Below are 55,950 nucleotides of genomic sequence, written 5' to 3'. Positions count from 1 at the left end.
CTCGTACTGCATGAAGACGAGGTTCCAGATCTCCACGTACCGCTCGTCGTTGACGGCGGGGCCGCCCTCGGCGCCGAACTCGGGGCCGCGGTCGTAGTTGATCTCGGAGCAGGGGCCGCAGGGGCCGGGCACGCCCATGGACCAGAAGTTGTCCTTCATGCCCAGGCGCTGGATGCGCTCCTTGGGCACGCCGACGACCTCGTGCCAGATCTGCTCGGCCTCGTCGTCGTCCTGGTAGACGGTGATCCACAGGCGCTCGGGGTCCAGGCCGTAACCGCCCTTGTCCTGGGGCGTGGTGAGCAGCTCCCAGGCGAGCTTGATGGCGCCTTCCTTGAAGTAGTCGCCGAAGGAGAAGTTGCCGCACATCTGGAAGAAGGTGCCGTGCCGCGTGGTCTTGCCGACCTCTTCGATGTCGGGCGTGCGCACGCACTTCTGCACGCTCGTGGCGCGCGGGAACGGCGGCTTGACCTCGCCCAGGAAGTAGGGCTTGAAGGGCACCATGCCGGCCGGGACGAGGAGCAGAGTCGGGTCGTCCGCGATGAGCGACGCCGAAGGGACGACGGTGTGCCCGCGCTCCTCGAAGAAGCTCAGCCAGCGACGGCGGATCTCAGCCGACTCCATCAGTGGTCCTCATTCCGGTTGTACGAGTGCTTCTGGTACGTCGAACCCTCGACGTACTTGGGGTCGTTGCGGTTCTCGATGGCGGCGTGCCGCCGGGGCGCCGGGAGCTCCCGGTCGTCGACCGGGGCGTTGAGCCCGAGCGCCTCTCCCAGTTCGGCCTCCCGCCGGGCCATGTTGTCGCGGACGTCGAGCGCGAAGCCGACCGCGCGGTCCTTCAGCAGGTGGCCGGCCTCGATCGCCTTGTTCGCCGCGGCGTGGGCGAGGCTCTCGGGGGTCAGCTGCTTCAGCTTCCGGTTGACCTTGGTGGTGGCCCACACTCCGGCGGCGACGCCGGTGGTGAACCAGAACGTACGGCGGAACATGTCTGGGTCAGTCCCTCTTTCCGCGGAGGTTGCGCCTCGCCCGCCGCGCGGCGGGGACGGTGCGGCCCACGATGACGGTTCGCCCCGTTTCCCCGGCGGGCACGTCGTCCCTGCGGCCGGCGAGGGCACGGCGCACGCCGTAGCCGAAGGCCGCGACCTTGACCAGGGGACCGCCGAAGGTGGAGGCGACGGTGGTCGACAGCGCGGAGGCGTTCGACGTGACCTCCTGGACGTCGGAGGCGATCGCGTCCACCCGGTCGATCTGGGTCTGCGCGGAGCGCACCGCCGCGGAGGCGTCGGCCAGCAGCGGGACGGCCTGGTCGGTCACGTCCGCCACGAGCTTGGTGGTCGCCCTGAGCGTCTGGGCCAGCCTCGCCAGTGCGACGGCGAGGAAGGAGACCAGGATCGCCCAGAACACGGCCACCAGGATTCCGGCCACCTCTCCACCGGACACTGTGTGCACCCGCTCCCTGAAAACGTGCCTGAACATCGAGAAAGTCGTGCACCGAGCCTATCGCGCCGGGCATGGGGCTCCGTACCGGATTACCGCCCGGGCCAAAGGGAAACCCGCCGCCCCGCCCGCCGGGAAGGGCGGGGGGACGGCGGGCTGGAGTACCGCGTGCCTGCCGGGGTCAGCGGGCGTAGTACTCGACGACGAGCTGCTCGTCGCAGACCACCGGGATCTCCTTGCGGTTCGGCTCGCGGTCCAGGCGGAACGCCAGGGCCTTGAGGTTCACCTGCAGGTAGCGGGGGGTCTCGCCGTCGGGGGCGAAGCCGCCCTCGCGGGCGATCTGGAAGAGCGTCTTGTCCTTGCTGCGGTCGCGGACCTGCACGACGTCGTCCGGGCGGACACGGAAGGAGGGCTTGTCGACCTTCTTGCCGTTGACCTGGATGTGGCCGTGGGTGACCATCTGGCGGGCCTGGTAGATCGTGCGGGCGATGCCCGAGCGCAGGACCAGCGCGTCGAGGCGCTTCTCCAGCTCCACGATCAGGGCCTCACCGGTCTTGCCCTGGACCTTGGCGGCGCGCTCGTAGGCGCGGACCAGCTGGCGCTCGGAGATGTCGTACTGAGCGCGCAGACGCTGCTTCTCGAGCAGACGGACCTTGTAGTCCGAGTTCTGCTTGCGGCCGCGGCCGTGCTCACCCGGCGGGTAGGGGCGGGCCTCGAAGTACTTGACGGCCTTCGGGGTCAGCGCGATGCCGAGGGCACGCGACTTCTTGACCTTGGGGCGGGACTGATTCGCCACTGTCTCTTTCACTTTCCGTGATGGTCGGCTCACCAGGGTTAGGGGAGGTCGCATCCGCAGCCGGGGAAACCCTGCGGGTCCGCGGGGGACCCGATGGGCAGCCGCTCCCCTGGTCTGGGCACATACGTGCAGCACGCGAGTGGCCCACCGACCGCTCCGGGACTCCGGGTGGTGGTGGGCTGCCCGCGACACCGTTCGACGGTGCGCGACGCTCCTGGAGCCCGTGAGGGCTCCGGCTGGATGTCCCGCTCTGGTGGTGCCGACTTCCCTCACGGGGGCCGGACACGGGACGCAGCACTTCGGGCAAGTCTACAGGGGAGTCAGGACCGCTTTCGACCGAGGTGCTTCCTGGTCCACTCGACGGCGTCCGCGTACCGCGCCTCGGCACCGTGCCGGGTGGGCGTGTAGTACTCGCGGTCCTTGAGCGCGTCCGGCGCGTACTGCTGGGCGGCGATGCCCTCGGGCACGTCGTGCGGGTAGACGTAGCCCTGTCCGTGCCCGAGCTTGCCCGCGCCCTTGTAGTGGCTGTCGCGCAGGTGCGGCGGCACGGGACCGGCCAGGCCCTTGCGCACGTCGTCCAGGGCGGCGCCGATCGCGGTGGTCGCGGAGTTGGACTTGGGGGCCAGCGCCAGGGCGATGGTGGCGTGGCTGAGGGTCAGGGCGGCCTCGGGGAAGCCGATCATGGCGACGGCCTGGGCGGCGGCGACCGCGATCGGCAGGGCGCCCGGGTCGGCGAGGCCGATGTCCTCGCTGGCGGAGATCATCAGGCGGCGGGCGATGAAGCGGGGGTCCTCGCCGGCCTCGATCATGCGGGCCAGGTAGTGCAGGGCGGCGTCGACGTCGGAGCCGCGGATGGACTTGATCAGGGCGCTGGCCACGTCGTAGTGCTGGTCGCCGTCCCGGTCGTACTTGACCGCCGCCCGGTCGACGGTCTCCTCCAGGGTGGTCAGGGCGATCCGTGTCTCGCCCTTGTCGAGGGCGGCTCCGGCAGCGGCCTCCAGGGCCGTGAGCGCGCGGCGGGCGTCGCCGCCGGCGATGCGCAGCAGGTGGTCCTCGGTGTCCTCGGGGAGCGTGACGGTGTTGTTCAGCCCGCGCTCGTCGGCCAGGGCCCGCCTGAGCAGGCCCCGGACGTCGTCGTCGGTGAGGGGTTCGAGGGTCAGCAGCAGGGAGCGGGACAGCAGCGGGGAGATGACCGAGAAGTAGGGGTTCTCCGTGGTCGCGGCGATCAGGGTGACCCAGCGGTTCTCGACGGCCGGGAGCAGGGAGTCCTGCTGGGCCTTGCTGAAGCGGTGGATCTCGTCGAGGAAGAGGACGGTCTCCTTGCCGTAGCCGCCGGAGGCGCGGCGGGCTCCGTCGATGACCGCGCGGACCTCCTTGACGCCCGCGGTGATCGCCGACAGTTCGACGAAGCGCTTGTCGGTGGCCCTGGAGACGACGTAGGCCAGGGTCGTCTTGCCGGTGCCGGGCGGGCCCCACAGGATCACCGAGGACGGGCCGGCGGGGCCGGAGGCGCCCTCGCCGACCAGGCGGCGCAGGGGCGATCCCGGCTTCAGCAGGTGCTGCTGGCCCACGACCTCGTCCAGGGTGCGCGGGCGCATCCGTACCGCCAGGGGGCTGCTGGACGGCTCCTTCTCCTGGCGTTCTTCTGCTGCGGCGGTGAACAGGTCGGGCTCCACTCTGAGAACCCTAAATCACCGCGCCGGCGGTCCGGCGGGATGTCAGCCGGTCCAGAAGTCCCACCAGCGGGTCAGGACCAGCATGCCGATGATGCCGATGTGCAGCACGGGCATGACCCAGGTGAACTCGCCGAAGAAGCCCTTGAGCCAGGACGGCGCGGGCAGGAAGCCCTTGCGGACGTTGAACGAGGTCACGTACCAGAACATGACGATCGTGGCGACCCAGGCGAGGCAGCACCACAGGCACAGCGCGTTGATCCGGTACAGGGACTGGAACATCAGCCAGGCGCAGAAGCCGACGCCGAAGAGGGTGCCGGCGTTGAAGGTGAGCCAGTACCAGCGCGGGAACCGGGCGCGGGCCAGCAGGGCGACGCCGACGACGACGACGACGGCGTAGGTCACCAGGCCCAGCATCGGGTTGGGGAAGCCGAAGACGGAGGCCTGGTCGCTCTCCATGACGCTGCCGCAGGAGACCACCGGGTTGAGGCTGCAGCCGGGCGTGAAGGTCTTGCCCTCGACCTTCGCCTCGAGCAGCTTGAACTTGTCGATCGTGATGACCCACGCGGCGAGCAGCCCGGCCGCGCCGGTGATCACCAGCAGCAGGGCGAAGGCGCGACTGCCGCCCTCGGTGCGCGAAGCGGAAGGGCCGCGCTCCGGCGAGGGCTCGGGCTCCGTGGAGACGTCGTTGACTGTCGTCTTGCTCATCACGCCGATTCCGTCACTTGAGACCTGGACCATCTTCGGGCAGGGCCATTGTGCCGCACCCGCGCGTCCGTCCACCGTTCGATGGGCATAAGGATGCCCTCGCCGTCGCCCTTGGGCGTTCGGTTCCGGCCGACGTCCGTGCCATGGCAGCACACGTGAGCGAGCGTGCGGCGGCCGGTGCGCCACGGGCCGCCGGAGGCGCGACGAGGGGGCCGGCGCTCCGTGCAGCGCCGGCCCCCTCCTCGACGTGCCGCCGGCTAGCCGAGCCGGGACTCCAGCTCCGCCACGATCTCGTTGACGCCGATCGCCGTCTGCTCGCCGGACTCCATGTCCTTGAGCTGGACGACGCCCTCGGCGAGGTCGCGCTCGCCGGCGACGACCGCGTAGCGGGCGCCGCTGCGGTGGGCGTTCTTCATCGCGCCCTTGAGTCCCTTGGCGCCGTAGGAGAAGTCGGCCGCGATGCCGTTCTTGCGCAGCTCGGCGACCTTCCCGAACAGGACGCGACGGGCCTCCTCGCCGAGCGGGACGGCGAACACGCTGGTGGTGGCGGGGAGTTCGAGCTCGACGCCCTCCGCCTCCAGCGCCAGGACGGTGCGGTCGACGCCGAGCGCCCAGCCGACCGACGGCAGCGCGGGGCCGCCGATCATCTCGGACAGGCCGTCGTAGCGGCCGCCGCCGCCCACCGCGGACTGCGAGCCGAGGCCGTCGTGGACGAACTCGAAGGTCGTGCGCGTGTAGTAGTCCAGGCCGCGCACCAGCTTGGGGTCGTCCTCGAAGGAGACGCCGGCGGCGGTGATCAGCTCGCGGACCTCCTCGTGGTACGCCTTGCAGGCGTCGCAGAGGTAGTCGCGCAGCAGCGGCGCGTCGGTCAGCTGCTTCTGGACGTCCGCGCGCTTGTCGTCCAGCACGCGCAGGGGGTTGATCTCCGCGCGGCGCAGGGTGTCCTCGTCGAGGTCCAGACCGCGCAGGAAGTCCTGCAGGGCGGTCCGGTAGACCGGGCGGCACTCCTTGTCGCCCAGGCTGTTGAGGAGGATGCGGAAGTTCTGCAGGCCGAGCGAGCGGTACGCCTGGTCGGCCAGGATGATCAGCTCGGCGTCCAGCGCCGGGTCCTCCGCGCCGATCGCCTCGGCGCCGACCTGCGAGAAGTGGCGGTAGCGGCCCTTCTGGGGGCGCTCGTAGCGGTAGTACGAGCCCGAGTACCAGAGCTTGACCGGGAGGTTGCCCGCCTTGTGCAGGTTGGCCTCCAGGGCCGCGCGCAGCACGGAGGCCGTGCCCTCGGGACGCAGGGCCAGCCTGTCGCCGCCCTTGGTCTCGAAGGCGTACATCTCCTTGGTCACGATGTCGGTGGACTCACCGACCCCGCGCGCGAACAGTTCGACGTTCTCGAAGCCGGGCGTCTCGATGTAGCCGTAGCCGGAGGTGCGCAGCGGGGCGGCGATCGCCTCGCGGACGGCGAGGTACCTGGCGCTGTCCGGCGGGATCAGGTCGTACGTGCCCTTGGGGGCCTTGAAGGTGCTCACGGGAGGTCTCGTCACATTCCTCGTCGGGGAGCGTCCACATCCGCTCCCGGGCCGGCGGCCACCTGCCGCAGGTACGGATTGGTGGCGCGCTCCTGGCCGATGGTCGTCTGGGGGCCGTGGCCGGACAGCACCACGGTCGAGTCGTCGAGCGGCAGGCACACGCGGGCCAGCGAGTCGAGCATCTCGGCCATGTCACCGCCGGGCAGGTCGGTGCGTCCGATGGAGCCGGCGAACAGCAGGTCGCCCGAGAAGAGGATGGGCGGGACGTCCGCCGCCTCGGGCATGCCGAAGGTCACCGACCCCTTGGTATGGCCCGGCGCGTGCGAGACGGTGAGCTCCAGGCCCGCCAGCGCGAGCTTCGCGCCGTCGGTGAGCTCCCGGACGTCGTCCGGCTCCCCCACGGTCAGCTCGCCCAGCAGCGGCATCCCGATGGAACGGCCGAGCGCCTTCTCGGGGTCGCTCATCATGTACCGGTCCTCGGGGTGGATCCAGGCCGGCACGTCGTGCGCGCCGCACACCGGGACGACCGAGGCCACGTGGTCGAGGTGGCCGTGGGTGAGGACGACGGCGACGGGCTTGAGCCGATGCTTGCGGAGTGCTTCCTCGACTCCCGGGGCCGCCTCGTGGCCCGGATCGATGATCACGCACTCCTCACCGGCGGCGGGGGCGACGAGGTAGCAGTTCGTCCCCCAGGCCCCGGCGGGGAACCCGGCAATGAGCACGATCGTCCTTCGTTGTGTCGGTACGGGTGGCTTGCGGCGGGGCTGGGCCCGTGGCAGAGCCTACCGGCGCTGCCGATTCCTCAGCGAACCCATATACGGTACGGGGCACACGCAGGCGGTCGCTCACGGGACGCGCGCGTACCGGTTCGGCACACGAGACGCATGAGGAGAGAACCCGGTGGTCAGCCAGGAACAGCGGCGGCGTCAGCTCGCCCGGGAGAAGTTCTTGCGGCAGCAGCAGCGGCGCACCGAGGCGCGGCGCAAGGCGCGGATCCGCAATTCCGTGATCGCGTCGGTCCTCGGTGTGGTCCTGGTGGGCAGCCTCGCGCTGTACACGACCGGGGTGCTCGAGAAGGACGACGACAAGGCCAGCACGAGCGCGCAGGCCAGCCCGAGCGCCTCGGCCAGCAAGGCCCCGGATCCGTGCGAGAAGCCCGCCGGGGGCAAGGTCAAGTCGCAGACCTGGAAGAAGGAGCCTGCGATGACGATCGACAAGTCGGCGAAGTACACGCTGAGGCTCGCGACGACCTGCGGGGAGATAGACGTGGCGTTGAAGGCCTCGGCCGCGCCGCACACCGTCAACTCCTTCGACTTCCTCGCCGGCAAGGGCTACTTCGACCACTCCAAGTGCCACCGGCTCACCACCAACGGCATCTACGTGCTGCAGTGCGGTGACCCGACCGGCACGGGCACGGGCGGCCCGGGCTACACGATCCCGGACGAGAACCTGAAGGACAAAAGCCTGAAGGACAACACCTACCCGGCGGGCACGGTCGCGATGGCGAACACCGGGCAGAAGAACAGTGGCGGCAGCCAGTTCTTCCTGGTGTACCGGGACAGCAAGTTGCCGCCCAGCTACACACCGTTCGGTACCGTCTCCGAGGCGGGCATGAAGGTCCTGAAGAAGATCGCCGGGGCGGGCGAGAGCACCGGAGCCGGTGACGGGGCGCCCAACGCGACGGTCGTGATCAACAAGGCGACCGTCACGGAATCCTGACCGCCAACTGCGAATTTCGGTCGCGCGGGATGCGGACAGGCCGCCCGCCGGTCGCCTATGTTGGCCGTGACGAAACTGTGGACGATGCCCGGGGGAGCTTCAGGCACCCTCGCAGGCATCATGTGGAGGAGGCGCTGTGAGCAGCGACCCGTGGGGCCGCGTCGACGAGACGGGGACCGTGTACGTGCGGACGGCCGACGGCGAGAAGGTCGTCGGTTCCTGGCAGGCCGGCTCCCCTGACGAGGCGCTCGCCTACTTCGAACGCAAGTACGAGGGCCTGGTTGTCGAGATCGGCCTCCTCGAGAAGCGGGTGAAGACCACCGACCTGTCGGCCAAGGACGCGATGGCCGCCATCGGCCATCTGCGGGAGCAGGTCGACGCGCACCACGCGGTGGGCGATCTGGACGCTCTCAGGGCCCGGCTGGACAAGCTCGTCGAGGTGGTGGAGGCGCGCCGCGAGGAGCGCAAGGCGCAGCGGGCGAAGCAGTCCGACGAGGCGCGCAGGGCCAAGGAGGCGCTGGTCGTCGAGGCTGAGGAGCTGGCGCAGTCCGACCAGTGGCGGGCCGCCGGTGAGCGGCTGCGGGCGCTGGTGGACACCTGGAAGGGCCTGCCGCGCCTGGACCGCAAGTCCGACGACGAGCTGTGGCACCGCTTCTCGCACGCGCGCTCGGCGTTCTCCAAGCGCCGCAAGCAGCACTTCGCGCAGCTGGACGCGCAGCGCGAGGAGGCCCGCCGGACCAAGGAACGGCTGGTCGCCGAGGCCGAGGCGCTGTCGGGCTCGACGGACTGGGGTCCGACGGCCGCGCGCTACCGCGAGCTGATGGCCGAGTGGAAGGCCGCCGGCCGCGCCCAGCGCGAGCACGAGGACGACCTGTGGAACCGCTTCCGCGGCGCCCAGGACGTCTTCTTCGCCGCCCGCAGCTCGGTGTTCGCCGAGCGGGACGCGGAGCAGTCGGAGAACCTCAAGCTCAAGGAGGAGCTGGCCGAGGAGGCCGAGAAGCTCCTGCCGATCACGGACCTGAAGGCGGCCCGGGCCGCGTTCCGTTCGATCAACGAGCGCTGGGAGGCCATCGGCCACGTGCCGCGCGACGCGCGTCCGAAGGTCGAGGGGCGGATGCACGCGGTGGAGCGGGCCCTGCAGGAGGCCGAGGAGGCCGAGTGGCGCCGGACCAACCCGGAGGCACGCGCGCGTGCCGAGGGTCTGACCGGTCAGCTCCAGGCCGCCGTGGACAAGCTGAAGGCCCAGATCGAGCAGGCGCGGGCGCAGGGCAACAACGCCAAGGCCGACAAGCTGGAGAAGGAGCTGCAGGGCCGCCAGGCGCTGCTGGACCAGGCGCTGAAGGGGCTTCAGGAGTTCGGCGGCTGACGCTCCGGGAAACGCCGGAGCACCCCGGGAAACCCCCGGGAAACGCGGGAGGGCTCCCGTACCGTCCGGTACGGGAGCCCTCCCGCGTGCGGTGACGGCGCTCTACGACCGGTTGCGCGCCGACGTCACCCGGTACACGTCGTACACGCCCTCCACGCCCCGTACCGCCTTCAGGACGTGCCCGAGGTGCTTGGGGTCGCCCATCTCGAAGGTGAAGCGGGAGGTTGCCACACGGTCGCGGGAGGTCTGGACGGCCGCGGAGAGGATGTTGACGTGCTGGTCGGACAGCACGCGTGTGACGTCCGACAGCAGCCGGGAGCGGTCCAGGGCCTCGACCTGGATGGCGACGAGGAAGACCGAGGACTGGGTGGGCGCCCACTCGACGTCCAGGATGCGCTCGGGCTCGCGGGACAGCGAATCGACGTTCACACAGTCGCTGCGGTGAACCGATACGCCGCTGCCGCGCGTGACGAAGCCGATGATCGGGTCGCCGGGGACGGGCGTGCAGCAGCGGGCCAGTTTGACCCACACGTCCTCGACGCCCTTGACGATCACACCCGGGTCGGCGCTGGCGCGGCGCTTGCGGCCGCGGCCGCGGGCCGGCGGGACCGTCTCGTCGATCTCCTCGCTGGCGGCCTCCTCGCCGCCGAGCGCCTGGACGAGCTTCTGCACGATGTTCTGCGCGGAGACGTGGCCCTCGCCGATGGCCGCGTACAGCGCGGAGATGTCCGCGTAGCGCATCTCGTGCGCGAGGGTGACGAGGGAGTCGCCGGTGAGGATGCGCTGGATCGGCAGGTTCTGCTTGCGCATCGCGCGGACGATGGCGTCCTTGCCCTGCTCGATCGCCTCGTCGCGGCGCTCCTTGGAGAACCAGGCCCGGATCTTGTTGCGGGCGCGCGGCGACTTGACGAAGCCGAGCCAGTCGCGGGAGGGGCCGGCGCCGGGCGCCTTGGAGGTGAAGACCTCCACCAGGTCGCCGTTGTCCAGCGTCGATTCGAGCGGTACGAGACGGCCGTTGACCCGCGCCCCTATGGTGCGGTGGCCGACCTCGGTGTGGACGGCGTACGCGAAGTCCACGGGGGTCGCGCCGGCCGGGAGCGCGATGACGTCGCCCTTGGGGGTGAAGACGAAGACCTCGTTGCGGGACAGGTCGAAGCGCAGGGACTCCAGGAACTCGCTGGGGTCCTCGGTCTCCTTCTGCCAGTCCAGCAGCTGCCGCAGCCACGCCATGTCGTTGATGGCGTCCTTGTCCTTCGCGGACGTCTTCGGCGCGTCGGTGCGGATCTTGGAGGCGCCGGCCACGGCCTCCTGCTTGTACTTCCAGTGCGCGGCGATGCCGTACTCGGCGCGGCGGTGCATGTCGAACGTGCGGATCTGCAGCTCGACCGGCTTGCCGCCGGGGCCGATGACCGTCGTGTGCAGCGACTGGTACATGTTGAACTTGGGCATCGCGATGTAGTCCTTGAACCGGCCGGGGACCGGGTTCCACCGCGCGTGCACCGTGCCGAGGGCCGCGTAGCAGTCGCGGACGGTGTCCACGAGGACGCGGATGCCCACCAGGTCGTAGATCTCCGCGAAGTCACGGCCGCGGACGATCATCTTCTGGTAGACGCTGTAGTAGTGCTTCGGGCGGCCGGTGACGGTCGCCTTGATGCGGGCCGCCCGCAGGTCCTGCTGCACCTCGTCGGTGACGATGGCGAGGTACTCGTCGCGCTTGGGGGCGCGCTCGGCGACCAGGCGGACGATCTCGTCGTACATCTTGGGGTAGAGGATCGCGAAGGCGAGGTCCTCCAGCTCCCACTTGATGGTGTTCATGCCCAGGCGGTGGGCGAGCGGCGCGTAGATCTCCAGGGTCTCGCGCGCCTTCTTCTCCTGCTTCTCGCGCTTGAGGTAGCGCATCGTGCGCATGTTGTGCAGGCGGTCGGCGAGCTTGATGACCAGGACGCGCGGGTCCTTGGCCATGGCGACGACCATCTTGCGCACGGTCTCGGCCTGGGCGGCCTCGCCGAACTTGACCTTGTCCAGCTTGGTGACGCCGTCGACGAGCAGGGCGACCACGTCGCCGAAGTCGCGGCGCAGGTCCTCCAGGCCGTACTCGGTGTCCTCGACCGTGTCGTGCAGCAGGCCCGCCATCAGCGTGGCCGGGTCCATGCCCAGCTCGGCGAGGATGGTGGTGACGGCGAGGGGGTGCGTGATGTACGGGTCGCCGCTCTTGCGTTTCTGGCCGCGGTGCCAGCGCTCGGCGACCTGGTAGGCGCGCTCGATCTGGCGGAGCGTCGAGTTCTCGATCTTCGGGTCGTTGCTGCGCACTATCCGCAGCAGCGGCTCCAGGACCGGGTTGTAGGGGTTCGCGCGCTGGACACCGAGGCGGGCGAGACGGGCACGGACGCGGTTGGAGGAACCGGAGCGGGCGGACTGCCCGGAGGCCTGGCGGACCGCGGGCGGAGCCGGTTTGGGGCGGGCGTGCTCGGCGGGCTTGTCGACGGGCGCGGACTGGGCGTGCTGGACCGGCCCGCGGGAGTCGTTCTTCGCGTGGGGCGCGCTCGGCGCGGGCTTGGCCGCGGCTGCCGAGGCGGACTCGGGCTTGGCGGCGGTCAGGTGCTGGGCCTCGTCTGGCAAGAGGACTCCTCGTGCAGTTCCGGCGCCTCGATCAGGCCCCCGGCTGCCTATGGTATCGAGTCGCGGTGTCCACACGCTCTCCGTCCCGTCGACGCCCCGGCGAGGGCGGCGGCCTGGGACCGCCGGCACCTCCTGAGGAACGTCCGAGCCGTCCATGCCCACCGTGCACGGCACAGGACCGGCCCTGCGGGAGAGGGCCGGTCCTGTCGTGGTTCGGGCACGGGCGGTTCAGATGGTGAGAAGCGCCTCCAGCGGGGCGCCGGCCAGGGCCGCTTCCAGCCGGGCCCGGCCCTTGAGGAAGCCGAGTTCCATGAGGACCGCGAGACCCGCGACCTCGGCACCGGCCCGGCGGACGAGCTGGATCGAGGCTTCGGCGGTGCCGCCGGTCGCCAGGACGTCGTCGACGATCAGGACGCGGTCCTCGGCGGCCAGGTCCTCGGCATGCACCTCGATCTCGGCCGAGCCGTACTCCAGGTCGTACGCCTGGCCGAGGGTGGCTCCGGGGAGCTTGCCCGCCTTGCGCACGGGGATGAAGCCGAGGCCGGCGCGGACGGCGACCGGGGCGCCGAGGATGAAGCCGCGGGCCTCCAGGCCGACCACCTTGGTGGCGCCGGTGCGCCCGGCGATCCCGGCGAGGGCGTCGGTGAGCGCGGTGAACGCCGACGGGTCGGCCAGGAGCGGGGTGATGTCCTTGAACGTCACGCCCGGCTGCGGGTAGTCGGCCACGTCCCGGATGCGGCTGAGCAGCAGTTCCCTGATGTCGGTCATCGGCGCTTCCCGGAGGGCCGGCCGCGGCCGCGGCCGCGGGAGGCGGGCTGGTTGCGCGGGCCGACGACCGCCGCAGCGGCGTCCTCGGGCTCGTCGTCGTACTGCTCCTCGACGACCGGGGCGTCCGGGGACTCCCCCTTCGAGGCGGCCTGCGCCCGCTTGGCCAGGACGCGCTTCCTCAGCGCCTTCATCTGCGGCTCGCGCTCCTTGAGGTCGGCGACCAGCGGCGTGGCGATGAAGATCGAGGAGTACGCACCGGCCGCCAGGCCGACGAACAGCGACAGCGAGATGTCGTTGAGCATGCCGGCGCCGAGGACACCGCCGCCGATGAACAGCAGGCCCGCCACCGGCAGCAGCGCGACGACGGTGGTGTTGACGGAGCGGACCAGGGTGCTGTTGATCGAGCGGTTGGCGACGTCGCTGTAGGTCCAGCGGGTCTGCTTGGTGATGTCCCTCGTCTGCTCCTTGAGGCTGTCGAAGACGACGACCGTGTCGTAGAGCGAGTAACCGAGGATCGTCAGCAGACCGATCACCGTGCCGGGCGTGACCTCGAAGCCGACGAGGGCGTAGATGCCGACCGTGATGGTGATGTCGTGGATCAGCGCGACGAACGCGGCGAGCGCCATGCGCCATTCGAAGGCGATCGCCAGGTAGACCACGACCAGGACGAGGAAGATGCCGAGGCCCTGCCAGGCCTTGTTGGCGATCTGCTCGCCCCAGCTGGGGCCGACCAGTTCGGCGTTGATCTGCTCCGCGTCGACCTTGAAGTCCTCCGCGAGGCTGTCCTTGATCCTGTCCGACGTCTTCGTGTCGATACCGGCCACCTGGATGCGCAGGCTGCCGTCACCGAGCTTTTGGACGATGGCGTCGTGGCCGGACGCCTCCTCCGCGTACTCCTCGGCCGTGGCGACCGAGACGCTCATGTTCTTGGAGGTGGTGAAGACCGCTCCGCCCTGGAACTCGATGCCCATGTGCAGGCCGCGCACGGCGAGGCCGACGATGGCCGTGATCGTGATCAGGATGGAGATGCCGTACCAGATCTTGCGGTTCTTGACGAAGCCATAGCCGACCTCGCCGTGGTGCAGTCGGGCGCCGAGGGTGCCGAGCTTCGACATCTCACGCCTCCTTCGTCTCGACGGGGACGTGCGGACGGCGGGTGCGGCGCAGCGGCGGCTTTGCACCCAGGGCCTTCGGATCGAGGCCGGACCACTTGTGGCCGCTGGCGAAGAACTTCCGACGGGCCATCAGCGTCAGCAGCGGCTTGGTGAAGAAGAACACCACCACGACGTCGAGGACGGTGGTCAGGCCGAGCGTGAAGGCAAAGCCCTGGACCTTGCCGACGGTGACGATGAACAGCACCGCGGCGGCGAGGAACGACACGAAGTCGGAGACCAGGATGGTGCGCCGGGCGCGCGGCCAGGCACGCTCCACGGCGGGGCGCAGGGAGCGGCCCTCGCGGATCTCGTCCCTGACCCGCTCGAAGTACACGATGAACGAGTCGGCCGTGATGCCGATGGCGACGATGGCGCCACAGACAGCCGGCAGGTTGAGCGCGAAGCCGATGGTCGGGCCGAGCAGCGACATGATCACGTAGGTGAGGGCCGCGGAGACCAGCAGCGAGGCGACGGCGATGAAGGACAGACCCCGGTAGTAGACCAGCAGGTAGAGGACGACGAGCGCGAGGCCGATGGCACCGGCGATCAGACCGGCCTGCAGCTGCTCACCGCCGAGGGCGGCGGTGACGGTGGTGACGCTGTCCTCGCGGAAGGTCAGCGGCAGTGAGCCGTACGACAGGACGTTGGCCAGGTTCTTGGCCTCGTCCTGGGTGAAGCTGCCGGAGATCTCGGCCGTGCCGCTCAGCGCCTGGGTGACGTAGGGGTTGGAGACGACGTTGCCGTCCAGGACGATGGCGAACTCGTTCTGCGGGGACTGGTTCTGCGCCAGCTTGCCGGTGATGCTCGCGAACTTCTTGGATCCCTTGGAGGTGAATCCCAGGGTGACCTTCCAGCCCGAGGCGCTCTGGGTGTCGAAGACCGCCTCGGCCTCGTCGATGTCCGTGCCGTCGACCTCGGCCGGACCGAGGAGGTACTTCTGCCACTGCTTCTGCGGGTCCTGGCCGCAGGCCACGGTGGCCTCACCGGGCTTGACGCCCTCGCCGGCCTTGATCCGCTCGGCGGGGTCGGCGCAGTCGAGCGCCGCGTACTCGGCCTGGAGCTTGCCGGTCACGCCGTCGGAGCCGTCTCCGTCCCCGGACGGGGAGGGGCTCGGGGAAGCGGAGCCGCTGGGCGTCGGGCTGGCCTTCAGCGCGTCGGTGACCGCGCGGCCCTGCGAAGTGGCGGTGGCGGACGGCTCGGACGGCGTGGCCTTGTCCCCGCCCGCGCTCTTGCTGGCACTCGGGCTCGGTGAGGCGCTGGGCGTGGGGGTCGCGGCGCTGCCGGACACCTCCCTGCTCAGGACCGGACGGAAGTAGAGCTTGGCGGTGGTGCCGACCTGGTCCCGGGCCTGCTTGGAGTTGGTGCCTTTGGGAATGTTGACGATGATGTTCGACCGGCCCTGGGTCTGGACCTCGGCCTCCGAGACACCAAGACCGTTGACCCGGCGCTCCATGATGGAGACCGCCGTCTCCATGTTGGTCTTGTTGATCGCGGACTCCTGGCCGGCCTCGGGGACCGCTGCCAGCGTGATGCTCGTGCCACCGGCCAGGTCGATGCCGAGCCGCGGGGTGGTGTGCCCGGACGCGAACATGCCACCCGTGAGCGCCACGATGGCGATCGTGATCAGAGCCAGCGAGCGCCACGGCTTGCTCTGGCCGCTCGCATTCCGGCCCTTTTTAGGTGCTGCCACCTTCTCGTACTCCCTCTCGGGCCGCCTCACGCCGGGTCGGCAGGCGGGCGGCCATGACATGGTGTCGGGATCCCGTGCGAGCTGGGCGTGTCCCGGGGCGCGCGGACGGAGCCCGCGCGCCCCGGGAGACGACTACTTCGCGTCGGAGTCGCCATCGGCCTTCTTCGGCTGGTCATCAGGCTTCGCCCGGGCGGCGTCGTCGGCGGGCGCTCCGGCCACGTCCTTCTTGCCGAGGTCGACGGGCTTGTCGTCGGAGGCGGCGGCAGCGTCGACGGCGGGCTCGTCGGTCCCGGTGAGGGAGGAGGCGTCGTCCGGGACGAGGTCGACGTCGGACTTCAGGTCGTGCTCGACGCCGTGGACGATGCGGTTGTACTCGTCGTCGGACAGGACGGCGCCGATGGCGTTCTTGGCGAAGAGGAGCTCGACGCCCGGACCGGCGTCGAGGAGGACCGTGTCCTCGTTGACCTCCTTGACCGTTGCGTACATGCCCCCGATGGTGCGGACGCCGGAACCGGGCTGCATCTGGTTCCGCATCTCGATGGCCTGCTGCTGCTTCTTCTTGGCCGACCGGGTCATCAGGAACATGGCCCCGATGAGCACGATGAACGGGAGGAGGGTCACGAGACTCACGGGTCGGTACTTCCTTCACACGACCGCGATGGTGAGCGGCCTGATGGTTGGGGGTGTGTGCGCCGCCGACAACGGCGGCATCGGCGGAGTCTAAGCGAGTCCGCGCGCAGGGAACAACGCTCAGCATGGCACCGGGGTTCCTCCTCCGGCCACTGAGCTCGCCGTCATGGCACCGGCACGGTGCCGTCACGTCCCGAACAGGTCCTGTTGTCCGTTTCCCGCGGCCTGGGAGCTGGGCGGCGTCAGGCCGAGATGCGCCCACGCGGCGGGGGTCGCGATCCGGCCGCGCGGGGTGCGGGCCAGCAGGCCCTCCCGTACGAGGAACGGTTCGGCGACCTCCTCCACGGTCTCGCGCTCCTCCCCCACCGCGACGGCGAGCGTGGACAGGCCCACGGGGCCGCCGCCGAACAGCTTGAGCAGGGCCTCCAGCACGGCCCGGTCGAGGCGGTCCAGGCCCCGGCCGTCCACCTCGTAGACGGCGAGCGCGGCGGCGGCGATCTCCTTGGTGATCACCCCGTCGGCCTTGACCTGGGCGTAGTCCCGCACGCGGCGCAGCAGGCGGTTGGCGATGCGGGGCGTGCCGCGGGAGCGGCCGGCGATCTCGGCGGCGCCGTCCGGCTCGATCTCGACGTCGAGGAGGCCCGCCGAGCGGTGGATCACCCGTACCAGTTCGGCCGGTTCGTAGAACTCCATGTGCGCGGTGAAGCCGAAGCGGTCGCGCAGCGGGGGCGGCAGCAGGCCCGCGCGGGTGGTGGCGCCGACCAGGGTGAAGGGGGGCAGTTCCAGCGGGATGGCGGTGGCGCCCGGTCCCTTGCCGACGATGACGTCGACGCGGAAGTCCTCCATCGCCATGTAGAGCATCTCCTCGGCGGGCCGGGACATCCGGTGGATCTCGTCGAGGAAGAGGACCTCGCCCTCCTGCAGGGAGGACAGGATGGCCGCGAGGTCGCCGGCGTGCTGGATGGCGGGGCCGGAGGTGATGCGGATGGGGGCGCCCATCTCCGCGGCGATGATCATCGACAAGGTGGTCTTGCCGAGGCCGGGGGCGCCGGAGAGCAGGACGTGGTCGGCGGTGGCGCCCCGCGCGCGTGCGGCGCGCAGGACGAGGTCGAGCTGCTCGCGGACCTTCTCCTGGCCGATGAACTCGTCCAGGTCCTTGGGGCGCAGGGCGGCCTCGACGGCCTGGTCCTCACGGTCGGCGACAGAGTCCACCAGCCGCTCGGCGGCGGAGGTGTCGGTCGTGTCGTCCCAGTTCATGGAGTGTGCCTCGCGGTCTCGTGGTGGCGCGGGTGGTTCGGCGTGCTCGGTCAGCGTGCGCGGTTCAGGGTCTGCAGGGCCGCCTTGAGCAGCTGCCCCACCTGAGGCGTGCCCCCGGCCGCCTCGGCCTGCGGCGTCACGGCGGCCACGGCCTCGTCGGCCTCCCGGGCCGCGTATCCGAGGCCGATCAGCGCGGCGTGCAGCTGGTCGCGCCAGCCGCTGCCGCCCGGCGCGCCGGCCACCGGGGCGCCGACCGGTTCGCCCAGGCGGTCCTTCAGTTCCAGCAGGAGCTTCTGGGCGCCCTTCTTGCCGATGCCCGGTACCGCCGTCAGCGCCCTCTCGTCACCGGCGGCGACGGCCCGCCGCAGGGCGTCCGGCGCGTGCACGGCCAGCATCGCCTGGGCCAGGCGCGGTCCCACGCCGCTGGCGGTCTGCAGCAGTTCGAACACCTGGCGTTCGTCGTCGTCGGCGAAGCCGTACAGGGTCAGCGAGTCCTCGCGCACCACGAGGGAGGTGTGGAGCTTGGCGGACTGGCCGACGCGGAGCGTGGACAGCGTGTTCGGCGTGCACTGGACGGCCATGCCGACGCCGCCGACCTCGATCACCGCGGCGTCGGGTGCGAGTGCGGCGACCGTGCCGCTGACGAAGGCGATCATGCCGTACGGCCTTTCGATGCGTGCAGGGCGACGGCCTGCTGGAGTCGGTTCTGGGCGGGGGCCCGCCAGATGTGGCAGATGGCGAGCGCCAGGGCGTCGGCGGCGTCGGCGGGCCTGGGGGGCGCGCTCAGCCGCAGCAGGCGGGTGACCATGGCACCGACCTGCGCCTTGTCGGCGCGGCCCGAGCCGGTGACGGCGGCCTTGACCTCGCTGGGGGTGTGCAGGGCGACCGGGATGCCGCGGCGGGAGGCGCACAGCAGGGCGACGGCGCTGGCCTGGGCGGTGCCCATCACCGTACGGACGTTGTGCTGGCTGAAGACGCGCTCCACGGCGACGAACTGCGGCCGGTACTCGTCCAGCCACTGCTCGATGCCCTGCTCGATCGCGACGAGGCGGTGCCCGAGGTCGGCGTCGGCGGGCGTGCGCACGACACCGACGCCCAGCATGGTGAGCGGGCGGCCGGCGACGCCCTCGACCACGCCGACACCGCAGCGGGTCAGTCCCGGGTCGACCCCCAGTACGCGCACGCGCTCTTCCCTTTCGCTCTTCCCCGGCTCCGCCGGGCGCTGCCCCCGGTTCGTGCAGGCTATCGGGTGCCACCGACAACGCGACGGGCCGACGGGGTGTGTCCCGTCGGCCCGTTCGATTTCGGAGCGCCGGCTCAGGCGTCGACCTTCTCCATGATCTCGTCGCTGACGTCGAAGTTGGCGAAGACGTTCTGCACGTCGTCGCTGTCCTCCAGCGCGTCGATCAGCTTGAAGATCTTCTTGGCGCCCTCCTCGTCCAGCTCGACCTGCATGGTAGGGACGAAGTTGGCGTCGGCGGACTCGTAGTCGATGCCCGCGTCCTGCAGGGCGGTGCGGACCGCGACCAGGTCGGTCGGCTCGCTGATGACCTCGAAGGTCTCGCCGAGGTCGTTGACCTCCTCGGCGCCCGCGTCCAGCACGGCGGCCAGCACGTCGTCCTCGGTGAGCTCGCCCTTGGGGACGATCACGACGCCCTTGCGGTTGAACAGGTACGACACCGAGCCCGGGTCGGCCATGGAGCCGCCGTTGCGGGTCATCGCGACGCGCACCTCGGAGGCGGCGCGGTTGCGGTTGTCGGTGAGGCACTCGATGAGCACGGCCACGCCGTTCGGGCCGTAGCCCTCGTACATGATCGTCTCGTAGTCGGCGCCGCCGGCCTCCAGGCCCGCGCCGCGCTTGACCGCGGAGTCGATGTTCTTGTTCGGGACCGACGACTTCTTGGCCTTCTGGATGGCGTCGTACAGCGTCGGGTTGCCGTCGGGGTCGGGGCCGCCCATCCGGGCCGCGACCTCGATGTTCTTGATCAGCTTCGCGAAGAGCTTGCCGCGCTTGGCATCGATGACGGCCTTCTTGTGCTTCGTCGTGGCCCATTTAGAGTGGCCGGACATCTGCCTGTCTCCTTCGCGTTACCCATCCCGTACGAACTCCCCCGGACCGTGGGCCGGGGGGACCCCCAGAGATCCTACAAGGACTCGGCCGCCGCCTTGGCGCGCACCATGTCGACGAACAGGGCGTGCACCCGGTGGTCGCCGGTCAGTTCCGGGTGGAACGACGTGGCCAGCGCGTTGCCCTGGCGGACCGCGACGATGTGGCCGTCGTGCTCGGCGAGCACCTCCGCCCCGGCGCCGACGGACTCCACCCAGGGGGCGCGGATGAAGACGCCCTCCACGGGATCGCCCGCGATGCCCTTGACGTCGAGAGCGGCCTCGAAGGACTCGTTCTGCCGCCCGAAGGCGTTGCGGCGCACGATCATGTCGATGCCGCCGACGGTCTCCTGGCCCGAGCGCGGGTCGAGGATCTTGTCGGCGAGCATGATCATGCCGGCGCAGGTGCCGTAGACGGGCATGCCGTCCCGCACGCGTGCCCGCAGGGGCTCCATCAGGTCGAACAGGACGGCCAGCTTGGAGATGGTGGTGGACTCGCCGCCCGGCAGGACCAGGCCGTCGACCTCGGCGAGTTCCCCGGGGCGCCGCACCGGCCTGGCCACGGCGTCGGCCGCGGCCAGGGCGACGAGGTGCTCCCGTACGTCGCCCTGGAGGGCCAGGACGCCTATGACAGGTGCTTCGGTCATGGGTGGACTACCAGCCGCGGTTGGCGTAGCGCTCCGTCTCGGGGAGGGTGTCGCAGTTGATGCCGACCATGGCCTCGCCGAGGTTGCGGGACGCGTCCGCGATGATCTTGGGGTCGTCGTAGAAGGTGGTGGCCTTGACGATGGCGGCGGCACGCTTGGCCGGGTCGCCGGACTTGAAGATGCCGGAGCCGACGAAGACGCCCTCGGCGCCGAGCTGGCGCATCAGGGCCGCGTCGGCCGGGGTGGCGACACCGCCGGCGGAGAACAGCACGACCGGGAGCTTGCCGAGCTCGGCGACCTCCTTGACGAGCTCGTACGGGGCGCGCAGCTCCTTGGCGGCGGCGTACAGCTCGTGGTTGTCCAGGCCGCGCAGGCGGGCGATGTCGTTCTTGATCTGGCGCAGGTGGCGGACGGCCTCGACGACGTTGCCGGTGCCGGCCTCGCCCTTGGAGCGGATCATCGCGGCGCCCTCGGCGATGCGGCGCAGGGCCTCGCCCAGGTTGGTGGCGCCGCAGACGAAGGGGGTGGTGAAGGCCCACTTGTCGGAGTGGTTGACCTCGTCTGCAGGGGTGAGGACCTCGGACTCGTCGATGTAGTCGACGCCGAGGGACTGCAGCACCTGGGCCTCGACGAAGTGACCGATGCGCGACTTGGCCATCACGGGGATGGAGACCGCGTCGATGATGCCCTCGATCATGTCGGGGTCGGACATGCGGGCCACGCCGCCGTCCTTGCGGATGTCGGCCGGGACCCGCTCCAGGGCCATGACGGCGACGGCGCCCGCGTCCTCGGCGATCTTCGCCTGCTCCGGGGTGACGACGTCCATGATCACGCCGCCCTTGAGCTGCTCGGCCATGCCGCGCTTCACGCGCGCGGTGCCGGTCTCGGGAGCCTGGTTCTCGGTGATGGACACGGGTTGACCTCACTGAAGTGAAAGAGGGTTTCCTGCAGCACCGAGGAAACGCGAGCGGACCAGTCCACAGCAAGGGCCAATGGCGAGCCGGTGGATCCTTTTCCGGCCTTGGACCGGGAAACGCCTGCTAGGAGGCCCGGTCCACCAGTGCGGCGGGGGGCTCGTCGTCCATCTCGAAGGCCATCGGGAACGGCGCGTGGCCCGCCAGCCGGAACCAGCGCACCTTGCGGTGCCGGCGCAGCGCCCGGGCGGCCCGTACGGCGTCGTTGTGGAAGCGCCGGGCCATCGGCACCCTGCGGACCGCCTCGGTCAGCTCCCCGGCGGCCTCCTCTCCCCCGGGCGCCACCCGGACCGCCTCCACCTGCGCCGCTTCCGCGAACACGGCCCGCAGCGCCTGGCTCAGCTCGCTCTCGGCGACCTCCCGCTGCTCCTCCTCGGCCTGCCGGGCCGCGTGCGCGGCCTCGTAGAGGACGATGGACGCGGCCGGGTCGAGCACCCCCGAGGTGGCCAGTTCCTGGGCCACGGAGGCCCGGCGCAGCAACTGGGCGTCGAGGGCGGCGCGCGCGGCGTCGATCCGGGCGTGCAGCCGGTCCAGCCGGCCGGCCGTCCAGCTCAGGTAGAGGCCGATCGCCACCAGGGCGACGAGGATCCAGACGAGGGTTGCGGTCACGGACGGCAAGGCTACCGGGGCGCTCGGCCGGGACAGCCGGGGACCGTGCGGGGGCGCTGCCGGGGACCGTGCGGGGGAGCGTTGCCGGGGGGCCGCCGTCCCCGCCCCGCCACCGCCGGGAGGCTGCCGTCCCCGGACCCCCGCCGTCGGCCTGAACGGCCCCGGCGTCAGGCGCCGGCCGGGCCGGCGGGGCCCGGGCCGGCCGGAGACCTCCTCCCGGTCAGTCCCGCGCCAGCCCGAACCGCGACCACAGGCCCGTCGTCCGCTCGTCCGCGGCCACGGCCGCCGCGCCGGCGGTCACGGTCTCGTAGACGGACATGATGTCGGCCGCGACGGTCGACCAGTCGAAGCGCCGGACGTGGGCGCTGCCCCGCTCCCGCAGCTCGGCGCGCCGTGCCGGGTCCTCCAGCAGCTTCACGGCCGCCTCCGCCAGCGCGTCCGCGTCCTCGTTGGGGAACAGCTCCCCCGCCGCCCCCTTGTCGAGGACCTGGGCGAAGGCGTCCAGGTCGGAGGCGAGCACCGGGGCGCCCGCGGACATGGCCTCCACCAGGATGATGCCGAAGCTCTCGCCGCCGGTGTTGGGCGCGACGTACAGGTCGATGCTGCGCAGGAGGCGGGCCTTGTCCTCGTCGCTGATCATGCCGAGGAACTCCACGCGGGAGCGCAGCTGTGCGGGCAGGTTCTCCACGGCCTCCTTCTCGTCACCGCGCCCGGCCACCAGCAGCCGGGTCCGCGGGCGCGCGGCGAGGATCCTCGGCAGGGCCCGCATCAGCACCGGCAGGCCCTTGCGGGGCTCGTCGATGCGCCCTATGAAGCCGATCGTGTCGCCCTGCCACTCCGGCCTGGGCTCGGCCCCGGCGAAGAAGTCGACGTCGACGCCGTTCGGGATCACCACCGCGTCCCCGCCGAGGTGCTCCACGAGCGTGCGCCGGGCGTACTCGCTGACCGCGATCCGCGCGCTGATCTTCTCCAGGGCGGCCTGGAGGATGGCGTAGGCGGCGATCATGGCGCGGGAGCGCGGATTGGACGTGTGGAAGGTGGCGACGATCGGTCCCCGGGCGGCCCAGCAGGCCAGCAGGCCGAGCGAGGGCGAGGCCGGTTCGTGGATGTGGATGACGTCGAACGCGCCCTCGTGCAGCCAGCGCCGTACCCGGGCCGCCGACAGGAAGCCGAAGTTCAGCCGGGCCACCGAGCCGTTGTACGGCACCGGCACCGCGCGTCCGGCCGAGACGACGTACGGCGGCAGCGGGGTGTCGTCGTCGGCCGGGGCCAGGACGGACACCTCGTGGCCGAGCCGGATGAAGCACTCGGCGAGGTCGCGGATGTGGAACTGGACGCCGCCCGGTACGTCCCAGGAGTACGGGCAGACGATGCCGATCCTCACGGCTGCTCCCCGTGCGCCGGGCGGGCCCCGAGGTCGGCGAGCCACAGGCGCTGCAGCATGTGCCAGTCCTCCGGATGGTCGGCGATCCCGGTGGCGAAGACGTCGGCCAGCGCCTGTGTCATGACGGACGTCTTCTCGGCGCGCGTACCCGACCCGGGCACCTCGACCGGCGGGTGGATGCGGCCCTTCATGACGGGCGAGTCGTCGTACCAGAGCGTCACCGGAAGCAGCACCGCACCGGTCTGCTGGGCGAGCAGGGCGGGGCCGGCCGGCATGCGGGCCGTGTCGCCGAAGAACTCGACCTCGACGCCGGAGGAGGACAGGTCGCGGTCGGCGACCAGGCAGACCAGGCCGCCGGCGCGCAGCCGCCGGGCCAGGATGCCGAAGACGGCGCCGCTGTGCGGCAGGACCTCCATGCCGAGTCCCTCGCGGTAGGCGACGAACCGGTCGTAGAGCGTCTCGGGCTTCAGGCGTTCGGCGACCGTCGTGAGCGGGATGCCCAGCTTCGTGGTGACCCAGGCGCCGGCCAGGTCCCAGTTGGCCAGGTGCGGCAGGGCGGCGACCACGCCCCTGCCGGCGGCCAGGCCCTCGGTGAGGTGGTGCAGGCCCTTGAGGTCGAAGCCGGCCGTGATGCGCCCGGCGCTCCAGGCCGGGAGCCGGAAGGACTCCATCCAGTAGCGCAGGTAGGACCGCATGCCCGCGCGGGAGAGCTCGGCGAGCCGCTCGGGGCTCGCGCCGGGCACCACGCGCGCGTAGTTGCTCTCCAGTCGCCGCACGCCCTCGCCACGCTGCTTCCAGGCGAGGTCGGCGATGGTCCGCCCGAGCCGTACGGCGGCCGGCTCGGGAAGCTTCTTGACGCCGCTCCAGCCGAGGCCGTACAGCGCGTCGGTCAGGCGCTCCTGGGCGCTCACTTCGCCGTTTCCCTCCCCTGCGCCTCCGGCCGGGCGGCTGCGGCCTCGGCCTCCGCGGACTCCCGGCGGACCGTGACCACCCGCTGGATCAGCGTGACCAGGCTGCCGACGGCGACGATCCACAGCGCGACCGGCAACAGGTGCCGGACGCCGGGCACACCGAACGCGTGCAGGCCCGCGAGGCCGGCCGCGACCAGCGAGACCACCAGCCGCTCGGCCCGCTCGACGAGCCCGTTGACGGCGACCGGCAGGCCGATCGACTCGCCGCGTGCCTTGGTGTACGACACCACCTGGCCGCTGGCCAGGCAGAAGATCGACACGGCGCACAGGACGTCGTCGTCCCCGCCGCCCGCGTACCACAGGGCGAAGCCGCCGAAGATCGCGCCGTCGGCGACGCGGTCGAGCGTGGAGTCGAGGAAGGCGCCCCAGCGGCTGGAGCGGCCCAGCTGGCGGGCCATGTTGCCGTCGACGAGGTCGGAGAACACGAACAGCGTGATCACGACCGTGCCCCAGAAGAACTCGCCCCGGGGGTAGAAGACCAGCGCGCCCGCGACCACACCGGCGGTGCCGATGAGCGTGACCGTGTCGGGGCTGACGCCCCGCCGGATGAGAAACGCGGCGAACGGTGTGAGGACACGCGTGAAGAATGCACGCGCGTACTTGTTCAGCATGGCCTTCCCGAGGGTCGGTGTCGCCGTGCGGCCCCTGCTGGCCACCGGCTGGCCCATCGTAGCCACGCACGCGCGGGTGCGACCGCGGGTTCCGCGCTGGGCAACTTCCTGACCTCATCGTAGCCACGCACGCGCGGGTGCGACGCCCGGGCGCCCGTACATCCGGCCGGGCCGGCCGTACGGGACCGGCGGCGGCCGGGCCGGACCGCCCGCGGGGCCCGCGGGCACGGTCGCGCCGTTCGTATGGACGCGTCGTGACGGGAGTGGAAAGCTCGAATCAACCGCGGGCGTCGCCGGAGCCGCCCAGCACGCGGCCCCCGCGTGTCCGCGCCCACAGTGACCTCACCGTGCACGGGAGGCAGGACCATGGGCGACAAGACGCAGACCCACCCCGGAGCCGCCGGCAGGGCACAGGCGGCCGACCACCCCCAGTCCGTACGGAATGTGGTGCTGGTCGGCCACTCCGGGTCGGGCAAGACGACTCTGGTGGAGGCTCTCGCCCTCACGGCGGGAGCGATCAACCGGGCGGGCCGTGTGGAGGACGGCGGCACCGTCTCCGACCACGACGAGATCGAGCACCGGCAGCAACGCTCCGTACAGCTCTCCCTGGTGCCCGTCACCTGGGACGGCATCAAGATCAATCTGTTGGACACCCCCGGATACGCCGACTTCGTCGGGGAGCTCAGGGCCGGTCTGCGCGCGGCGGACGCGGCCCTCTTCGTCGTCTCGGCCTCCGACGGCGTGGACGGCTCGACCCGCATGGTGTGGGACGAGTGCGCGGCCGTCGGCATGCCCCGGGCGATCGTCGTCACGCACCTGGAGGCCGCGCGGGCGGACTTCGGGGAGATGACGCGGATCTGCGCGCAGGCCTTCGGCGCGGACGACCCCGACGCCGTGCTCCCGCTGTACCTGCCGCTGCACGGCCCGCAGGCGCCCGACGGGCACGCGCCCGTGACCGGGCTGATCGGGCTGCTGTCGCAGAAGCTGTTCGACTACTCGACCGGGGAGCGCAAGGAGTCCGAGCCCGGCGAGGAGGAGCTGCCGCTGATCGAGGAGGCCCGCAACCGGCTGATCGAGGGGATCATCTCGGAGAGCGAGGACGAGACCCTCATGGACCGCTACCTCGGCGGTGAGCAGGTCGACGTCAAGACGCTGATCGAGGACCTGGAGCGGGCCGTGGCCCGCGGGGTCTTCTTCCCCGTCCTGGCCGCCGCCCCCGCCGCCGAGGGCGCCCGCCAGGGGCTCGGCACGGTGGAGCTGCTGGAGCTGATCACCCGCGGTTTCCCGACACCGCTGGAGCGCGAGCCGCTGCGGGTGACCACGCCCGACGGCAGGCCGCGCGAGCTGAAGGCGGTCTGCGACCCCGACGCGCCGCTGGTCGCGGAGGTCGTGAAGACCGCCTCCGACCCGTACGTCGGGCGGCTCTCGCTCGTGCGCGTCTTCTCCGGCACCCTGCGCGCCGACCAGACGGTGCACGTCTCCGGGCACGGGCTGGCCGACCGCGGGCACGAGGACCACGACGTCGACGAGCGGATCGGCGCCCTGTCGGCACCGTTCGGCAAGCAGCAGCGCCCCGTGCCGCACGTCATCGCGGGCGATCTGGCGTGCGTGGCCAAGCTGAGCCGCGCCGAGACCGGGGACACGCTCTCCGCCAAGGACGACCCGCTGCTCATGGAGCCGTGGGAGATGCCCGACCCGCTGCTGCCGCTGGCCATCCGGGCGCACAGCAAGCCCGACGAGGACAAGCTCTCCCAGGGGCTGGCCCGGCTGGTCGCGGAAGACCCCACGATGCGGCTGGAGCAGAACCAGGACACCCATCAGGTGGTCCTGTGGTGCCTGGGCGAGGCGCACGCGGACGTCGCCCTGGAGCGGCTGCGCACCCGCTACGGCGTCCAGGTCGACGTGGTCCCCCACCGGGTCTCCCTGCGTGAGACGTTCGCGACGAAGGCGGCCGGGCGCGGACGGCACGTCAAGCAGTCCGGCGGGCACGGGCAGTTCGCGATCTGCGAGATCGAGGTGGAGCCGCTGCCGGGCGGCTCGGGCATCGAGTTCGTGGACAAGGTGGTCGGCGGCGCGGTGCCGCGGCAGTTCATCCCGTCGGTCGAGAAGGGCGTGCGCGCCCAGGCCGCCAGGGGGGTCGCCGCCGGTCATCCGCTGGTCGACGTGCGCGTCACGCTGCTGGACGGCAAGGCGCACTCGGTGGACTCCTCCGACGCCGCGTTCCAGACGGCCGGCGCGCTGGCGCTGCGGGAGGCCGCGGCCGACGCGAGGATCCACCTGCTGGAACCGGTGGCCGAGGTGGGCGTGCTCGTCGGCGACGACTACGTGGGCGCCGTGATGAGCGACCTGTCGGGCCGGCGCGGCCGGGTGCTGGGCACCGAGCAGGTGCCCGGCGGCGGGCGGACCCTGGTCCGGGCCGAGGTGCCCGAGATCGAGATCGGCCGGTACGCCGTCGACCTGCGGTCGCTGTCGCACGGCACGGCGCGCTTCAGCCGCCGGTACGTGCGGCACGAGCCGATGCCGCCCCAGGTCGCCGAACGGGTCCGTGAAGCGGTCCGGGCCGCCTCGTAGTTGGCCTGACGCCCCACTCGACTCACTTGTGAGGAACGCTTTTTCCCGTGTCGGCGGGCGACCTCGGCCGTCCGCCGACACGGGACGGCTCCTGCGGATACGCTGAAGAACTGGTCAACAGGTGTGCGGAGCGCGGAAGTCGGGAAGGCCGCAAAGCAGGTGCGGCGGCAATGGGGGCGGCAGTGACGGACGGATTCGATTTCAGTCCAGGGGCCCAGGTGCCCCTGTCCGGTTCGGCGGGACAGACGGCTGCGACCCACGCCCTGGCCGCCGCCGCGTACCGGGACGACGAGGTGACCAAGATCCTGGAGGCCGACAACGAGTGGCACCAGTCGAAGGTGACCCCGCCGCGTCCCTGGGCGAGGATCTTCCGGCCCAGATTCGGCGAGGCCTTCTCCCGCGCGGTGATCGACCGCATGCTGGGCGCCGGGCGCAAACCGGTGATCCAGTCCTTCGGCATCGAGCCGCAGGTTGTCGTGGAGCACTGCCTGGCGGCCCACCGCATCCGCCGTGAACGGGACAACTGGCTCACGGCGGTGACGGTGCTGTGCGGGGTGCTCTTCCTGCCGGGCTTCCTGGTGTGGCTGCTGGTGTTCACGCTGCGCACCACCATGACCAGGCGCACGGACAAGCGCGCCGGTGCCCTGGCCACGACCCTGCTGGTCGCCGTGGGCGCGCTCGCGGTGCTCTTCCTGGTCCGCATGCCGTTCACGGGTTTCTGGGCGTGGTACGGACGCGCGGCCGTCGTCATGCCGGTCGTCGGCTGGTTCTGGGCCAAGCAGATCTGCGAACGCACCGCCCACGACCTGCGGGAGCGCTGGTCGGGCCTGCTGTCGGGCGGCGGTGTCGGCGCCAAGATCCCCGAGGCCGTGCCGGGCAGCCCCGGCGACGCGGCCGAGCAGGTGCGCAAGGAGCTGGCCCGGCTCGGTGCCGAGCAGCGGTCCAACTCGGTCTTCTACGCCGGCCCCAAGGGAATACTGGGCATGGGCACGCGGTGGGGCAGCTGGCAGCTGGCCGAGGAGCTGGTCTCCGCCGAGCCGGGCAAGGACTTCCACCCGTTCCGCAGCTGGGACGTCGTGGTCGCGATCCAGGGCGGGCTGGCCATGCTCGAACGCACCCCCATCAACACCGGCGGCTTCCCCAAGCCGTCGATCACGCACTGGATCGTCACGCCGATCGGCGAGAACGCCAAGGAGGTGACCCGGCCGAGCGGCACCGACGTCGACGTGTACACGGTCAAGACGCACGCCATACAGGACATCTGCAACAAGCAGCAGTTCGGCAGCGGGGACCGGCACTACCTCGGCGTGCAGTGGACGCTCTGGGACGGCCACCTGGTGATCACCATGCTGATCACCGTGACGGTGCTGCACGAGACGCTGCGCATCGAGGTCACCGGCCACGCCCTGGGGCCGGTCAACCCCCTGTTCAACGAGAAGCCCGCGGCCAAGGAGAAGGAGGTCGCCAAGGCGTTCCGGTTCTGGGAGACCCGCAAGGTGAAGCTGCCGCTGATCGACGCCGACGAGGTGGTACGGCTCGCCGCGCGCGCCCCGCTGACCTGGTACCCGCCGCTGCTGAACTGGCTGGGCGGCAGCCTGACGCTCCCCGAGCCGTTCGGTCTGCGGCACGCGTGGGCCGACCAGCCCTGGCGCCACCGCTTCATGGCGGACGACGCGCTGCGCGCGGCCACGCCCGTGCTGCGCGTGGTGCACGCGGCGGCGCTGAAGGTGCTCAAGGAGAACGGCGTGGACGTGGAGAAGTTCGGCTCCCGGTCCTCGGCGCTCAGCGGGGCGGTGCAAGACGTGTCGCCGCGGAAGGCCGACGCCTACGACGCGTAGGCCCGCGGCGAGCGGGGCGGCTGCGCGGGGGCACGCGAGGTGACGGTCCGCGGGGGTTCGCCCCGCGGACCCGCCGGCCTGGACGGCCTCGTCCTCGGTCGCCGGACGAGCCGGTCACCGGACGAGCCGGTCACCGGACGGACCGGTCGCCGGGCGGAGCCGGTCGCCGGGCGGGGCCGGTCACCGCCGGCCCGCCCGGCATCAGCCCGTCGGCCAGGCCTCCGCCAGCATCTTCCGCGTGTCGGCCAGCAGCTGCGGCAGCACCTTGGTGTGGCCGACCACCGGCATGAAGTTCGTGTCGCCGCCCCAGCGCGGGACGATGTGCTGGTGCAGGTGGGCCGCGATGCCCGCGCCGGCCACCGAGCCCTGGTTCATCCCGATGTTGAAGCCGTGGGCGCCGGAGGCGGTGCGCAGCGCCGTCATCGCCTGCTTGGTGAGCTCGGCGAGCTCGGCGGTCTCCCCCGCCGTGAGGTCGGTGTAGTCGGCGACGTGCCGGTACGGCACGGTCATCAGGTGACCGCCGTTGTACGGGTACAGGTTGAGCACCGCGTAGACCTGCTCACCGCGCCTGACGACCAGTCCGTCCTCGTCGGACTTGGCCGGGATCGAGCAGAAGGGACAGCCGTCGTCGGCCCCGGGGCCGGTCGGCTTGTTCTCGCCCTGGATGTAGGCCATCCGGTGGGGCGTCCACAGTCGCTGGAACGCGTCCTGCGTCCCCACTCCCAGCTGCTGCTCCGGCTCACTCGTCATGCAGTGCAGCATATGGCTTCGTTCGGGGGGTGCGGCAAAGGCCCCCGGGATCTGCCCGGGGGCCTTTGCGCGGCCCGGAACGCGGTGCGACGCGGCCGGGACACGCCGTGCGGTCAGACCTGTGTGCGCTCCTCGACGACCTTCGCGATCTTCGCGATGGCCTCCTCGAAGGGGATGCCGTTCTCCTGGGAGCCGTCGCGGTAGCGGAAGGAGACGGCGTTGTTCGCCATGTCCTCGTCGCCCGCGATGACCATGAAGGGCACCTTCTGCTTCTGGGCGTTGCGGATCTTCTTCTGCATGCGGTCGGAGGAGGAGTCGACCTCGACGCGCAGGCCCTTCTTCCTCGCGGCCGCCGCGAACCTCTCCAGGTACCCGACGTGCGCGTCGCCGATCGGGATGCCGATCGCCTGGACGGGCGCGAGCCACGCCGGGAAAGCGCCCGCGTAGTGCTCCAGCAGCACGGCGAAGAAGCGCTCGATGGAGCCGAACAGCGCGCGGTGGATCATGACCGGGCGCTGCTTGGAGCCGTCGGCGGCCGTGTACTCCAGGTCGAAGCGCTCCGGCAGGTTGAAGTCGAGCTGGATCGTCGACATCTGCCAGGTGCGGCCGATGGCGTCCTTGGCCTGCACGGAGATCTTCGGGCCGTAGAAGGCGGCGCCGCCCGGGTCGGGGACGAGCGGGAGGCCCTGCTTCTCGGCGACCTGGCGGAGGGTCTCCGTCGCCTCCTCCCAGGCCTCGTCGGAGCCGACGAACTTCTCCGGGTCCTTGGTGGACAGCTCCAGGTAGAAGTCGGTCAGGCCGTAGTCGCGCAGCAGGTTCAGGACGAAGGTGAGCGTCTTGTCGAGCTCCTCCGACATCTGCTCGCGGGTGCAGTAGATGTGCGCGTCGTCCTGGGTGAAGCCGCGCGCCCGGGTCAGACCGTGCACGACGCCCGACTTCTCGTACCGGTACACGGTCCCGAACTCGAACAGGCGCAGCGGCAGTTCGCGGTAGGACCGGCCGCGCGCGTCGAAGATCAGGTTGTGCATCGGGCAGTTCATGGGCTTGAGGTAGTAGTCCACGCCCTCGTCGAGCTGCATGGGCGGGTACATGCCGTCGGCGTACCAGTCCAGGTGGCCCGAGGTCTCGAAGAGCTTCCCCTTCGTGGCGTGCGGGGTGTAGACGAACTCGTAGCCCTCTTCCTCGTGGCGGCGCCGCGAGTAGTCCTCCATGACTCGGCGGACGATGCCGCCCTTGGGGTGGAAGACGGCGAGGCCGGAGCCGATCTGCTCCGGGATGGAGAACAGGTCCAGCTCGCTGCCCAGCTTGCGGTGGTCGCGCTTCTCGGCCTCGGCGAGGAAGTCCAGGTACTGCTTCAGCTCGTCCTTGGACGGCCACGCGGTGCCGTAGATGCGCTGGAGCATGGGGTTCTTCTCGCTGCCGCGCCAGTAGGCGGCCGCGTTGCGCATCAGCTTGAACGCCGGGATGAGCCGGGTGGAGGGCAGGTGGGGACCGCGGCACAGGTCCTTCCAGCACAGCTCGCCGGTCCTGGGGTCCAGGTTGTCGTAGATCGTCAGCTCGCCGGCGCCGACCTCGACGTCCGCGCCGTCGTCGCTGGAGGCGGAGCCCTTGAGGCCGATCAGCTCCAGCTTGTACGGCTCGTCGGCCAGCTCCTCGCGGGCGGCCTCGTCCGTCACCACGCGGCGGGCGAACTTCTGCCCCCGCTTCTGGATCTCCTGCATCTTCTTCTCGATGGCCTTGAGATCCTCGGGCGTGAACGGCTTCTCGACGTCGAAGTCGTAGTAGAAGCCGTCCTTGACGGGCGGGCCGATGCCCAGCTTGGCCTCCGGGAACAGTTCCTGCACGGCCTGCGCCATGACGTGCGCGGTGGAGTGGCGCAGGATGTTCAGGCCGTCCTCGGAGGAGATCTCGACGCCTTCGACCTCGTCCCCGTCGGCGAGCTCGTACGCGAGGTCCTTGAGCTCGCCGCCCACGCGCGCGGCGACGACCGAGCGCTCGCCGGCGAAGAGCTCGGCGGCCGTAGTGCCCGTCGTCACCACGCGTTCTTCCCGCTCGGAATCGCGTTGGATGATCACACGGACGTCTGACACCGGTCTCTCCTGACTGAAGGTGGGGTCGCGGCGCCATACCGGAGCGCGCGCTGAGTAAGGATCGTACCGACCCGGGAGCGCCCACCGCGAAATCAGTCCCCGCGGCCGGTGCCCGGGGCCGGTCCTCGCGGCCGGTCCCCGCCGTCCGTGCCGCAGGCCTCCTCGAAGAAGCCGAGGTTCTCCTGCGGCGACTTCATCAGCCGGTCCCGCTCGGCGTCGTCGACCTGCACGGGCACGACCTCCCGGGCGCCGGTCAGGCGCCGGAAGCCGCCCCGGCTCTCCAGCCGCCCCCGCACCCGCACCGGCAGCCCCACGAGGTGCGCGTGCCCCGCGATGCGGTACGCCTCCTCGTCCAGCGTGGCCCTCACGTGCGGGACCTCGGCCCCGGCGAGCACCCGCAGCCGCACGGTGCCCTCCCCGCGCGGCCCCGGCCTGCGCATGCGGACGACCACGCCCGTGATCCGCACGGGCACGGAGGGCTCCGCGCGCCGGTAGCGGACGCCGGCCTCGCGCAGCACGGGCAGGTCGCCCGGCGAGAACCCGACGGGCTCGGCGCCGGCCGCGCAGCCCTCGGGGACTCCTGCCGCCGGGGCCCACCCGACGGCGACGCGCGCGCCCTCGGTGCCCCGGACGAGGGCGACGATCGCCTCGGTGAGCTCGTGGCTGACGCCCGCCCGGACGGCCCCGTCGAAGGCGTCCATGCCGCCGGTGGCCCGCCGGTAGTCGATGGCCTCGCGGGCGGCGTACAGGGCCTGGTGGAGGCGTACGGCCAGCGGGCGGCCGGTCGCGACCGGCACGAACGCGGTCAGGCAGCGTCCGCCGGGGGCGGGGCCGACCAGGACGTCCTCCAGGGACGCGGCGGCACCGCGCCGGTGCCGGGCGCCGTGGTAGCCGGCCCGCGCGCGGGTGGCGAGCGCGCCGGCGAGCAGCATCCCGCGGGCGGCGGCGCGCAGCTGCTCCTGCGCGGTCCAGGACACGGCGCCCGCGGGTCCGGCCGGCCCGTCGCGCCACCAGCGGATCTCGTCGCTGGGCACGGCCAGGGACAGGAGCACCTCGCGCGCGCAGGGGGCGTCGCTGCGGGACAGCGCGAGCAGGGCCTCGCCGAGCAGATCGTCGCTGTCGGGGAAGGCGCGGCTCTCGGGCACCAGCAGGCTCGTGCCGCCGCCGCCCGGCCCGGGCGGGGTCCAGCGGCCGTAGCGTCCGGGGGCGCCGCCGCGCCGCCGCCAGCCGTGTCCGAGCAGCAGGGCGCCGAGCACGGCCGGGTCGACCTCGCCGGGCCCGGGCGGCCGGATGTCCCGGCCGGCGTCGGCGGGGTGGGTCCGCACGGGCCGCAGGCGCTCCTCGGTCGGGCGGTGCGTCACGGTTTCCCTCCCGTCCCGACCCGCGTCATGATCTCGCACAGCGCCCGGTCGTCGAAGATGCCCGAGGTCGGTATCCGCACGGTGGTGCGCCGCCGGCCCGTGACCGGGTGCCCGGCGAGGTTGGTCCAGTAGCAGCAGTGCCTGAGGCCGAGCCGGTCGTGGCCGGCGCGCAGCCAGTCGTCCCGCGAGCGCGGCACCAGCATCACGACGAGGATCTTGTGCACCGAGACCGGGGTGCGGGCGAGTTTCACCAGGTGGTCGTTGTCGAGCGTGAAGGAGAAGGAGCGGCCCGGCGGGTCCGGCGGGACCTGGTAGGTCGCCTTGAGCTGCACCTTGATCGTGACCTCGTCGTCCACGGTGTGCCCGGGTGCGCTGTGGCTGACGTGCCAGTCGATGCCGTTGTCGGGGAAGGGCTGGGACAGCGAGCAGCCCGCGGCCGCGGCGACGGCGTGCAGATAGCCGACCTGCAGGGTCTCCATGCAGGCGGTGGTGGCGAGAGAGCCGCGGGAGGGAGCCGTGCGCTCGGGCAGCAGCCCGCCCCGTTCGGGCTGCGCGATGGCCATGGCCGAACAGCCTTCCAGAACAAGTGAATCCCCGCTGTGGATCGCTGAACTGCGGCGACCCGTACTCCTGTTGTCTCCTTCCGGCGTACGGCGCAAACAGCCCGGGTATCACCGAATCGGGCAGCGGACGGGGCGTCGACTGCCGACGGTGACCGAGAGGTTGTGTGGGTATGACGTGCTGGTACGAAGGGCCGCTGGCCGCTTTCGACACGGAGACCACGGGCGTGGACGTCGAGACCGACCGGATCGTGTCGGCCGCCGTCGTCGTCCAGGACGCCCCGGGCATCCGGCCGCGGGTCAACCGCTGGCTGGTGAACCCGGGGGTGCCGGTGCCGGCCACGGCGACGGAGGTGCACGGACTGACGGAGGACCACCTGCAGCGCAACGGCCGCTGGCCGGCGCCGGTGATGTACGAGATAGCGGAGGCGCTGGCCGAGCAGGCCCACGTCGGCCGGCCGGTCGTCGTGATGAACGCCCCGTTCGATCTGACGCTGCTGGACAGGGAATTACGGCGGCACCGCGCCTCGTCGCTGAGCCGCTGGTTCGAGTCGGCGCCGCTGCGCGTGCTGGACCCGCGGGTCCTCGACAAGCACCTGGACCGCTACCGCAAGGGCCGCCGCACGCTGACCGACCTGTGCGCGCACTACGGCGTCGCCCTGGACGGCGCGCACGACGCGGCCGCCGACGCCGTGGCGGCGCTGGAGGTCACCCGGGCGGTGGGGCGCCGCTTCGCGTCCCGGCTGGAGCACCTCTCCCCCGGCGAGCTGCACACCCTGCAGGCGGTGTGGCACGCGGCGCAGGCCCGGGGGCTGCAGGCCTGGTTCGCGCGCAGTGGCACGGAGGAGGCGGTGGACCCCGCCTGGCCGCTGCGCCCGGATGTGCCGGCGGCGGCGTGAGCACGCCGGGAGAGCGGTCCGCCGGCGGCGGACCGGCCCGGAGGAGGTGCGGGTGACGTGGACCCGCCGTGCGCGGCGCGGCCGCGCGGACACGACGACGGCGGCCCGGCCTGCGCGTTGTGCAGGCCGGGCCGCCGTCGTCAGCGTGGGCGATACTGGGATCGAACCAGTGACCTCTTCGGTGTGAACGAAGCGCTCTCCCGCTGAGCTAATCGCCCGGGAACGCAGTGAACAATACAGGTCCCGGTGCGCTTCCTTCAAACCGCTTGCAGGTGGGCCGCCAGCCCGCGCCGCCCCGCCCGCATCATCAGCGCGTGGTTGGCCCGGAAGAGGGGCCGCCCGGGCACGGCGAGCCGCCGCAGCAGCGGCTTGCGGACGTCGACCTCCTGGTCGTAGCGGGCGAGGCTGCCGGACCCCCGCGGTGTGACCGTCCAGCGCGCCCAGCCGTCGATGTCACCGGACAGGGCGACCTCCAGCACCCCCGCCGCCGGGTCCCTGCGCCGCTCCCGCATCGTCGAGGTCAGGTCGAACGGGAGGACGGAGCGGATCCGGATCGTCCCGCTCGTCCCGCCGAGCCGGGTGACCTCCCGCACCTGCGGCCACCAGCGGGGATAGTCCTCGATCCGTTGCAGCGCCCGGCACACGGCCGGGGCGGGCGCGGGCAGGGCCCACAGACTGCGGAATCGGTAGTGGTTCCAGTCCATGTGCGGAGTCTGCCCGGCCCGCCCCCGTGTCCATCCGGCTACGGCATCCGGTCGCCCAGCAGTGCCAGGTTCTCGATGGCGGCGAGGCCGTACAGCGAGGTGTCGTTGGTGGAGACCCACGGCGCCTCGCTGCCCGGCACCAGCGTGAGCGGACCGCTGAGCCTCTCCGTCCTCCAGGGGGCGGACTCCTTGTAGCCGTCGGAGTCGTAGAACTTCTCCCAGGCGCGCTCGGCCAGCTTCTCGTCGCCGGTCCGGACGGCGGCGTACGCGTCCAGGCGCGAGTGGCCCTGGAAGAGGAGCAGGGAGCCGAAGTCGCTGCCGTAGCGGGCCGCCTGCTCGGCCTTGGTGGCGTTGAAGTAGCGGCAGTAGTCGAGGTACGCCTCCTCGAACCCCGGCATGTCGACGAGGTCGATCAGCTCGGCGCACAGCTCGTTGAGGCCGAAGACGGCCGACAGGTGCGAGACCTCCACCTCGGGCTCGTCCGCGACGGCGAACCTCCCGGTGTCCAGGTCGTACAGGCCGCTGCCCTGGACGAAGCCGTTGGGCTGGGCGGCGATGGTCTCCATCGTGGACAGCACGCGCGCGTGCCTTCTCCCACTTGGGTCCCCTGCGCTCCCACTCGGTCAGCCACGCCGACACCAGGCCGCTCCAGTCCGTGCCGAAGCCGATCGACAGGGCGTGCCGGTCGGGCGTGTACGGCTCGGTGCGGATCTTGCGGATCGGGTCGAGGACGAGGAACGTCTCGTCGGAGTCGACGTTGGCGTGCATGAGGTCGCCGACGCGTTCGTCGGCGGTGAGGAAGTAGTAGCAGCGGCGGTAGGTGGTGTTGGCGATGCGCTGCTGCTTGGCGCTGTCGGCCCAGTGCTGCACGCCGTGCCGGGTGCCGAGGCCGGCCCACTCGCCCAGGTGGTAGACGTCGACCTCGCCGGTGTGCCGGGTCATGGCCTCGGCGAAGCGGAAGATGTCCGCGCGGCCGCTTCTGAGGTACGCGTACCAGAGCCACAGGTCCGGCGACAGCTCGGAGTTGTCCCAGGCGTAGCCGCCGACGTCGTAGCACCACTGGTGCCGGACGGTGTCGTAGGTGTGCATGATGTCGCCGTAGTCCCAGAAGCCGTACCACCGGCGCGTCTCCACCTGGTCCTTGTAGTAGGCGAAGAGGAAGTCGAGGTGGTCCTCGATCCTCGCCTTGGCCGGGGTGGAACGGTCCGGTTCGCGGAACAGGCCCTTGCCGAAGACACCCGCCTCGATCAGCTGCTTCGGCGGGGCGGCGAGCTGCGGGAGCACGCGGACGGCCGCCACCTGCCCGGCGAGCGTCCCGGCGCTCGGGGTGGTGGCGTTGGCCCAGAAGAGCAGTTCGCAGGTGCGGGCGATGCCGTACGGGGTGCCGAACTCCGGCTCGTAGTCCTCGTAGGTGATGTCGAGGCCTTCGAGCTGCTCGGGGAAGGTGTCCTGGCCGAGCCCGTCGTGGTAGAAGCGCAGGTCCATGGGCTGTGCCTCGGGGGACCAGAGCCAGAGGGTGACCTCGGCCTCGTCGGTGTGGGCGCCCCGGATGTCGAGCTGGGCGGGGAACTTCTCCCAGAAGTCGCGCAGGCCGAAGGAGAGGCCGCCGCTCGCCCCGCCGACGTAGCCGAAGCCGGAGGCGCGCCGGCCGCCGCCCGCGGCGATCCAGCCGTGGCCCTTCTTGGTGCGCTTGCGCAGCGTGAAGCCGTCGGCGGAGAGCTGGGAGAGGGTGTGGTCGCCCCACTCGGGGATGTACGCGAGGCGGGTGGTGACCCGCTGGTCCCAGGTGGCCGGGTCGGGCAGCTTCCTGCCCTCGTACTGCGCCGCCTGCACGGCCGCGCCCGGGTCGCGGCGCAGTCCGGTGACGCCCTTGACGGCCTCGCGCAGCAGGCCGGTGCCCTCGCCGCCGATGCGGATGTGCCGGTCGTAGGACGCGTCGCGCATCGGCACGGTGAAGCGGACGCCGAGGCCGCGGACGAAGTCGCCGCTCGCCTTCCCGGGCTCCTGGGTGCCGTCGTAGGTGACGGTGTGCACCATGCGGAAGGAGTCGGCGCCCGCGTAGAAGTACAGGCGGACCGAGAACGGCAGCCGGCTCCGGCCGCCCCTGCGGTGTCTGCCGTCGATGCGGACGACCGCGCGGACCGGGCCCTCCTGCTCGACCTCGACCTTCGAGACGGCGCCGTCGAAGCGCTCGGTCCGCACCGTGGTCTGGTCGCCGTCCTCGGACTCCGGCTGGCGCAGCAGGACGAGCCGGCCGTTCCTGGCGATCTCGGTGGAGCCCCGGGTGACGGACTCGACGATCGTGGTGCCGGACGTGCCGATCCTCGCGGTGATGACGCCGGTCGAGACGTCGATGGTGCCGCCGTTCCTGCCGACGGTGACCTTCTTCTCCGGCGCGGCCGGGGACCCGCTGGTCAGCGTCAGCCTGCCGGAGCCGGAGGCGACCGCGTGCGCGGTCCACTTGAGCGAGCCGTCCGGCCAGTACGCGATCGGCCAGGACTGCACGGGTACGGCCTTGCCGTCCGCGTCCGTCAGCGCGAACGTCCGGTCCTCCCGGTGGGCGCCCTTGGGCCAGGGGACGCCGACGGTGGAGCCGGGGGCGGCGCCGAGACCGCCGTCCTCCAGCCAGTCGAGGGTCACCGGGCCGGCGCCGGCGGGCTCGGCGCCGGGCGCGGCCCCGGCGGCCCGCGCCCCCGGTACCCGGGTGGACCGGGCGGCGGCTCCGGCGACGGCGGCTGCCTTGAGGAGGGACCTGCGGGGGATGGGAGACATCGGGAACCAGCCTTTCCTTTCGGTACGGGAAGTTTCCAGTCAGGGACATGACAGGAAGGGGCGCGGCGCCCGGGACGCCGGCCGGGTCCGGGGGCACCGCCCGTCAGTGGTGCCGGTGACGCTCCTCCACGGCGACGGCCGCCGCCGCGACGGCCCCGAGCACCGGAACCGCCAGCGGCGCGACGAACCAGGCGGACAGGGCGACCACGGCCAGCCCGCCGACCAGCAGGAAGGACCCGGCCGGGTCGAGCACGGTCCGGCGTCCCGCCTCGGCGAGCAGTGCGCGCCAGCGGGCGCCCGGCGTCCAGGCGGCCGCCGCGCGCAGTCCGGCCACCACCAGCCCGATCAGCGCGAACAGCCCGACCGCCCCGGCCGGCGGCCCGCCCGGGATGCCGGCGCGCGCGGCCTGCACGTCGGCCCAGACCACGGCCGCCGCCGCCCACCCGGCGAGCCCGGCGAGCCATCCGCCGCGCACGGCCGCACGGAAGTCGGCCGCGAACTCCCGCCGGCCGCCGCCCTCGTGCGCGATGCGGCGGCGCAGGTGCCGGGCGCCGGCGGCGAAGGCGGCCGGGTAGGTGACCACGCCGAGGCAGGCCACCGCGATCCAGACGCCGGTGAGCAGGCACTCGGCGAACAGGGCGAACCGCTCGGCCGGGACGGACTCGCCTCGCGGGGCGCCTGCGCGCACGCGTGCCGGGGCCATGCCGCGTCAGCCCTTCAGACCCGAGGTCGCCATGCCGTCGATCAGGTAGCGCTGGAAGGCGAGGAAGAACAGCAGGACCGGCAGCAGCGCGATCAGCGACATGGCGATCAGCCCGCCGTAGTTGGCGGCGACGCCGTCGGAGTCGCGGAACATCATCATCCCGAGGGAGACGGTGTACTTGCCGGGCTCGTTGAGGTAGATCAGCGGGCCCATGAAGTCGTTCCAGGCGTTGATGAAGGTGAAGATCGCGCTGGTGATGAGCGCGGGCCGGCACAGCGGCAGCACGATCGACCAGTAGATCCGCAGGTGCCCGCAGCCGTCGAGCCGCGCGGCCTCGTCCAGTTCCCTGGGCAGGTTCCGCATGAACTGCACCATGAGGAAGACGAAGAACGCCTCCGTGGCCAGGTACTTGCCGAGCAGCAACGGCACGTAGGTGTTGATCAGCTCCATCTTCTGGAACATCACGTACTGCGGGACGAGCAGCACGTGGTACGGCAGCAGCAGAGTGCCGATCATCAGCGAGAACATCAGGTTCCGCCCGGCGAACCTGACCTTCGCGAAGGCGTACGCGGTCAGCGAGCAGGAGACCAGGATGCCGGCGACCGAACCGAGCGAGTAGATCAGGGAATTCTGGAAGAAGGTCCGGATCGGGATGTCGGCGATGCCGTCGGCCAGACCCCGGAAGTTGTCCAGGACGGGCTCGGAGGGGAACAGGTCCAGGCTGTTGACGATGTCCTTGCCGGGCTTGAACGAGGCGCCGACGAGCCAGACCACCGGATACAGCACGACCGCGAGGACCAGCAGGGAGCCGAGGTGCCAGGCGAGCGAGCCGGCGCGCCCGCGGCCGGAACCGGCCGGCCTGCCGGCGGCGGGGGCGGGCGCGGGTCCCCCCTGCCCGGGCGGGGCCGGGAGGCCGGGGGAGCTCATCGGGCGTCCTCCTCGTAGTGCACCCATTTCCGCTGCGACCAGAAGAGGACGGCCGTGACCAGGGCGACGGCGAGCAGCAGCATCCAGGCCATCGCGGAGGCGAAGCCCATCTGCGCGTTCTTGAAGCCCTGCTGGTACAGGTAGCAGGTGTAGACGAGCGTGGCGTCGGCCGGACCGCAGTACGTGTTGGAGACGACGTACGCCGAGCCGAAGATCTGGAAGGAGTGGATGGTCTCCAGCAGGACGTTGAAGAACAGCACCGGGGAGATCATCGGGAGCGTGATGCTCCAGAACCTGCGGAAGGGGCCGGCGCCGTCCATCTCGGCCGCCTCGTACAGCTCCCTCGGCACCTGCTTGAGCCCGGCCAGGAAGATGACCATGGGCGCACCGAACTGCCAGACGGTCAGCGCGACCAGGCAGTACAGGATCCAGTCCGGGTCGCCGACCCAGCCGCCGGTGCGGACGCCCAGGAGCGCCGTCGCGCGGTCCACGACGGCGCCGTCGGAGAAGACCGAACGCCACACGAAGGCGACCGAGACGCTCGCGCCGATGAGCGAGGGGGCGTAGAACGCGGCCCGGTAGAAGGCCTGTCCGCGCCGGCTCTGCGCGAGCAGCAGGGCGACCCCGAGGGCCAGCAGCAGTTTCAGCGGGGTGCCGACGACGACGTACTCCGCCGTCACCCCGACCGACTTCCGCCAGCGCGGATCGTCGAACATCCGGGTGAAGTTGTCGAGGCCGATCCACTTCGGCGTACCGAAGAGGTCGTAGTCGGTGAAGGCGAAGTACAGGGAGGCCGCCATCGGGCCCGCGGTCAGCAGCAGGAAGCCCGCGATCCACGGGGACACGAAGAGGTAGCCGACGAGGTTCTCCCGGCGGCCCCGCCGCCGGACGGCGGGAGCGGGCGGGCCCGCCGCGCGGGTGGCGGGCGAGGAGTCCTTGACGAGCGTCACTGTGGTTCCCATCAGGCTCGGAAAGCGGCCTCGGACTCGTCGAAGAACTGCTTCACCGCGTCGGCGACCTTCGTCTTGCCCAGGCTCATGTCGCCGGCGATGCGCAGGAAGGCGGCCTCGGCGGTGTCGGCGCCGGACGGGTGCGGGGTGATCGTGCCCAGGACGCCCGCCTTCGCGGTGTCCTCCTCGTACCGGGCGATCTCCTTGTCGACCTCGCCGCTCGGCTCGTACGCCTCGTACTGCCCGGTGCTGGCGAGGACGCCGCGGTCGTAGCCCATGATCCTGCCGACCTCGGGGTCGTGGACCATGAAGTCGATGAACCGGGCGACCTCCCCGGGGTGCTCCGTGCGCGCGGAGGCGCTCAGCATCAGGGAGGCGAGGTACTGGCCGGTGTTCTTGCCGTCCGTGGTGGGGACGGGCGCGAGGCCGTACTCGCTGTCGCCCTCCGCGGTGTAGCGAACGGTGAAGTTGTCCCAGGTGAACTCCGACGCCCCGTGCCTGGCCGTGACCGAGGACTTGGGCCGGTCCTGCGCGACGACCTCGGGATCGGTGATGATGCCGGCCCTGACGCGGCTGTAGCCGTCCTGCCACCACTCCGTCAGATCGGCCCGGTCGAAACCGAGTCCGTCCTTGGTGAAGAACGCCTTGCCGTTCTGGCGCAGGTACAGGTCGTACAAGTACATGATGCCGAAGTAGCCCGTGTCCCCGGGGACCTGGGTCCTGTCGTGGACGGTCTTGAGGGCCTTGAAGTAGTCGTCCCAGGTCCAGCCGTTCTCCGGCCGGACGCCCGCCTTCTCGAAGACCTTCTTGTCGATGACCAGCGCCATGGTGTTGGAGCCGACCGGGATGCCGAGCTGCTTGCCGTCGACCTCGCCGACCGAGGTGACGCCCGCGCGGAAGCCGTCCAGGCTCAGACGGCCCGCTTCCACCTGGGACTTGAGGTCGAGGAGGATGCCGCGCTTGTCGTACTTCCGGAGAAAACCGACGGCGTTCTGGAATACGTCCGGCGGATTTCCGCCCGCCGCCTGCGTCTGGAACTTCTCCCAGAAAGCGGCGTAGTCCTGGAAGTCCGTCCTGACCTTGATCTTCGGGTACTTCTTCTCAAAGAGCCGGATCGACTCGTTGATCCTCTTCGCGCGCTCGTCGGCGCCCCACCAGGAGTAACGGATCGTCACCGTCCCGTCGGCGGAGGTGCCGCCGTCGCCCCCGCACCCGGTCGTCGCGGCCAGCCCGAGCGTGGCCACCGAGGCCCCGGCCGCCTTCAGGATCGTGCGCCTCTCCACATTGCCGGTCCTCACAGTCGGGCCCTCCCCGCAGCATGCCACCGCTTATGAATCGTTTCAAGCAAGCGCTTGCTGGCACAAGCTACGGAGGGTCCGGGAGTGCGTCAATGATGCGGACAGGAATTTCTCGCGGGACGCTTCGGGGTGCCGGTCGAGCGAGGCCGTCCGAGCCGCCTGACGACGGGGGCGCCGCAGGTGAGGAGTTCGGGACCAAGGGGTGGGACGGGGGCCGGCCGGGTGGGCCGAGGGGCGGGTGGCCGGAAGTCGCCGGAGGGGTGAAGGAGGACCGGGGGTGTGAAAGTGGCCGGAGCCGGTCCTTCCGGGGCGGCCGGGCCGGGATGCCGGCCCGGGGTCCCGCCCTCCCCTGAGCACCCTGTTCGGCCCGGGGTCCGCACGGAGGAAATCGTCATGGAAGCGACAATGGGGCGAGGTCACCGAGGCGCCGGCGCATGATCGGCCGCGGCAGGGGCCGGCGCGGACCGGTGACGGCGGAAGTGCTCGGCGGCCCCGGAGGGAGTCCCGGCGAGCCGCCGCGGAGAAAATGGCGGTGAGTCACGGCGGAGGACCGCACGACCGGCCTCGCCGAGGGCTGCCGCATCCCTCGACGCGTCCCGCGCATGCGCGCGGAGGCGTCCGCCGCGGTCCGGGCACGCACGACGGCGGCCCATCCGCACTGTCGCGGATGGGCCGCCGTCTTCGGGTGGGCGATACTGGGTTCGAACCAGTGACCTCTTCGGTGTGAACGAAGCGCTCTCCCACTGAGCTAATCGCCCGGGCGCAGAAAGAACATTACCCCATGTCAGGGGGTGCCCGTGACCAGCGGCGACGCGGCACCCGAAGCCCCGCGGCGGATCACTGGTCCTCGATCTTCCAGGGCATGACGATCCCGAACTTCCAGACGTAGATCCCGAGAAGGACGGCCACGACGACCAGGCCGATCGACGTCAGGATGATGTTGCGGCGCCGCACCTTGGGGTCGAGGGCGCGCTGCGCCGCCTCGGTGACCTTGCGCTTGGTCCAGCGCAGCACCAGCTGGGCCCAGACGAACTCGGTCGCCCAGATCGCCATGCCCCCGAAGATCACGACCCAGCCCGGTCCGGGCAGCGGCAGCATGATGACGCCGGCCACCACGACCGCGAGCCCGATGACGAAGACGCCGACCTGCCAGCTCAGGTGCAGCACGCGGCGCGCCTTGACGAATTCCGGCGCCCGCGAGCCGAGCCCTCGGTGCTCGTCGTGCGCCTCTTCCGACCCGGTCCTGTCCGATGCCACGGCCACCTCACCCGGCCTGTTACTCCCCGTATTCATACGGCCAAACACTACCGGAGCGAATCCGGTCACCGGAAAGGCGGCACGGCGGGAACGATCTTTCGGCCGGATGAGTTACATAAACACACGCAAAACACTCAGAGGGGTTTACAACGACACCGTAGGTGGCATGTCGATTTCGCCGACGTGCGAATCCCCGAGCGCACACTGAGCGAAAGGCCCTGGCGCTTATGAACACCACGGTCAGCTGCGAGCTGCACCTGCGCCTCGTTGTGTCGAGCGAGTCCTCCCTGCCTGTCCCCGCAGGCCTGCGGTACGACACGGCCGACCCCTACGCCGTGCACGCCACCTTCCACACCGGAGCCGAGGAGACCGTCGAGTGGGTGTTCGCCCGCGACCTCCTCGCCGAAGGGCTTCACCGCCCCACGGGCACCGGCGACGTCCGCGTCTGGCCGTCGCGCAGCCATGGTCAGGGCGTCGTCTGCATCGCCCTGAGCTCTCCGGAGGGCGAGGCCCTGCTCGAGGCCCCCGCACGGGCCCTTGAGACCTTCCTGAAGCGGACCGACGCCGCCGTGCCTCCCGGCACGGAGCACCGGCATTTCGATCTCGATCAGGAGCTCTCGCACATCCTGGCGGAAAGCTAGGTCAAGGCCCCACGAAGCCGCCCGGCGCCGTCGACTCGGGGAGACGGCTCGGGCCAGGACAACCGCATACGGTTCGCACCGGCGTCATGTCGCTCCGCACATGGCGCCGGTCCGCGTGTGCCGGATCCGCCCGGCGAGCGCGCAGGTGCCGGATCCATCCGGCGAGCGCGCGGATACCGGATCCGCCTGGCGAGCGCGCGGATGCCGGATCCGCCTGGCGAGCGCGCGGATGCGGCACCGGTTCGGGCGGGCGCAGACGCGGCCGGCGCCGGCAGGCCGGGGAAGTCCCGCGCTCACCGCGCCGCCCCCGGACGCCTCCCGCCCCTTCACGCCGTACGGGAACCGCGGCGGGCCGCGGGGCGTTGTATTCGAAGCCGTGTGCGGGGAGAAGGCGGTGCGGGGCCGGCGTGAGCCGTTACCATCGGCCAGCATCGGCGGGCGCCCGCCCGACCCCCAGGCCAGGGAGCGAATCGTGCTGATCACCCACGACACCCGGTGCGCGCTCGACACCGTGGTGGATCTGGTGAACACCGCGCCGGAGGACGACGCGACGCCGGACGGACTGCCGGACGTCGCGGCTCTCGACGACTTCGTACGCAGGCACCAGATCAGCGATGTCGGTGTGCTCTCCGAATTCGACCTCTCGGCGGTGCGCAAGGTGCGCGGGCGGTTCGACGCGGTCTTCGCGGCGCCCGACGCCCGGTCCGCCGCCGGGCTGATCAACGAGCTGGTCGCCGCCGCGGGCACCACGCCCCGGCTCACGGACCACGACGGCTACGACTGGCACATGCACTACTTCGCCCCCGGCGCCTCCGTCGCCGACCACCTGGCCGCCGACTGCGGGATGGCGCTGGCCTTCTTCGTGGTCGCCGGGGAGCAGGAGCGGCTGCGGCGCTGTGAGGCCCCCGACTGCCGGCGGGCCTTCGTCGACCTCTCCCGCAACCGTTCGCGGCGGTACTGCGACAGCCGCACCTGCGGCAACCGCCTGCACGTCGCCGCGTACCGGGCGCGGCGCAAGGAGGCGGCCGGCTGACCCGGGCCGGGGCGCGCGGCGGCGGCCCGGCGGACACCGATGCCGACGCGCCCCGGCGGGTGGCGCCGGGGAGCGCGGGTACGGCTCACAGCAACAGCAGATCGTGCAACGCAGCCGTGAGCAGCAGACACCCGATCACCGCAAGGAAGATCATCAGCGGTGGCTGGGAAAGGGCGAAGAGGCAGCCGCGTGGCTCGTCCTGCTGCGGCGCGGTGTCACTCTGTCTCGTGTCCAGCATCTCGCGGCGATGATGGCGCATGGGCCGCGCGCGGCGCGATCAGCACCCGGGAAAGCACTAAGTGCGCCGGATTCCGAGGGCTCCGGTTCGGGTGGTGACCGTTTCCGCACGTCCGGGGACCCACTGTGTCGTTTCGGCCCCGCGCCGCGCCTCGTGCCGCGCGGGGCTTCCTTCATATGCCGTGCTTCTTGAGGATGGCCTCGATGTCGCTGAAGTCGTCCTCGCCGCGGCGCGCGGTCGCGGGCCGGGCTGCCGGGCCGGAGCCCTGGCCCAAGGAGGGCGCCGACGCCGCCGGGGCCACCCCCTCCGGCCGGGCCGCCCGGGCCGCCGCCCTGCGCTCCTTGCGGGTGCCACCGCGGCGGCGCTCCACGGTGCGGGTGGTCGCGAACAGCACCCAGGCCAGCCCGAGCAGGCCGAAGCCCGCCCAGGCCGTCGGGCTGAACGCGGTGTCGGCCAGCCAGTCGACGACACCGGTCAGCACCAGGCCGAGGGGCACGAGGGAGTAGGCGGCGATGCGGGCCGCCGTGAGGAAACGCCTGCGGTACGCGGTCACCGCCGCGATGCCCAGACCGGCCGCGGACACGGCGGAGCAGACTGTCTCGGCGATCATCCGGTCCTCCAGGCGGGCTCGGGTCGGACGGCGGGCGTGCCGCCCCCTCCATCGTGCACCTCGCCACCCCCGACCGGCCACGCTCCGGCCCGACCTCAGGGAGATCTCCGGGTCGGCTCCTCCGCAGGTGCCGGTGCCCGGCGCAGGCCCGGGACCGCCGTACGGTGCGAGGTCCGGTTGGGCCGCCGGAAGGGCGGGCTGGGAGACTGGGCGCATGAACGACTCCTCCCCCGTCCCCGCCGCCCCCGTCCTCGACGTCTGGTGCGAGCTCCAGTGCCCGGACTGCCGCAGCGCCCTGGACGACCTGCGGGCGCTGCGCGCCCGCTACGGCGACCGCCTGGAACTGCGGCTGCGGCACTTCCCGCTGGAGAAGCACCGGCACGCCTTCGCCGCCGCGCAGGCCGCCGAGGAGGCGTGGGAGCAGGGCCGGGGATGGCAGTACGTCGAGGCCGTGCTGGAGCGGGTGGAGGAACTGGACCGCGCGGGAGAGCCCTTCCTGGTCGAGGTCGCGCGGGAACTCGGTCTGGATGCCGAGGAGTTCGACACCGCGCTGATCGACGGCCGGCACATCCTGGTCGTGGACGCCGACCAGGCCGAGGGCCGGGCCATCGGCGTGACCGGCACCCCGACCTACGTCATCGGCGGTGAGCGCCTGGACGGCGGCAAGAGCCAGGAGGGCCTGCGCGAGCGCGTCGAGGAGATCGCCGACCGGCTGCTGGCCGAGCGGCGGGCCTGACACCGGCCCCCGGGCGTCCGCGCGGTCAGAGCAGCGGCTTGTACAGGAAGTACTGCGTCGTCTCGTAGCCGAGCGACGCGTAGAGCCGCTCGGCCGGGGTGTTGCCCGCGAAGACGTTGAGGCCGATGGTCCGCTTCCCCTCGGCCAGGGTCTGCGCCTCGGCCAGCAGCATCAGGGTGCGGCCGTGTCCCTTGCCCCGGTGGGCCGCGTGGGTCTCGACGTCGAAGACGAAGGCGCCGCCGTCGCGCACCGCCAGCCACAGAGTGCCCACGGGCGTCCCCTCGTGTTCGAGGACGCTGAGGAACATGCCCGGTGTGGTAAGGCCCTCGGGCAGCAGGGTGGCGTGGTCCCTGTCCGACTTGGCCCGCGCCTGCTCCTGCGGGACGCCGCGCTCGATCCAGTGCTGCGCGTAGTCCCGCCGGGCCTGGTCCAGCCACGGGCCGAACTCCGCCTCCGTCATGGGCCGCGCCAGGCTGCCCCCGGGCAGGACCGGCGGAACGTCGCCGAGCGTCTTCTCCATGGCGCGGTTGCGTACGGCGTAGCCGAGCGCCGTGGCGAGGCGCAGCGCCGCCTGTGCCCCGGCGGGGGCGGCCGCCTCGATGCGCCGGCAGCCCCAGCCGCGCGCCACCTCCTCGGCGGCGAGCGCGGCGACCGTGCCCCGGCCGCGCCGCCGGTCCGGTTCCTCGACGCGCAGGTCAAGGACACGGGCCACGGCGTCGCCGAAGACGGGATGGGTGGCGAGGTGTATCGCGCCCACGGGACGGCTGTTCACGCACACCCGGTAGCGGCGCGAGCGCGTCCCGTCGGCGTTCTGCTGAAGCGGCTCGGCCGGCCGCAGGGTCGTGGTCATCATGGGTGTTCTACCCGCTGTCGCGCCCCGGATCAGCCGGATGTCCGCGCGTTCACGGATCGAGGTCGTGCCCGGAGCGTTCGGCGAAGACGCGCATGGCCTTGGCGGTCACCGGCCCGGGGGCGTCCGGCAGCTCGCGTCCGTCGACGCGGTGCACGGCCTGCACGTCCCGCAGCGTGGACGTCAGGAAGATCTCCTCGGCGCGCTCCAGGACGTCCAGCGGGAGGTCCGTCTCCTCGGCGCCGGTCCACTCGAGGGTCAACGCGCGCGTGATGCCCGCCAGGCAGCCGGAGGCGAGCGGCGGGGTGTGGATCTCGCCGTCCAGGACGACGAAGACGTTGGACCCGGTGCCCTCGCACAGGTGGCCGGCCGTGTTGCCGAACAGCGCCTCGGACGCGCCCTGTTCGTGGGCGCGGGCGAGGGCGACGACGTTCTCGGCGTAGGAGGTCGTCTTCAGGCCGGTGAGCGCGCCGCGCTCGTTGCGGGTCCAGGGGACCGTGACGACGGCGGTGGAGTCGGGGCGGCGGGTGGTCTCGCCGAGGGCGACCACGAGGGTGGGGCCGTGCTCGCCGCGGTCGGAGCCGAGGGGGCCGTGCCCGCCGGTGTACGTGATCCGCAGCCGGCCGAGCGGCATCGGATTGGCCGCCAGGACGGCGGCGCAGGCGCGGCGGACCTCGTCGAGGTCGGGGGCGGGCAGGCCGAGGCCGCGTGCGGAGCGGGTCAGCCGGTCGAGGTGCCGGGTGAGGGCGAACGGCCGGCCCTCCACCGCCTTCACCGTCTCGAAGACGCCGTCGCCCACGGTCAGGCCGTGGTCGAAGACGGAGACACGGGCGGACTCGGTGTCCTGCAGTCCGCCGTCGAGCCAGATCTTCACCTCAGGGTCCCTTCACTCACCTCGTACGTCCCCGACGCTACCGCGAGCAGCCGGGACGCCTTCAGCTCGGTCTCGCGCCACTCCCCCTCGGGGTCCGACCCCCAGGTGATCCCCGCGCCCGTGCCGAAGCGCAGCACGCCCTCGGCGCGGTCGATCCAGAAGGTGCGGATGCCCACGGCCAGCTCGCCCGTGCCCCGGTCGGCGTCGACCCATCCGATGCCGCCGCAGTACGGTCCCCGGGGCGCGGTCTCCAGCGCGTCGATGATCCGCAGGGCGCTCGGCTTGGGCGCCCCGGTGACGGAGCCGGGCGGGAAGGCGGCGCCGAGCAGTTCCGTCCAGCCGGCCCCGGCCCGCAGCTCCCCGCGCACCGTCGACACGAGGTGGACCAGTCCCGGGTGCTTCTCCACCGCGCACAGGTCGGGCACGGTCACACTGCCGGTCTCGCACACCCGCCCCATGTCGTTGCGGACCAGGTCCACGATCATGACGTTCTCCGCGTAGTCCTTCTCCAGCAGGTCCTCGGGGGTGCGTCCGGTGCCCTTGATCGGCCCGGACTCCACGAGGCGCCCGTCGCGCCGCAGGAACAGCTCGGGCGAGGCGGTGGCGATCTCCACCCCGCGCCCCGGCAGGCGAATCGTTCCTGCATAGGGTGCCGGGTTGCCGCGGGCCAGCAGCGCGGTCAGGGCGTCCACATCGGCGCCGGGCGCGACCGGCGCGGACAGCACGCGGCAGAGGTTCGCCTGGTACACCTCGCCCGCCGCGATGTGCTCGCGGATCCGCCGCACGGCCGCCGTGTACGCGGCGCGGTCGAGGGAGGACGTCCAGTCGCCGGCGGCCGGTCCCCGCCAGGCGCCCGGCACCGGGGCGGGTACCGGCTCCCTGCGCACGTCGCGGAAGCGGGCGCAGGTCAGACGGCCCTCGAAGTCCGCGCACACCGCCCAGAAACCGCTGGAGTCCAGGGCGGCGGGGTCGTCGGTGACGTCGAGGAGCCCGGTCGCGACGCGGTCGCCGAAGCGGGCGAGAGGAGGGAGGTCCAGCACGCGGTCGAGTCTATGGCGGGTGCCGCGCGCGTGACCGGGCCATGTCCTTCCCCGGGCCCCCGGCGGGCCTCTGAGCAGGCGCAGCGCAGCACGCTGCACAAACGCGTTTTTGTGCTGGCCCCGGAATCCGCTAGAGTTCAACACGTCGCCGGGCCGCGAGAGCGGAACGAAACGACAGGCGGACGTAGCTCAGTTGGTAGAGCGCAACCTTGCCAAGGTTGAGGTCGCGAGTTCGAGCCTCGTCGTCCGCTCGAAGGAAGAAGGGGATCTCCGGGTCCTCTACACTCCTGGTGGAGTGGCCGAGAGGCGAGGCAACGGCCTGCAAAGCCGTCTACACGGGTTCAAATCCCGTCTCCACCTCCAAGGACGATTAGCTCAGCGGGAGAGCGCTTCCCTGACACGGAAGAGGTCACTGGTTCAATCCCAGTATCGTCCACTGGATCTTCGGATCCCCGCGCGATTAGCTCAGCGGGAGAGCGCTTCCCTGACACGGAAGAGGTCACTGGTTCAATCCCAGTATCGCGCACGCACCGCCCACGGCCCGCGGGTCGTGGCCCCGAGGACGATTAGCTCAGCGGGAGAGCGCTTCCCTGACACGGAAGAGGTCACTGGTTCAATCCCAGTATCGTCCACGTCACACCGGAGCCCCCGGCCGTAGCAGACGGCGCGGGGGCTTCGTCGTGTCCGCCCGGTGCTCAGGACGAGAAGAGCATGTGCCCGAAGCTCTTGTGGCGGTGGTGCCCGTGGTGGCCGTGCGGGGCGCCCCAGGCGGGGGCCGGCGGGGCCGGGTAGGCCTGCGGGGCGGGCGGGGGCGGCGGGGCCGGCTGGGACCACTGGGCCTCCAGGCGGGTCAGCGCCTCCAGCTCCCCGTAGTCGAGGAAGATCCCCCGGCAGTTGCTGCACTGTTCGATCTGGACGCCGTTGCGGTTGTACGCGTGCATCGGGGCACGGCACTTCGGACACTGCATGGTCGGCTCAACTCCTCGCCGGTCGGTCCTGCTTCACGTATCGCCAGGACAGACTCTGCCCCGCCGCGGTCGGTTGCACCCTACTTCGCGGCCCGGTGCGCCGACCGCGCCGGCCCGGCGGCCATCCGCCCGCAGGCGTCGACCACGCACCGCTCGACCTCGTCCAGGGGGCGGCCGGCCGTGACGGCCTTGGCGATCGCCCGGGCGGCGGTCTGCACGGTGAGGGCCCGGGCGGGGACGTCGAGGGCGGGCCAGGGGTCGCCGTCCGCGGGAACGGCCGGGCCGCCCGCCGCGCGGTAGGCGGCGAGGAAGCGGGTCCACTCCCCGGGCGGGAGCAGTCCGCAGGCGTACCAGGCCGCCGGACGGGCCAGGTCCCAGGCCGGGACACCGGCGCCGAGGTCGTCCACGTCGATCAGCAGCCAGGGGCCGTCGGGGGCGGGGTGGCGCACGAGCTGGCCGAGGTGGAGGTCGCCGTGGCACAGGGTGGTGGTGTCCGGCATGGGGGCCTCGGCGCGGGCCCAGGCGGGGAGGGTCCGCCAGGCACGCAGGACGGAGCCGGCCGCCGGGTGCGCGCCGGCGGCGCGGAGGCGGGCGACGGCACGGGCCGCCTTCGCGGGTCCGCGCATCGGGGGCAGTCCCGTGGGGGCGGGGGTGCGGTGGAGCCGGGCGAGGAGGACGGCGGCGGCCTCCCAGGGGGCCGCGTCGGGATCGTCCGGGTCGACGGGGGTGCCGTACGGCCAGAAGGTCACGAGCCGTCCGTGCAGGGCGGCCGGCGCCGGGCCCAGCGGGGGCAGGAGGACGTCGGGTGAGGCGGCGGCGACGGCGAGGCGCCGGGCGAGTTCCGCGGGGTCGGTGTCCGGGGCGTGGGCCTTCGCGACGGTGTCCGCGTGGCGGACGACCGTGCCGTCGGGGCGGTCGGCGAGGACCGCCGCGCCGCAGGGGCAGGGCGGGGTGCGGGAGTGGGCCGCCTCCCTGACTCGGGCGGTCAGCTCGGGGAGGAGACGGGGTTCGGTCATGGGGTTCCCTGCGGTGTGGAGGGGTGCGTGGGTGAGGGTACGCGGCCTTCGCCGGGGGGGCGCGCGACCGTGGCGGGCGCCAGCGCGCCCGCAGCGGGACGGGACAACGGGCGCACCCGCGATCGTCCGCGCGCGCAAGGGGCGCGCCGGAAGTGTCCGACCGCGGCGGTGGGCGCTTCGGCGCCGGCCGGCCGGTGGAAGGGCCCAGCGTGCCGTCCAGGCCCGGGCCCGGGCCCCGGCCGCTGCCGGCAGGCACCGCGCGCCTCGTCGGACCCGCGCAGGCCGCCGCGGGCAACAGCAATGCCGGCGCAGCTCCCCAGCTGCGCCGGCATCTGTGCCGTCCGCCGCACCCCCGTCCCCACGGGGTTTCATGGGTGGATGTCCCCGCCCGGACCGCTCTTCCGGGCCTGGGGTCGCCGCTCAGCGCCCCAGCATCACACCCACGGACGACGCCTGTGTGGCCACCGTCTCCCACCCGTCGAAGACGAGGAGGAGCAGGGCCGCCAGGGGAAGGGCCATGAGTGTCGCCACCAGGGGGTGGCGACGCCCCTGACGGCGGGGGCGGAGCGCTGTGCGCTCCCGCGTGCGGACCAGTGTCCGCGGTGCCGTGTAGGCCATGGTCCCTCTCCCGACCGTTGTGCTGTCCTTGGCAAGCGGCGGGTGTCCGACCTCGGGGGACGAGTGCTGCACCCGCCGCTTGACCTCAAATCTAGGCTTCCGGCCCTCCCCGGGCGTCATGCCCTCGTACCGATTGCCGGGCCTCCCGGAGGATGAGCCGTGACCTGCGGCGTACTCCCCTGGGTGGAGACGACGCCCCAGGTCTCGGGGTCTTCCCGGAAGGGACGCCCGCCCTGCCCCGCTTTCCCCGAGCCGTCCTCCCCCGGGACCGGCTGCTCGGCCGGCACCGGCACCCGGTTCGCCATGAAGCGTGCCGTTCGCACGGCAGAGCCTGCCCCGCTGCCTGAACGGCGCGGGGGACCCCCACCGGGTGACTTCGCTCACTTCCACCACGCCTCGGCGAACCGCCGTCTCCACCCGGCGGCCCGCCCTGCTCGCCACCGCCCCGCAGGTGCGCGTCGTGTCCCCGGCGTCCACGGCTGTCTCCAGGCGATCACCCTTCACGGAATCAATCCCCCTTCCGCGACGGATGGTTGGGGGCATCGACGGCGCGAGCCCGCCCTGCTCGCGCGCCCCCTGACCACTCCTCGGGTCTCCCACCCACCACTGACAATCCATCGGCCCGAGAGGGCGCGGCCTCTGCGCGCGGGCGGCCGTGGAAACGTAAGCTGTGCCACGTCACACGGACCGGGCAGCGGGGATGGACATGGCGATGATGCGCCTGAGGCGCGAGGACCCGCGCGTCGTCGGCTCGTTCAAGCTTCACCGACGGCTCGGCGCGGGCGGGATGGGTGTCGTCTACCTGGGCTCCGACAAGAAGGGGCAGCGGGTGGCGCTCAAGGTCATCCGGCCCGACCTGGCGGAGGACCAGGAGTTCCGCTCGCGGTTCGCGCGCGAGGTGTCGGCGGCGCGGCGGATCCGCGGCGGCTGCACGGCCCGGCTCGTGGCCGCGGACCTGGAGGCGGACCGGCCCTGGTTCGCCACGCAGTACGTGCCCGGGCCCTCGCTGCACGACAAGGTCGTCGACGAGGGGCCGCTCGGCGCGGCGGAGGTCGCCGCCATCGGGGCCGCCCTGTCGGAGGGGCTCGTCGCCGTGCACGAGGCCGGCGTCGTGCACCGGGACCTGAAGCCGTCCAACATCCTGCTGTCCCCGAAGGGGCCGCGGATCATCGACTTCGGCATCGCCTGGGCGACCGGGGCCTCGACGCTCACCCACGTCGGCACGGCGGTCGGCTCCCCCGGCTTCCTCGCGCCGGAGCAGGTGCGCGGGGCGGCCGTCACGCCGGCCACGGACGTGTTCTCGCTCGGCGCCACGCTGGCGTACGCGTCGATGGGCGACTCGCCCTTCGGGCACGGCAGTTCCGAGGTGATGCTGTACCGCGTGGTGCACGAGGAGCCGCAGCTGCACGGCGTCCCGGACGCCCTGGCTCCGCTCATCCGGGCGTGCCTGGCGAAGGATCCGGACGAGCGGCCCAGCACGCTCCAACTGTCGCTGCGGCTCAAGGAGATCGCGGCCCGGGAGGCCCAGGGGCTCACCGATGCACGGCCTCCCGCGCCACGGGCCGGGGAGGCGGACCGGCCCACCGGGCGGCTCGCGGACACCTACCCGGAACGCGCCCAGCGGCGACCGCAGGGACAGCAGGGGTCCGGCACGCAGGGGTCCCGGAGGACTCCCCCGCCGCGCGGTTCCGCGCCCTCCCGGGGCGGCGCCCGGGGCGCGACCCCCTCGCGCGGTGGCGGCGCCTCGCGCGGTGGGGCCGCGCCCGCGCGGTCCGGGGCGCGGCCGACCCCCGCCTCCCGCAGCACGACCCGCTCCGGCAGCGGGAGCCGGCCCGCCCCGCGCGGCGGCGCCGGGCGGCCGGGGCCCAGACCCACCGGGACCGGGCGGCGGCCCGCCAACCCGCGGCTGCTGCGGCAGCGGCTGTTCGTCTTCGTCGTGGTGACGCTGCTGGTGGCGGTCGGCATCGCCCTCGTACAGGGCTGCCAGGGGCCCTCGCGCGGACTCGGCGACGACGGCAACGGCGTGCGGGAGCGCCGGGAGCAGGTGCGGACGACGGATTACGAGCCGCTGGACGCGCCCCTGATGCGCCAGCGGTACGAGTCGACCCTGGACACGGACGGCTGACGGGGAGGCCCGGCCGGCCCGCCGGGCGTCACGGCCGCGGCGGGACGCGTGCGGAGAACCCGCGGTCGCCGTCGAAAACGGGGTCCGGCGCGAGGAACCCCTCCGGTGTGGCCCGGCGGGCCTCGCCGGCCTCGCGGAGACGGGGACCACCTCGCCGGTGTCGGCCCGGGCGGTCCACCGGTGCGGGCGGAAAGCGGCCGTCGTCGGTCTCCGGCTCCCAGCCCCTGGCCGGCGGCGCGGCGGTGAGGCCGGCCTCCTCGCGGACCTCCCGGACCACCGCCTCCCGCCGGCTCTCCCCCACTCCGGCCCTGCCGCTCCGGTCCTGCCGCTCAAGGGCTGCCGGCAGCCGGGGCGGGCCACGGCCGGGCCGCCGCGGACGGCGAGGAGTCGGCCGCCGCGCGGGAGGACGGCGCCGTCGCCTCGCGCCGCTCCCCCCCTACTCCCGGGATCCGGGGCGGCCCGTGGCCACGGCGTAGAAGGCCACCGCGGCCGCCGCGCCCACGTTCAGGGAGTCGACGCCGTGGGACATCGGGATGCGGACCCACTCGTCGGCGGCCGCCAGGGCCTGTCCGGACAGGCCGTCGCCCTCGGCGCCGAGCATCAGGGCCACCCGGTCCATCCGGTGCGGGGCGACTTCGTCGAGGGTCCCGGCCCTCTCGTCGGGGGTGAGGGCGAGGAGCGTGAAGCCCGCCTCGCGGACCGACTCCAGCCCCTTGGGCCAGGTGTCGAGACGGGCGTACGGCACGGAGAAGACCGCGCCCATGGAGACCTTCACGCTGCGGCGGTAGAGGGGGTCGGCGCAGTCCGGGGAGAGCAGGACCGCGTCCATGCCGAGGGCGGCGGCGGAGCGGAAGATCGCGCCGATGTTGGTGTGGTCGTTGACCGACTCCATGACCACGACCCGGCGGGCGGTGCGCAGGAGCCCGGCGGCCGTGGGCAGCGGTCTGCGCTGCATGGAGGCGAGCGCGCCACGGTGCACGTGGTAGCCGGTGACCTGCTCGGCCAGTTCCGGACCGACCACGTAGACCGGTGCCCGCGTCCCGTCGATGACGTCGCGCAGGGCGTCGACCCACTTGGCCGACAGCAGCATCGAGCGCATCTCGTAGCCGGCTTCCCCGGCCCGTCTGATGACCTTCTCGCCCTCGGCGATGAACAGGCCCTCGGCCGGCTCACGCCTGCGGCGCAGTTCGACGTCGGTCAGGCCGGTGTAGTCGTGCAGGCGCGGGTCGTCGGGGTCCTCGACGGTGATGAGCTCGGCCACGGGGTGATACTGCCTCGTCCTCGGTACGGTGCCAACGGCTGGATCGGTCGGGTCGCCCCGGTCACCGGCCCCGGGTCACGCCGGTCCTTGCGGGCCGACGTTCACGACCTCGCCGACGACGACGACCGCCGGCGGCCTGACTTCCTGCGCGCGGACCGTCTCGGCGACCGTGGCGAGCGTGGCGTCGACGCGGCGCTGGGCGGCCGTCGTGCCCTCCTGGACGAGGGCGACGGGGGTGTCGGGGGACCTGCCGTGGGCGACCAGGGTGTCGGCGATCTTCCCGATCTTGTCGACGCCCATCAGGATCACCAGCGTGCCGGTGAGCCTGGCGAGCGACGGCCAGTCGACGAGCGAGCGTTCGTCGTCGGGGGCGACGTGCCCGCTGACCACCGTGAACTCGTGGGCGACACCGCGGTGCGTGACCGGGATGCCGGCCGCGCCCGGGACCGAGATGGAACTGGAGATGCCGGGGACGACGGTGCAGGGGATCCCGGCCTCGGTGAGCGCCTGGAGCTCCTCCATCCCGCGGCCGAAGACGTACGGGTCGCCGCCCTTCAGCCGGACGACCGACTTGCCCTGCCTGGCGTGCTCGATCAGCGCGTTGTTGATGGCCTCCTGGGCCAT

Annotated in this window: 52 protein-coding genes, 7 tRNA genes and 2 pseudogenes (2 of these 61 only partly in view); 14 read left to right on the top strand and 47 right to left on the bottom strand. The window is 72.1% G+C overall.

Features of this window, described 5'->3' with window-relative positions; translation table 11 throughout:
* From alaS to AB0L29_RS19430, 8 genes are all read right to left on the bottom strand, one after another.
* Positions 1 to 621 carry the start of an alanine--tRNA ligase gene (gene alaS, locus AB0L29_RS19465; protein WP_365828680.1) on the bottom strand. Its footprint begins 2,052 nt before the window's first position, so the window shows 621 of its 2,673 coding nt (coding positions 1-621); the start codon lies at positions 619 to 621; the stop codon falls past the left edge of the window.
* Positions 621 to 983: a hypothetical protein gene (locus AB0L29_RS19460; RefSeq protein ID WP_365828678.1), complete on the bottom strand. Its 363-nt coding sequence runs from the start codon at positions 981 to 983 to the stop codon at positions 621 to 623. Before AB0L29_RS19460 ends, alaS begins: the two co-directional genes overlap by 1 nt.
* 7 nt (positions 984 to 990) lie before the next feature.
* Positions 991 to 1,446: a DUF948 domain-containing protein gene (locus tag AB0L29_RS19455; RefSeq protein WP_365828676.1), complete on the bottom strand. Its 456-nt coding sequence runs from the start codon at positions 1,444 to 1,446 to the stop codon at positions 991 to 993.
* 169 nt (positions 1,447 to 1,615) lie between these two features.
* Complete coding sequence (gene rpsD / locus AB0L29_RS19450) at positions 1,616 to 2,230, bottom strand: 30S ribosomal protein S4 (protein WP_365828674.1); 615 nt, start codon at positions 2,228 to 2,230, stop codon at positions 1,616 to 1,618.
* A 320-nt stretch (positions 2,231 to 2,550) separates the two neighbouring features.
* Complete coding sequence (locus AB0L29_RS19445) at positions 2,551 to 3,906, bottom strand: replication-associated recombination protein A (protein WP_365828672.1); 1,356 nt, start codon at positions 3,904 to 3,906, stop codon at positions 2,551 to 2,553.
* 42 nt (positions 3,907 to 3,948) lie between these two features.
* Positions 3,949 to 4,611 carry a vitamin K epoxide reductase family protein gene (locus AB0L29_RS19440; protein WP_365828670.1) on the bottom strand — a complete coding sequence of 221 codons (663 nt, stop codon included), beginning with the start codon at positions 4,609 to 4,611 and terminating at the stop codon, positions 3,949 to 3,951.
* Positions 4,612 to 4,868: 257 nt separating this feature from the next.
* Positions 4,869 to 6,131 (bottom strand): histidine--tRNA ligase, encoded by a 1,263-nt coding sequence (gene hisS / locus AB0L29_RS19435; RefSeq protein ID WP_365828668.1) that lies wholly within the window; start codon positions 6,129 to 6,131, stop codon positions 4,869 to 4,871.
* Between the two features lie 11 nt (positions 6,132 to 6,142).
* Positions 6,143 to 6,853 carry an MBL fold metallo-hydrolase gene (locus AB0L29_RS19430; protein ID WP_365828666.1) on the bottom strand — a complete coding sequence of 237 codons (711 nt, stop codon included), beginning with the start codon at positions 6,851 to 6,853 and terminating at the stop codon, positions 6,143 to 6,145.
* A gap of 178 nt (positions 6,854 to 7,031) precedes the next feature.
* Here AB0L29_RS19430 and AB0L29_RS19425 point away from each other — a divergent pair, with 178 nt between their 5' ends.
* Together AB0L29_RS19425 and AB0L29_RS19420 are read left to right on the top strand one after the other, a co-directional pair.
* A complete protein-coding gene (locus AB0L29_RS19425; RefSeq protein ID WP_365828664.1) occupies positions 7,032 to 7,850 on the top strand; it encodes a peptidylprolyl isomerase in 819 nt (272 codons plus the stop codon).
* A gap of 136 nt (positions 7,851 to 7,986) precedes the next feature.
* Positions 7,987 to 9,216, top strand: coding sequence for a DUF349 domain-containing protein (locus tag AB0L29_RS19420; protein ID WP_365828662.1), 1,230 nt, complete (start codon positions 7,987 to 7,989; stop codon positions 9,214 to 9,216).
* A gap of 102 nt (positions 9,217 to 9,318) precedes the next feature.
* On the opposite strand, the gene relA is transcribed toward AB0L29_RS19420, so the two are convergent.
* The 15 genes from relA to pgsA form a co-directional block, all read right to left on the bottom strand.
* Positions 9,319 to 11,835 carry a GTP pyrophosphokinase gene (gene relA / locus AB0L29_RS19415; protein ID WP_365828660.1) on the bottom strand — a complete coding sequence of 839 codons (2,517 nt, stop codon included), beginning with the start codon at positions 11,833 to 11,835 and terminating at the stop codon, positions 9,319 to 9,321.
* A gap of 228 nt (positions 11,836 to 12,063) precedes the next feature.
* The gene (locus AB0L29_RS19410) at positions 12,064 to 12,603 is read right to left on the bottom strand and encodes an adenine phosphoribosyltransferase (RefSeq protein ID WP_365828658.1); all 540 of its coding nucleotides are present in this window, start codon (positions 12,601 to 12,603) and stop codon (positions 12,064 to 12,066) included.
* Positions 12,600 to 13,718, bottom strand: coding sequence for a protein translocase subunit SecF (secF, locus tag AB0L29_RS19405; protein WP_365828656.1), 1,119 nt, complete (start codon positions 13,716 to 13,718; stop codon positions 12,600 to 12,602). Before secF ends, AB0L29_RS19410 begins: the two co-directional genes overlap by 4 nt.
* A 1-nt stretch (position 13,719) precedes the next feature.
* Positions 13,720 to 15,447: a protein translocase subunit SecD gene (gene secD, locus AB0L29_RS19400; protein ID WP_365828654.1), complete on the bottom strand. Its 1,728-nt coding sequence runs from the start codon at positions 15,445 to 15,447 to the stop codon at positions 13,720 to 13,722.
* Positions 15,448 to 15,579: 132 nt separating this feature from the next.
* Positions 15,580 to 16,077 (bottom strand): preprotein translocase subunit YajC, encoded by a 498-nt coding sequence (gene yajC / locus AB0L29_RS19395; RefSeq protein WP_365828652.1) that lies wholly within the window; start codon positions 16,075 to 16,077, stop codon positions 15,580 to 15,582.
* Positions 16,078 to 16,263: 186 nt separating this feature from the next.
* Positions 16,264 to 17,334 carry a Holliday junction branch migration DNA helicase RuvB gene (ruvB, locus tag AB0L29_RS19390; RefSeq protein WP_365828650.1) on the bottom strand — a complete coding sequence of 357 codons (1,071 nt, stop codon included), beginning with the start codon at positions 17,332 to 17,334 and terminating at the stop codon, positions 16,264 to 16,266.
* A gap of 50 nt (positions 17,335 to 17,384) precedes the next feature.
* A complete protein-coding gene (gene ruvA / locus AB0L29_RS19385; RefSeq protein ID WP_365828648.1) occupies positions 17,385 to 17,990 on the bottom strand; it encodes a Holliday junction branch migration protein RuvA in 606 nt (201 codons plus the stop codon).
* Positions 17,987 to 18,517 carry a crossover junction endodeoxyribonuclease RuvC gene (gene ruvC / locus AB0L29_RS19380; RefSeq protein WP_365828646.1) on the bottom strand — a complete coding sequence of 177 codons (531 nt, stop codon included), beginning with the start codon at positions 18,515 to 18,517 and terminating at the stop codon, positions 17,987 to 17,989. The genes ruvA and ruvC overlap by 4 nt, the downstream gene beginning before the upstream one ends.
* A 134-nt stretch (positions 18,518 to 18,651) precedes the next feature.
* Positions 18,652 to 19,404, bottom strand: a complete 753-nt coding sequence (locus AB0L29_RS19375) for a YebC/PmpR family DNA-binding transcriptional regulator (protein WP_358781133.1) — start codon at positions 19,402 to 19,404, stop codon at positions 18,652 to 18,654.
* Positions 19,405 to 19,478: 74 nt separating this feature from the next.
* Positions 19,479 to 20,087, bottom strand: a complete 609-nt coding sequence (pdxT, locus tag AB0L29_RS19370) for a pyridoxal 5'-phosphate synthase glutaminase subunit PdxT (protein WP_365828643.1) — start codon at positions 20,085 to 20,087, stop codon at positions 19,479 to 19,481.
* A 7-nt stretch (positions 20,088 to 20,094) separates the two neighbouring features.
* On the bottom strand, positions 20,095 to 21,000 hold the full coding sequence (pdxS, locus tag AB0L29_RS19365; RefSeq protein ID WP_365828641.1) for a pyridoxal 5'-phosphate synthase lyase subunit PdxS: 906 nt from the start codon (positions 20,998 to 21,000) through the stop codon (positions 20,095 to 20,097).
* 127 nt (positions 21,001 to 21,127) lie between these two features.
* Complete coding sequence (locus AB0L29_RS19360; protein WP_365828639.1) at positions 21,128 to 21,670, bottom strand: hypothetical protein; 543 nt, start codon at positions 21,668 to 21,670, stop codon at positions 21,128 to 21,130.
* Between the two features lie 220 nt (positions 21,671 to 21,890).
* Positions 21,891 to 23,054 (bottom strand): glycosyltransferase family 4 protein, encoded by a 1,164-nt coding sequence (locus tag AB0L29_RS19355; RefSeq protein ID WP_365828637.1) that lies wholly within the window; start codon positions 23,052 to 23,054, stop codon positions 21,891 to 21,893.
* Positions 23,051 to 23,965, bottom strand: coding sequence for a phosphatidylinositol mannoside acyltransferase (locus AB0L29_RS19350; protein ID WP_365828635.1), 915 nt, complete (start codon positions 23,963 to 23,965; stop codon positions 23,051 to 23,053). Before AB0L29_RS19350 ends, AB0L29_RS19355 begins: the two co-directional genes overlap by 4 nt.
* Entirely contained in the window at positions 23,962 to 24,693 is a 732-nt protein-coding gene (gene pgsA, locus AB0L29_RS19345; RefSeq protein WP_365828715.1) for a phosphatidylinositol phosphate synthase, read from the bottom strand. The genes AB0L29_RS19350 and pgsA overlap by 4 nt, the downstream gene beginning before the upstream one ends.
* Positions 24,694 to 25,002: 309 nt before the next feature.
* Here pgsA and AB0L29_RS19340 point away from each other — a divergent pair, with 309 nt between their 5' ends.
* Together AB0L29_RS19340 and AB0L29_RS19335 are read left to right on the top strand one after the other, a co-directional pair.
* Positions 25,003 to 27,207: an elongation factor G-like protein EF-G2 gene (locus AB0L29_RS19340; RefSeq protein WP_365828633.1), complete on the top strand. Its 2,205-nt coding sequence runs from the start codon at positions 25,003 to 25,005 to the stop codon at positions 27,205 to 27,207.
* A gap of 170 nt (positions 27,208 to 27,377) precedes the next feature.
* Positions 27,378 to 29,045, top strand: coding sequence for a hypothetical protein (locus tag AB0L29_RS19335; protein WP_365828631.1), 1,668 nt, complete (start codon positions 27,378 to 27,380; stop codon positions 29,043 to 29,045).
* Positions 29,046 to 29,246: 201 nt separating this feature from the next.
* Here the strand turns inward: AB0L29_RS19335 and AB0L29_RS19330 are convergent, their stop codons facing one another.
* From AB0L29_RS19330 to AB0L29_RS19315, 4 genes are all read right to left on the bottom strand, one after another.
* Positions 29,247 to 29,807, bottom strand: coding sequence for an HIT domain-containing protein (locus AB0L29_RS19330; RefSeq protein ID WP_365828629.1), 561 nt, complete (start codon positions 29,805 to 29,807; stop codon positions 29,247 to 29,249).
* A 101-nt stretch (positions 29,808 to 29,908) separates the two neighbouring features.
* The gene (thrS, locus tag AB0L29_RS19325) at positions 29,909 to 31,885 is read right to left on the bottom strand and encodes a threonine--tRNA ligase (protein WP_365828627.1); all 1,977 of its coding nucleotides are present in this window, start codon (positions 31,883 to 31,885) and stop codon (positions 29,909 to 29,911) included.
* A 92-nt stretch (positions 31,886 to 31,977) separates the two neighbouring features.
* Complete coding sequence (locus AB0L29_RS19320) at positions 31,978 to 33,246, bottom strand: hypothetical protein (protein ID WP_365828625.1); 1,269 nt, start codon at positions 33,244 to 33,246, stop codon at positions 31,978 to 31,980.
* Positions 33,243 to 33,809 (bottom strand): DUF4365 domain-containing protein, encoded by a 567-nt coding sequence (locus AB0L29_RS19315; protein ID WP_365828623.1) that lies wholly within the window; start codon positions 33,807 to 33,809, stop codon positions 33,243 to 33,245. Before AB0L29_RS19315 ends, AB0L29_RS19320 begins: the two co-directional genes overlap by 4 nt.
* Positions 33,810 to 33,979: 170 nt before the next feature.
* On the opposite strand from AB0L29_RS19315, the gene AB0L29_RS19310 reads away from it, so the two are divergent.
* Positions 33,980 to 34,705 carry a 3'-5' exonuclease gene (locus tag AB0L29_RS19310; RefSeq protein WP_365828622.1) on the top strand — a complete coding sequence of 242 codons (726 nt, stop codon included), beginning with the start codon at positions 33,980 to 33,982 and terminating at the stop codon, positions 34,703 to 34,705.
* Between the two features lie 146 nt (positions 34,706 to 34,851).
* On the opposite strand, the gene AB0L29_RS19305 is transcribed toward AB0L29_RS19310, so the two are convergent.
* From AB0L29_RS19305 to AB0L29_RS19265, 9 genes and pseudogenes are all read right to left on the bottom strand, one after another.
* Positions 34,852 to 34,923, bottom strand: a tRNA-Val gene (locus AB0L29_RS19305).
* A gap of 39 nt (positions 34,924 to 34,962) precedes the next feature.
* Entirely contained in the window at positions 34,963 to 35,409 is a 447-nt protein-coding gene (locus AB0L29_RS19300; RefSeq protein WP_365828620.1) for an SRPBCC family protein, read from the bottom strand.
* Positions 35,410 to 35,447: 38 nt separating this feature from the next.
* A pseudogene (locus AB0L29_RS19295) lies at positions 35,448 to 38,181 on the bottom strand (Tat pathway signal sequence domain protein).
* A 103-nt stretch (positions 38,182 to 38,284) separates the two neighbouring features.
* Complete coding sequence (locus tag AB0L29_RS19290) at positions 38,285 to 38,884, bottom strand: hypothetical protein (RefSeq protein WP_365828618.1); 600 nt, start codon at positions 38,882 to 38,884, stop codon at positions 38,285 to 38,287.
* Between the two features lie 6 nt (positions 38,885 to 38,890).
* On the bottom strand, positions 38,891 to 39,811 hold the full coding sequence (locus tag AB0L29_RS19285) for a carbohydrate ABC transporter permease (protein ID WP_365828616.1): 921 nt from the start codon (positions 39,809 to 39,811) through the stop codon (positions 38,891 to 38,893).
* A complete protein-coding gene (locus tag AB0L29_RS19280; protein ID WP_365828614.1) occupies positions 39,808 to 40,773 on the bottom strand; it encodes a sugar ABC transporter permease in 966 nt (321 codons plus the stop codon). Before AB0L29_RS19280 ends, AB0L29_RS19285 begins: the two co-directional genes overlap by 4 nt.
* A complete protein-coding gene (locus AB0L29_RS19275; protein WP_365828612.1) occupies positions 40,773 to 42,059 on the bottom strand; it encodes an extracellular solute-binding protein in 1,287 nt (428 codons plus the stop codon). Before AB0L29_RS19275 ends, AB0L29_RS19280 begins: the two co-directional genes overlap by 1 nt.
* A 686-nt stretch (positions 42,060 to 42,745) precedes the next feature.
* Positions 42,746 to 42,817: transfer RNA gene (locus AB0L29_RS19270), tRNA-Val, on the bottom strand.
* Between the two features lie 79 nt (positions 42,818 to 42,896).
* The gene (locus AB0L29_RS19265; RefSeq protein WP_365828610.1) at positions 42,897 to 43,352 is read right to left on the bottom strand and encodes a TIGR02611 family protein; all 456 of its coding nucleotides are present in this window, start codon (positions 43,350 to 43,352) and stop codon (positions 42,897 to 42,899) included.
* Positions 43,353 to 43,543: 191 nt separating this feature from the next.
* On the opposite strand from AB0L29_RS19265, the gene AB0L29_RS19260 reads away from it, so the two are divergent.
* The gene (locus AB0L29_RS19260) at positions 43,544 to 43,957 is read left to right on the top strand and encodes an SsgA family sporulation/cell division regulator (protein WP_356553966.1); all 414 of its coding nucleotides are present in this window, start codon (positions 43,544 to 43,546) and stop codon (positions 43,955 to 43,957) included.
* 472 nt (positions 43,958 to 44,429) lie between these two features.
* Positions 44,430 to 44,990, top strand: coding sequence for a CGNR zinc finger domain-containing protein (locus tag AB0L29_RS19255; RefSeq protein ID WP_365828608.1), 561 nt, complete (start codon positions 44,430 to 44,432; stop codon positions 44,988 to 44,990).
* A gap of 85 nt (positions 44,991 to 45,075) precedes the next feature.
* On the opposite strand, the gene AB0L29_RS19250 is transcribed toward AB0L29_RS19255, so the two are convergent.
* Both AB0L29_RS19250 and AB0L29_RS19245 read right to left on the bottom strand, forming a co-directional pair.
* On the bottom strand, positions 45,076 to 45,228 hold the full coding sequence (locus tag AB0L29_RS19250; protein WP_365828606.1) for a hypothetical protein: 153 nt from the start codon (positions 45,226 to 45,228) through the stop codon (positions 45,076 to 45,078).
* A gap of 172 nt (positions 45,229 to 45,400) precedes the next feature.
* The gene (locus AB0L29_RS19245) at positions 45,401 to 45,838 is read right to left on the bottom strand and encodes a hypothetical protein (RefSeq protein ID WP_365828604.1); all 438 of its coding nucleotides are present in this window, start codon (positions 45,836 to 45,838) and stop codon (positions 45,401 to 45,403) included.
* Between the two features lie 214 nt (positions 45,839 to 46,052).
* On the opposite strand from AB0L29_RS19245, the gene AB0L29_RS19240 reads away from it, so the two are divergent.
* Positions 46,053 to 46,574 (top strand): DsbA family protein, encoded by a 522-nt coding sequence (locus AB0L29_RS19240; RefSeq protein WP_365828602.1) that lies wholly within the window; start codon positions 46,053 to 46,055, stop codon positions 46,572 to 46,574.
* 25 nt (positions 46,575 to 46,599) lie between these two features.
* Here the strand turns inward: AB0L29_RS19240 and AB0L29_RS19235 are convergent, their stop codons facing one another.
* Genes AB0L29_RS19235 through AB0L29_RS19225 form a run of 3 tightly spaced genes read right to left on the bottom strand, consistent with a single transcriptional unit; the run spans position 46,600 to position 49,338 of the window.
* Positions 46,600 to 47,424, bottom strand: a complete 825-nt coding sequence (locus tag AB0L29_RS19235) for a GNAT family N-acetyltransferase (protein ID WP_365828713.1) — start codon at positions 47,422 to 47,424, stop codon at positions 46,600 to 46,602.
* 52 nt (positions 47,425 to 47,476) lie between these two features.
* Entirely contained in the window at positions 47,477 to 48,298 is an 822-nt protein-coding gene (locus AB0L29_RS19230) for an aminodeoxychorismate lyase (RefSeq protein ID WP_365828600.1), read from the bottom strand.
* Positions 48,295 to 49,338 carry a chorismate-binding protein gene (locus AB0L29_RS19225; RefSeq protein WP_365828598.1) on the bottom strand — a complete coding sequence of 348 codons (1,044 nt, stop codon included), beginning with the start codon at positions 49,336 to 49,338 and terminating at the stop codon, positions 48,295 to 48,297. Before AB0L29_RS19225 ends, AB0L29_RS19230 begins: the two co-directional genes overlap by 4 nt.
* A 178-nt stretch (positions 49,339 to 49,516) precedes the next feature.
* Between AB0L29_RS19225 and AB0L29_RS19220 the strand changes: the two genes are divergently transcribed.
* The 5 genes from AB0L29_RS19220 to AB0L29_RS19200 all read left to right on the top strand — a co-directional run bounded on the left by AB0L29_RS19220 (position 49,517) and on the right by AB0L29_RS19200 (position 49,970).
* Positions 49,517 to 49,589, top strand: a tRNA-Gly gene (locus tag AB0L29_RS19220).
* A gap of 38 nt (positions 49,590 to 49,627) precedes the next feature.
* Positions 49,628 to 49,701 (top strand) — tRNA-Cys (locus AB0L29_RS19215).
* Position 49,702: 1 nt separating this feature from the next.
* A tRNA-Val gene (locus tag AB0L29_RS19210) sits at positions 49,703 to 49,774 on the top strand.
* Positions 49,775 to 49,792: 18 nt separating this feature from the next.
* Positions 49,793 to 49,864 (top strand) — tRNA-Val (locus AB0L29_RS19205).
* Positions 49,865 to 49,898: 34 nt separating this feature from the next.
* Positions 49,899 to 49,970: transfer RNA gene (locus AB0L29_RS19200), tRNA-Val, on the top strand.
* Between the two features lie 63 nt (positions 49,971 to 50,033).
* Here AB0L29_RS19200 and AB0L29_RS19195 read toward each other — a convergent pair.
* The 4 genes and pseudogenes from AB0L29_RS19195 to AB0L29_RS19180 form a co-directional block, all read right to left on the bottom strand.
* Positions 50,034 to 50,306 carry a zf-TFIIB domain-containing protein gene (locus tag AB0L29_RS19195; RefSeq protein WP_365828596.1) on the bottom strand — a complete coding sequence of 91 codons (273 nt, stop codon included), beginning with the start codon at positions 50,304 to 50,306 and terminating at the stop codon, positions 50,034 to 50,036.
* Positions 50,307 to 50,386: 80 nt separating this feature from the next.
* Positions 50,387 to 51,322, bottom strand: a complete 936-nt coding sequence (locus tag AB0L29_RS19190) for an aminoglycoside phosphotransferase family protein (protein WP_365828594.1) — start codon at positions 51,320 to 51,322, stop codon at positions 50,387 to 50,389.
* Positions 51,323 to 51,742: 420 nt separating this feature from the next.
* The gene (locus AB0L29_RS19185; protein WP_365828592.1) at positions 51,743 to 51,940 is read right to left on the bottom strand and encodes a hypothetical protein; all 198 of its coding nucleotides are present in this window, start codon (positions 51,938 to 51,940) and stop codon (positions 51,743 to 51,745) included.
* Between the two features lie 200 nt (positions 51,941 to 52,140).
* Positions 52,141 to 52,444 (bottom strand): annotated as a pseudogene (locus tag AB0L29_RS19180) (hypothetical protein); the annotation flags it as partial.
* A 196-nt stretch (positions 52,445 to 52,640) separates the two neighbouring features.
* Here AB0L29_RS19180 and AB0L29_RS19175 point away from each other — a divergent pair.
* Positions 52,641 to 54,065, top strand: a complete 1,425-nt coding sequence (locus AB0L29_RS19175; protein WP_365828711.1) for a serine/threonine-protein kinase — start codon at positions 52,641 to 52,643, stop codon at positions 54,063 to 54,065.
* 436 nt (positions 54,066 to 54,501) lie between these two features.
* Here the strand turns inward: AB0L29_RS19175 and AB0L29_RS19170 are convergent, their stop codons facing one another.
* Positions 54,502 to 55,326 carry an RNA methyltransferase gene (locus AB0L29_RS19170; protein ID WP_365828590.1) on the bottom strand — a complete coding sequence of 275 codons (825 nt, stop codon included), beginning with the start codon at positions 55,324 to 55,326 and terminating at the stop codon, positions 54,502 to 54,504.
* A 75-nt stretch (positions 55,327 to 55,401) separates the two neighbouring features.
* Positions 55,402 to 55,950 carry the end of a uroporphyrinogen-III C-methyltransferase gene (cobA, locus tag AB0L29_RS19165; RefSeq protein ID WP_365828588.1) on the bottom strand. The gene runs 684 nt beyond the window's last position, so 549 of the gene's 1,233 nt are visible here — the last part of the coding sequence; the start codon falls outside the window, past its right edge; its stop codon occupies positions 55,402 to 55,404.

Source organism: Streptomyces sp. NPDC052701 (assembly GCF_040678355.1).
Lineage (GTDB): Bacteria > Actinomycetota > Actinomycetes > Streptomycetales > Streptomycetaceae > Streptomyces.
Note: the sequence above shows the minus strand (reverse complement) of the source record. Positions and strands in the feature narration are given on the sequence as shown.

Coding starts and splice junctions, on each gene's coding strand:
- AB0L29_RS19245 (WP_365828604.1), bottom strand. CDS start 45,838: ATGATCGCCGAGACAGTCTGCTCCGCCGTGTCCGCGGCCGGTCTGGGC.
- AB0L29_RS19280 (WP_365828614.1), bottom strand. CDS start 40,773: ATGGGAACCACAGTGACGCTCGTCAAGGACTCCTCGCCCGCCACCCGC.
- AB0L29_RS19330 (WP_365828629.1), bottom strand. CDS start 29,807: ATGCTGCACTGCATGACGAGTGAGCCGGAGCAGCAGCTGGGAGTGGGG.
- AB0L29_RS19310 (WP_365828622.1), top strand. CDS start 33,980: ATGACGTGCTGGTACGAAGGGCCGCTGGCCGCTTTCGACACGGAGACC.
- AB0L29_RS19265 (WP_365828610.1), bottom strand. CDS start 43,352: ATGAATACGGGGAGTAACAGGCCGGGTGAGGTGGCCGTGGCATCGGAC.
- AB0L29_RS19410 (WP_365828658.1), bottom strand. CDS start 12,603: ATGACCGACATCAGGGAACTGCTGCTCAGCCGCATCCGGGACGTGGCC.
- AB0L29_RS19375 (WP_358781133.1), bottom strand. CDS start 19,404: ATGTCCGGCCACTCTAAATGGGCCACGACGAAGCACAAGAAGGCCGTC.
- secF (WP_365828656.1), bottom strand. CDS start 13,718: ATGTCGAAGCTCGGCACCCTCGGCGCCCGACTGCACCACGGCGAGGTC.
- ruvB (WP_365828650.1), bottom strand. CDS start 17,334: ATGAACTGGGACGACACGACCGACACCTCCGCCGCCGAGCGGCTGGTG.
- AB0L29_RS19335 (WP_365828631.1), top strand. CDS start 27,378: ATGGGGGCGGCAGTGACGGACGGATTCGATTTCAGTCCAGGGGCCCAG.
- AB0L29_RS19175 (WP_365828711.1), top strand. CDS start 52,641: ATGGACATGGCGATGATGCGCCTGAGGCGCGAGGACCCGCGCGTCGTC.
- AB0L29_RS19195 (WP_365828596.1), bottom strand. CDS start 50,306: ATGCAGTGTCCGAAGTGCCGTGCCCCGATGCACGCGTACAACCGCAAC.
- AB0L29_RS19300 (WP_365828620.1), bottom strand. CDS start 35,409: ATGGACTGGAACCACTACCGATTCCGCAGTCTGTGGGCCCTGCCCGCG.
- pgsA (WP_365828715.1), bottom strand. CDS start 24,693: ATGGGCCAGCCGGTGGCCAGCAGGGGCCGCACGGCGACACCGACCCTC.
- AB0L29_RS19260 (WP_356553966.1), top strand. CDS start 43,544: ATGAACACCACGGTCAGCTGCGAGCTGCACCTGCGCCTCGTTGTGTCG.
- ruvA (WP_365828648.1), bottom strand. CDS start 17,990: ATGATCGCCTTCGTCAGCGGCACGGTCGCCGCACTCGCACCCGACGCC.
- AB0L29_RS19290 (WP_365828618.1), bottom strand. CDS start 38,884: ATGGCCCCGGCACGCGTGCGCGCAGGCGCCCCGCGAGGCGAGTCCGTC.
- AB0L29_RS19285 (WP_365828616.1), bottom strand. CDS start 39,811: ATGAGCTCCCCCGGCCTCCCGGCCCCGCCCGGGCAGGGGGGACCCGCG.
- AB0L29_RS19440 (WP_365828670.1), bottom strand. CDS start 4,611: ATGAGCAAGACGACAGTCAACGACGTCTCCACGGAGCCCGAGCCCTCG.
- AB0L29_RS19190 (WP_365828594.1), bottom strand. CDS start 51,322: ATGACCGAACCCCGTCTCCTCCCCGAGCTGACCGCCCGAGTCAGGGAG.
- AB0L29_RS19460 (WP_365828678.1), bottom strand. CDS start 983: ATGTTCCGCCGTACGTTCTGGTTCACCACCGGCGTCGCCGCCGGAGTG.
- pdxT (WP_365828643.1), bottom strand. CDS start 20,087: ATGACCGAAGCACCTGTCATAGGCGTCCTGGCCCTCCAGGGCGACGTA.
- AB0L29_RS19235 (WP_365828713.1), bottom strand. CDS start 47,424: ATGACCACGACCCTGCGGCCGGCCGAGCCGCTTCAGCAGAACGCCGAC.
- AB0L29_RS19240 (WP_365828602.1), top strand. CDS start 46,053: ATGAACGACTCCTCCCCCGTCCCCGCCGCCCCCGTCCTCGACGTCTGG.
- AB0L29_RS19185 (WP_365828592.1), bottom strand. CDS start 51,940: ATGGCCTACACGGCACCGCGGACACTGGTCCGCACGCGGGAGCGCACA.
- AB0L29_RS19340 (WP_365828633.1), top strand. CDS start 25,003: ATGGGCGACAAGACGCAGACCCACCCCGGAGCCGCCGGCAGGGCACAG.
- AB0L29_RS19250 (WP_365828606.1), bottom strand. CDS start 45,228: ATGCTGGACACGAGACAGAGTGACACCGCGCCGCAGCAGGACGAGCCA.
- AB0L29_RS19315 (WP_365828623.1), bottom strand. CDS start 33,809: ATGGCCATCGCGCAGCCCGAACGGGGCGGGCTGCTGCCCGAGCGCACG.